47 protein-coding genes, 1 tRNA gene, 7 pseudogenes and 2 other annotated features (1 of these 57 running past the window's edge) are annotated in these 57,671 nt (G+C 49.6%); of the genes and pseudogenes, 54 read left to right on the forward strand and 1 reads right to left on the reverse strand.

Annotated features, from left to right (window positions below; genetic code table 11):
* The first annotated feature begins 170 nt into the window (after positions 1 to 170).
* The 12 genes and pseudogenes from DW965_RS06295 to ilvC all read left to right on the forward strand — a co-directional run bounded on the left by DW965_RS06295 (position 171) and on the right by ilvC (position 14,834).
* Positions 171 to 1,088 carry a LacI family DNA-binding transcriptional regulator gene (locus DW965_RS06295; RefSeq protein ID WP_243036461.1) on the forward strand — a complete coding sequence of 306 codons (918 nt, stop codon included), beginning with the start codon at positions 171 to 173 and terminating at the stop codon, positions 1,086 to 1,088.
* Between the two features lie 256 nt (positions 1,089 to 1,344).
* Positions 1,345 to 3,189, forward strand: a complete 1,845-nt coding sequence (locus DW965_RS06300; RefSeq protein ID WP_119198156.1) for an alpha-amylase family protein — start codon at positions 1,345 to 1,347, stop codon at positions 3,187 to 3,189.
* A 113-nt stretch (positions 3,190 to 3,302) separates the two neighbouring features.
* A complete protein-coding gene (locus DW965_RS06305; protein WP_117812879.1) occupies positions 3,303 to 4,172 on the forward strand; it encodes a YihY/virulence factor BrkB family protein in 870 nt (289 codons plus the stop codon).
* A 72-nt stretch (positions 4,173 to 4,244) separates the two neighbouring features.
* Positions 4,245 to 4,497, forward strand: a binding site (T-box leader).
* Between the two features lie 164 nt (positions 4,498 to 4,661).
* The gene (pheS, locus tag DW965_RS06310) at positions 4,662 to 5,708 is read left to right on the forward strand and encodes a phenylalanine--tRNA ligase subunit alpha (protein ID WP_022461828.1); all 1,047 of its coding nucleotides are present in this window, start codon (positions 4,662 to 4,664) and stop codon (positions 5,706 to 5,708) included.
* A gap of 31 nt (positions 5,709 to 5,739) precedes the next feature.
* Positions 5,740 to 7,488, forward strand: a complete 1,749-nt coding sequence (gene pheT, locus DW965_RS06315; protein WP_330420959.1) for a phenylalanine--tRNA ligase subunit beta — start codon at positions 5,740 to 5,742, stop codon at positions 7,486 to 7,488.
* On the forward strand, positions 7,482 to 8,183 hold the full coding sequence (locus tag DW965_RS20990; RefSeq protein WP_330420960.1) for a hypothetical protein: 702 nt from the start codon (positions 7,482 to 7,484) through the stop codon (positions 8,181 to 8,183). The genes pheT and DW965_RS20990 overlap by 7 nt, the downstream gene beginning before the upstream one ends.
* A 20-nt stretch (positions 8,184 to 8,203) precedes the next feature.
* Positions 8,204 to 8,835: pseudogene (locus tag DW965_RS06320) on the forward strand (histidine phosphatase family protein).
* Positions 8,836 to 9,153: 318 nt separating this feature from the next.
* A pseudogene (locus DW965_RS06325) lies at positions 9,154 to 10,178 on the forward strand (aldo/keto reductase).
* On the forward strand, positions 10,175 to 11,119 hold the full coding sequence (locus DW965_RS06330) for an AEC family transporter (RefSeq protein WP_022462279.1): 945 nt from the start codon (positions 10,175 to 10,177) through the stop codon (positions 11,117 to 11,119). The pseudogene DW965_RS06325 and the gene DW965_RS06330 overlap by 4 nt, the downstream one beginning before the upstream one ends.
* A 107-nt stretch (positions 11,120 to 11,226) precedes the next feature.
* Positions 11,227 to 13,029, forward strand: a complete 1,803-nt coding sequence (locus tag DW965_RS06335; RefSeq protein WP_117804051.1) for a glycoside hydrolase family 2 protein — start codon at positions 11,227 to 11,229, stop codon at positions 13,027 to 13,029.
* Between the two features lie 121 nt (positions 13,030 to 13,150).
* Positions 13,151 to 13,657 carry an acetolactate synthase small subunit gene (gene ilvN / locus DW965_RS06340; protein ID WP_022462281.1) on the forward strand — a complete coding sequence of 169 codons (507 nt, stop codon included), beginning with the start codon at positions 13,151 to 13,153 and terminating at the stop codon, positions 13,655 to 13,657.
* Positions 13,658 to 13,815: 158 nt separating this feature from the next.
* Positions 13,816 to 14,834 (forward strand): annotated as a pseudogene (gene ilvC, locus DW965_RS22055) (ketol-acid reductoisomerase).
* A gap of 157 nt (positions 14,835 to 14,991) precedes the next feature.
* On the opposite strand, the gene DW965_RS06350 reads toward ilvC, so the two are convergent.
* The gene (locus DW965_RS06350; protein WP_022462283.1) at positions 14,992 to 15,348 is read right to left on the reverse strand and encodes a sporulation initiation factor Spo0A C-terminal domain-containing protein; all 357 of its coding nucleotides are present in this window, start codon (positions 15,346 to 15,348) and stop codon (positions 14,992 to 14,994) included.
* Positions 15,349 to 15,613: 265 nt separating this feature from the next.
* On the opposite strand from DW965_RS06350, the gene DW965_RS06355 reads away from it, so the two are divergent.
* From DW965_RS06355 to DW965_RS06555, 42 genes and pseudogenes are all read left to right on the forward strand, one after another.
* A tRNA-Pro gene (locus DW965_RS06355) sits at positions 15,614 to 15,687 on the forward strand.
* Positions 15,688 to 15,782: 95 nt separating this feature from the next.
* A complete protein-coding gene (locus DW965_RS06360) occupies positions 15,783 to 16,811 on the forward strand; it encodes a LacI family DNA-binding transcriptional regulator (protein ID WP_055218100.1) in 1,029 nt (342 codons plus the stop codon).
* A gap of 300 nt (positions 16,812 to 17,111) precedes the next feature.
* Positions 17,112 to 17,573 (forward strand): extracellular solute-binding protein, encoded by a 462-nt coding sequence (locus tag DW965_RS06365; protein ID WP_055226437.1) that lies wholly within the window; start codon positions 17,112 to 17,114, stop codon positions 17,571 to 17,573.
* Between the two features lie 125 nt (positions 17,574 to 17,698).
* Positions 17,699 to 17,962: a binding site (T-box leader), on the forward strand.
* A 100-nt stretch (positions 17,963 to 18,062) separates the two neighbouring features.
* A pseudogene (locus DW965_RS22060) lies at positions 18,063 to 19,722 on the forward strand (2-isopropylmalate synthase).
* Between the two features lie 15 nt (positions 19,723 to 19,737).
* Positions 19,738 to 20,343: a hypothetical protein gene (locus DW965_RS06375; RefSeq protein WP_055218094.1), complete on the forward strand. Its 606-nt coding sequence runs from the start codon at positions 19,738 to 19,740 to the stop codon at positions 20,341 to 20,343.
* A 209-nt stretch (positions 20,344 to 20,552) separates the two neighbouring features.
* On the forward strand, positions 20,553 to 22,037 hold the full coding sequence (gene thrC / locus DW965_RS06380) for a threonine synthase (RefSeq protein ID WP_117760348.1): 1,485 nt from the start codon (positions 20,553 to 20,555) through the stop codon (positions 22,035 to 22,037).
* 81 nt (positions 22,038 to 22,118) lie between these two features.
* Positions 22,119 to 23,159 carry a hypothetical protein gene (locus tag DW965_RS06385; protein WP_119198157.1) on the forward strand — a complete coding sequence of 347 codons (1,041 nt, stop codon included), beginning with the start codon at positions 22,119 to 22,121 and terminating at the stop codon, positions 23,157 to 23,159.
* Positions 23,156 to 23,212, forward strand: a pseudogene (locus DW965_RS22490) (hypothetical protein); the annotation flags it as partial. The gene DW965_RS06385 and the pseudogene DW965_RS22490, both read left to right, overlap by 4 nt.
* A gap of 48 nt (positions 23,213 to 23,260) precedes the next feature.
* Positions 23,261 to 24,349, forward strand: coding sequence for a cell wall hydrolase (locus tag DW965_RS06395; RefSeq protein WP_147398773.1), 1,089 nt, complete (start codon positions 23,261 to 23,263; stop codon positions 24,347 to 24,349).
* 35 nt (positions 24,350 to 24,384) lie between these two features.
* Positions 24,385 to 25,434, forward strand: a complete 1,050-nt coding sequence (gene cobT, locus DW965_RS06400) for a nicotinate-nucleotide--dimethylbenzimidazole phosphoribosyltransferase (protein ID WP_117509028.1) — start codon at positions 24,385 to 24,387, stop codon at positions 25,432 to 25,434.
* Between the two features lie 17 nt (positions 25,435 to 25,451).
* Complete coding sequence (locus DW965_RS06405) at positions 25,452 to 25,973, forward strand: bifunctional adenosylcobinamide kinase/adenosylcobinamide-phosphate guanylyltransferase (RefSeq protein WP_117509027.1); 522 nt, start codon at positions 25,452 to 25,454, stop codon at positions 25,971 to 25,973.
* Position 25,974: 1 nt separating this feature from the next.
* Positions 25,975 to 26,751, forward strand: a complete 777-nt coding sequence (locus DW965_RS06410; protein WP_055226435.1) for an adenosylcobinamide-GDP ribazoletransferase — start codon at positions 25,975 to 25,977, stop codon at positions 26,749 to 26,751.
* Positions 26,748 to 27,155 carry a bifunctional adenosylcobinamide kinase/adenosylcobinamide-phosphate guanylyltransferase gene (locus DW965_RS06415; protein ID WP_022462293.1) on the forward strand — a complete coding sequence of 136 codons (408 nt, stop codon included), beginning with the start codon at positions 26,748 to 26,750 and terminating at the stop codon, positions 27,153 to 27,155. Before DW965_RS06410 ends, DW965_RS06415 begins: the two co-directional genes overlap by 4 nt.
* Positions 27,148 to 27,744, forward strand: coding sequence for a histidine phosphatase family protein (locus tag DW965_RS06420; protein ID WP_022462294.1), 597 nt, complete (start codon positions 27,148 to 27,150; stop codon positions 27,742 to 27,744). Before DW965_RS06415 ends, DW965_RS06420 begins: the two co-directional genes overlap by 8 nt.
* A 6-nt stretch (positions 27,745 to 27,750) precedes the next feature.
* On the forward strand, positions 27,751 to 28,620 hold the full coding sequence (locus DW965_RS06425) for an amidohydrolase family protein (RefSeq protein ID WP_207741833.1): 870 nt from the start codon (positions 27,751 to 27,753) through the stop codon (positions 28,618 to 28,620).
* A gap of 116 nt (positions 28,621 to 28,736) precedes the next feature.
* Positions 28,737 to 29,021, forward strand: coding sequence for a hypothetical protein (locus DW965_RS19095; RefSeq protein ID WP_119188476.1), 285 nt, complete (start codon positions 28,737 to 28,739; stop codon positions 29,019 to 29,021).
* Positions 28,982 to 29,305, forward strand: a complete 324-nt coding sequence (locus tag DW965_RS06430) for a signal peptidase I (RefSeq protein ID WP_158582811.1) — start codon at positions 28,982 to 28,984, stop codon at positions 29,303 to 29,305. Before DW965_RS19095 ends, DW965_RS06430 begins: the two co-directional genes overlap by 40 nt.
* A 44-nt stretch (positions 29,306 to 29,349) precedes the next feature.
* Entirely contained in the window at positions 29,350 to 30,054 is a 705-nt protein-coding gene (locus DW965_RS06435; protein WP_117760344.1) for a SipW-dependent-type signal peptide-containing protein, read from the forward strand.
* Between the two features lie 22 nt (positions 30,055 to 30,076).
* Positions 30,077 to 30,610, forward strand: a complete 534-nt coding sequence (locus DW965_RS06440; RefSeq protein WP_022462298.1) for a hypothetical protein — start codon at positions 30,077 to 30,079, stop codon at positions 30,608 to 30,610.
* On the forward strand, positions 30,607 to 31,602 hold the full coding sequence (locus tag DW965_RS06445; RefSeq protein WP_119198160.1) for a SipW-dependent-type signal peptide-containing protein: 996 nt from the start codon (positions 30,607 to 30,609) through the stop codon (positions 31,600 to 31,602). Before DW965_RS06440 ends, DW965_RS06445 begins: the two co-directional genes overlap by 4 nt.
* A 172-nt stretch (positions 31,603 to 31,774) precedes the next feature.
* The gene (locus tag DW965_RS06455) at positions 31,775 to 34,417 is read left to right on the forward strand and encodes a SpaA isopeptide-forming pilin-related protein (RefSeq protein ID WP_119198162.1); all 2,643 of its coding nucleotides are present in this window, start codon (positions 31,775 to 31,777) and stop codon (positions 34,415 to 34,417) included.
* Between the two features lie 52 nt (positions 34,418 to 34,469).
* Positions 34,470 to 34,778: a hypothetical protein gene (locus DW965_RS06460; RefSeq protein WP_119198163.1), complete on the forward strand. Its 309-nt coding sequence runs from the start codon at positions 34,470 to 34,472 to the stop codon at positions 34,776 to 34,778.
* Complete coding sequence (locus DW965_RS06465; protein ID WP_158576372.1) at positions 34,751 to 35,302, forward strand: class B sortase; 552 nt, start codon at positions 34,751 to 34,753, stop codon at positions 35,300 to 35,302. The genes DW965_RS06460 and DW965_RS06465 overlap by 28 nt, the downstream gene beginning before the upstream one ends.
* Before the next feature lie 53 nt (positions 35,303 to 35,355).
* Positions 35,356 to 37,056 (forward strand): MutS-related protein, encoded by a 1,701-nt coding sequence (locus tag DW965_RS06470; protein WP_117812893.1) that lies wholly within the window; start codon positions 35,356 to 35,358, stop codon positions 37,054 to 37,056.
* Between the two features lie 134 nt (positions 37,057 to 37,190).
* On the forward strand, positions 37,191 to 38,363 hold the full coding sequence (cbiD, locus tag DW965_RS06475) for a cobalt-precorrin-5B (C(1))-methyltransferase CbiD (protein ID WP_055226415.1): 1,173 nt from the start codon (positions 37,191 to 37,193) through the stop codon (positions 38,361 to 38,363).
* Between the two features lie 7 nt (positions 38,364 to 38,370).
* On the forward strand, positions 38,371 to 39,063 hold the full coding sequence (cobI, locus tag DW965_RS06480; RefSeq protein ID WP_119198165.1) for a precorrin-2 C(20)-methyltransferase: 693 nt from the start codon (positions 38,371 to 38,373) through the stop codon (positions 39,061 to 39,063).
* Complete coding sequence (cobM, locus tag DW965_RS06485) at positions 39,064 to 39,822, forward strand: precorrin-4 C(11)-methyltransferase (RefSeq protein ID WP_119198166.1); 759 nt, start codon at positions 39,064 to 39,066, stop codon at positions 39,820 to 39,822. It abuts the gene before it with no gap.
* A 1-nt stretch (position 39,823) separates the two neighbouring features.
* Positions 39,824 to 40,477 (forward strand): cobalt-precorrin 5A hydrolase, encoded by a 654-nt coding sequence (locus tag DW965_RS19810; RefSeq protein WP_243036462.1) that lies wholly within the window; start codon positions 39,824 to 39,826, stop codon positions 40,475 to 40,477.
* On the forward strand, positions 40,474 to 40,854 hold the full coding sequence (locus DW965_RS19815; protein WP_243036464.1) for a cobalamin biosynthesis protein: 381 nt from the start codon (positions 40,474 to 40,476) through the stop codon (positions 40,852 to 40,854). The genes DW965_RS19810 and DW965_RS19815 overlap by 4 nt, the downstream gene beginning before the upstream one ends.
* Complete coding sequence (gene cobJ, locus DW965_RS06495) at positions 40,851 to 41,582, forward strand: precorrin-3B C(17)-methyltransferase (RefSeq protein ID WP_022462307.1); 732 nt, start codon at positions 40,851 to 40,853, stop codon at positions 41,580 to 41,582. The genes DW965_RS19815 and cobJ overlap by 4 nt, the downstream gene beginning before the upstream one ends.
* Positions 41,575 to 43,554 carry a precorrin-6A reductase gene (gene cobK, locus DW965_RS06500; protein WP_119198167.1) on the forward strand — a complete coding sequence of 660 codons (1,980 nt, stop codon included), beginning with the start codon at positions 41,575 to 41,577 and terminating at the stop codon, positions 43,552 to 43,554. The genes cobJ and cobK overlap by 8 nt, the downstream gene beginning before the upstream one ends.
* The gene (locus tag DW965_RS06505; RefSeq protein ID WP_117760335.1) at positions 43,551 to 44,960 is read left to right on the forward strand and encodes a cobyrinate a,c-diamide synthase; all 1,410 of its coding nucleotides are present in this window, start codon (positions 43,551 to 43,553) and stop codon (positions 44,958 to 44,960) included. Before cobK ends, DW965_RS06505 begins: the two co-directional genes overlap by 4 nt.
* Entirely contained in the window at positions 44,957 to 45,922 is a 966-nt protein-coding gene (gene cbiB, locus DW965_RS06510; protein ID WP_117760334.1) for an adenosylcobinamide-phosphate synthase CbiB, read from the forward strand. Before DW965_RS06505 ends, cbiB begins: the two co-directional genes overlap by 4 nt.
* Before the next feature lie 48 nt (positions 45,923 to 45,970).
* Positions 45,971 to 47,016: pseudogene (locus DW965_RS06515) on the forward strand (pyridoxal phosphate-dependent aminotransferase).
* An 11-nt stretch (positions 47,017 to 47,027) separates the two neighbouring features.
* Positions 47,028 to 48,538: pseudogene (locus DW965_RS06520) on the forward strand (cobyric acid synthase).
* Positions 48,539 to 48,540: 2 nt separating this feature from the next.
* Positions 48,541 to 49,185 (forward strand): precorrin-8X methylmutase, encoded by a 645-nt coding sequence (locus tag DW965_RS06525; RefSeq protein ID WP_055218068.1) that lies wholly within the window; start codon positions 48,541 to 48,543, stop codon positions 49,183 to 49,185.
* A 453-nt stretch (positions 49,186 to 49,638) separates the two neighbouring features.
* A complete protein-coding gene (gene tyrS / locus DW965_RS06530) occupies positions 49,639 to 50,862 on the forward strand; it encodes a tyrosine--tRNA ligase (RefSeq protein WP_055218066.1) in 1,224 nt (407 codons plus the stop codon).
* A 78-nt stretch (positions 50,863 to 50,940) separates the two neighbouring features.
* The gene (gene alaS, locus DW965_RS06535) at positions 50,941 to 53,580 is read left to right on the forward strand and encodes an alanine--tRNA ligase (protein WP_117760331.1); all 2,640 of its coding nucleotides are present in this window, start codon (positions 50,941 to 50,943) and stop codon (positions 53,578 to 53,580) included.
* A 205-nt stretch (positions 53,581 to 53,785) separates the two neighbouring features.
* On the forward strand, positions 53,786 to 53,962 hold the full coding sequence (gene rpsU, locus DW965_RS06540) for a 30S ribosomal protein S21 (protein WP_004222305.1): 177 nt from the start codon (positions 53,786 to 53,788) through the stop codon (positions 53,960 to 53,962).
* 94 nt (positions 53,963 to 54,056) lie between these two features.
* Positions 54,057 to 55,637, forward strand: a complete 1,581-nt coding sequence (gene cls, locus DW965_RS06545; protein ID WP_117760330.1) for a cardiolipin synthase — start codon at positions 54,057 to 54,059, stop codon at positions 55,635 to 55,637.
* A 74-nt stretch (positions 55,638 to 55,711) separates the two neighbouring features.
* A complete protein-coding gene (locus DW965_RS06550) occupies positions 55,712 to 56,989 on the forward strand; it encodes a D-alanyl-D-alanine carboxypeptidase family protein (protein WP_243004526.1) in 1,278 nt (425 codons plus the stop codon).
* A gap of 33 nt (positions 56,990 to 57,022) precedes the next feature.
* A protein-coding gene (locus tag DW965_RS06555; protein WP_022462318.1) for a ribonuclease H1 domain-containing protein crosses the window boundary here: on the forward strand, positions 57,023 to 57,671 show its 5' portion. It continues 86 nt past the right edge of the window; only the first 649 of its 735 coding nucleotides appear in the window; the start codon lies at positions 57,023 to 57,025; its stop codon lies beyond the right edge, outside the window.

Consider the following 57,671-nt stretch of genomic DNA (forward strand, 5'->3'; position numbering starts at 1 on the left):
ATCGAAAATCGGCGACTGCCGTTCCCTTTTTTAAAAAATCACCGAAAACAGATTTTTTGTGCTATAATGGGCGAAAGCAAAAAACAGTTAGAAAATGACGAGGAGAGAAACATGGCGACAATCAAGGACATAGCGCACGTGCCGGCGTTACGGCGACGACGGTTTCCCGCGTGATCAACAACCGCGGATACATCAGTGAAGAGACAAGAAAAAAAGTAACGCAGGCGATGCAGGAGATGAATTACCAGCCGAATGAGCTGGCGCGTTCCCTGGCAAAAGCGCATTCCAATACGATCGGGGTTATCGTTCCGCACATCTCGCACCCGTTTTTCAGTAAAATGATCAGTGCACTCGAGAGCGCGGCGGCAAAGCGGGGCTACAAGATTCTGCTCTGCAACTCGAAAGATCAGCCGGAGAAAGAAACCGAATATCTCGATATGTTCATCTCCAACCGTGTAACCGGCGTTGTGATGGCAAGCCGCGATGTGCAGATTGAAAAGTTTCATGATCTGAAAATTCCGATCGTCAATTTCGAGCGAGAGGAAAATACGGAGGCCATTACGATCCAGTGTGACAACGAGCAGGGAGGAGCGCTTGCAGCATCGCATCTTGCGGACTGCGGCTGCCGCCATCTGCTTCATTTCGGCGGAATCGTCGGAAGAGATATGCCGGCGGACCGGCGTGCGGATGGATTCCTGCGTGTCTGCCGGGAGCGGGGGATTGAAGGGGAAGTTCTTTTGAGTGACCGCTTAAGCTACGGCTCCATGCACTATGAATCCTATATTGAAAAGGGCCTTCTGGAGCACCCGGAGACGGACGGCATTTTTGCAAGCAGTGACCTGATTGCCGCACAGGTACTCCAGCGCCTTTACGCCATGGGAAAACGGGTGCCGGAGGATATTAAAGTTGTCGGGTTTGATGACACTGTGATCGCCGGGATTACCACGCCTTCCATCACGACGATTCATCAGCCGATTGAGGAAATGTCGGAGCTTTCCATTGCGTATATCGATCGGAGAAGAAAGGGAGAGATGGTGCCGAATGTGACGACCATGCCGGTGAGCCTTGTGGTGCGTGGTTCGGCGTGAAACAGAAAAAAAGAGAGAGACTCCGCGGAAAAAATAAGCTGCGGAGTCTTTTTCTGTTCCAGAAAGTAAACGATAGACAGAAAATGGTAAAAAAAGACAAAGAAAAAGGCTGAAATTTGTTGAAAAATACAGTATGTAAACGGTTGACATATAATTGCGGCAACGGTATACTGCAAGTGAAAGAAACGTAACACAGATTTTCCGTTGCCGGAACGCTGTGACAGGATAAAGAATAAGATAAAGGAGAACGAACAACATGACAGTGGAATATCAGAGAAGACTCGAGAAACACTATGATGAGCTGAAATGGCTCTACTGCGAGCTGTATCCAAACGGACAGGGAAGATTTGAAGAGCTCTGTGCGAGCATGGAGCAGTGGTACAAAGAGCGGAATAAAAAATGGAAAGCACTCGACCGTAAGAGAGAAAAACAGAAGAACTGGTATAAGAGCCAGAAAATGCTCGGCATGATGCTGTACATCGATGCATTCGCAGACAACATCAGCGGCCTTGAGGAGAAGCTGGATTACTTAAAAGCGTGCAACGTGAATTATCTGCACCTGATGCCGTTCCTTGCCACTCCGAAAGGAAAGAGTGACGGCGGCTATGCCGTTGCCGATTACCGTACCGTACAGCCGTCCCTTGGAACGATGGAGGATCTGGCTGCACTCTCTGAAAAATGCCACGACCAGGGCATGAGTCTCTGCATGGATTTCGTTATGAACCACACTTCCGAGGATCATGAGTGGGCCAGACGTGCACTTGCCGGAGAAAAAGAGTATCAGGACCGCTACTTCTTTTTCGATAACTACGACATTCCGTCCGAATATGAGAAAACCTGCCCGCAGGTATTCCCGACAACGGCACCGGGCAACTTTACATGGAGAGAGGACTGTCACAAATTTGTCATGACAACATTCTACCCGTACCAGTGGGATCTGAACTATGCGAACCCGGTTGTCTTCAATGAGATGGTCAACAACATGCTCTATCTCGTCAACCAGGGAATCGATATCGTCCGCATCGATGCCGTTCCATACATCTGGAAACAGATCGGCACCACCTGCCGTAACCTGCCGCAGGTACATACCATTGTCCGCATGATGCGTATGATCACCGAGATCGTCTGCCCGGGCGTTCTGCTGCTCGGCGAGGTTGTCATGGAGCCGGAAAAGGTTGTTCCGTACTTCGGAACTCTGGAAAAACCGGAGTGCCATATGCTGTACAACGTAACGACGATGGCATCCACCTGGCACACCATTGCAACGGCAGATACCCGCCTGCTGAAACATCAGATGGATATTGTGACGAGACTGCCGAAGGATTATGTCTTCCTGAACTATCTGAGATGCCACGATGATATCGGCTGGGGCCTCGATTACGAATGGCTGAAACAGTTCGGCATCGCCGAGGCACCGCATAAAAAATATCTGAATGATTACTTCCGCGGCTATGTGGAGGGAAGCGATGCAAGAGGAGAACTCTACAACGACGATCCTGTTCTGCAGGATGCGCGTCTCTGCGGAACGACGGCTTCTCTCTGCGGTCTTGAGGCGGCAGGCTTTGAGCAGAATGAGGCGAAGACCGAACAGGCGATCCAGAGAATTGAGATGCTGAACGCATACCTTTTCATCCAGTCTGGTATTCCGGTTATCTACAGCGGCGATGAGATCGGCCAGGTCAACGATTATTCCTACAAAGAGAGTGAAGATTCTGACCGCGCAGCCGACAGCCGTTATCTGCACCGCGGCCACTTCCGCTGGGATCTGGAGCCCCAGAAGGAGAAAAAAGGAACGGTTCAGAATCAGATTTTTGCTTCGATGAAAAAGATGGAGGAGCTGAAATTCAAATACCGTCCGTTTGAGGGTGAGGCGGATGTCTGGACTGAGGAAACGTATGATACGGCGCTTCTCTGTGTCTGCAGAAAATCCGGCAATGAGATGGTAACAGGTCTCTTTAACTTCAGCAATGAAGACCGCACGGCCTGGATCAATATGGGTGAGTTCACCTGGAAGGATCTGTTTACCGGCGAGAAACGTGTTCTGCGCGGCGTTCCGGTTCCGGCACGCGGTTACGCATGGTATTACCGGAAATGGAATTAAATCCCTTGCGAAGGAAAGAAAAGTATGATATGCTTTGTAGGCTATCCTGAAGTACGATATATGTGCAAGAATGGGACAGATTCACGAAAACAAAGAAAAGGCGGTTTTGCCAGATGATAAAAACAATCCGCGGTTTTATGAAGCGCCTGAATGAGGACCATGTCGGTGCTTATGCAGCGCAGAGTGCGTATTTCATTCTTCTTTCCTTTATTCCGTTTGTTCTTCTGGTCGTTACGCTTGTAAAATATACGCCGCTGACACGCGACGATGTTTACAGCGTTCTGATCAATATGCTGCCCACGGAGTTCCAGAGCTACGTGGGCGGTATTGTAAATGAGATCTTTTATCAGTCCGTTGCCTATATGCCGATTACGATCATCACAACGCTGTGGTCGGCGGGAAAGGGCATTGCGGCGCTGACAAACGGGCTGAACAGCATTTATCACGTAACAGAGACACGTAATTACATCATCAACCGGCTGCGGGGCATGGCATATACCTTAATATTTGTCGCTGCATTCCTCACCAGTCTGGTGCTTCTGGTCTTCGGAACCCGCATTCAGAATAAGCTGACGGAACATCTGCCGATGGTGGCGCGCGTGACATCCTCTATCATGGGCATGCGTACCCTGATTACGACAGGCGTGCTGGCGGTTCTGTTCCTGGTGCTGTATAAATGCATTCCGAACCGGAAGGCGAGCTTTAAGAGCCAGTGCCCGGGCGCACTGATCTCATCCCTTGCCTGGTCTATTTTTTCCCTTGCATTTTCCATGTACCTCGACATCGCGCTTGCGGCGTCCAATATGTACGGCAGTCTGACGATGATCGTGTTTATCATGATCTGGATGTATTTCTGCATGTGGATCCTTCTGATCGGCGCGGAGATCAACGCGTATTTTGAGGATAAACTGCGGAAACTGCAGAATGCGGCGATCGAGCATTTTATGGAAAATAAAGAGACGAATAAAGAAGCGGGAAAATAATGGCTTGACATCCGGGGGTCAAGACGGTACAATAAATATTGTTTATGAAAGTTTTATAAATAATCTAACAGGAAAAATGCTGTGAAGATGTTCAGAGAAATATTTTTTCCGCCAGAGAGAGGGAGTCATCGGCTGCAAGCTCCTTCAGGTTCAGGAATATTTCAAATTTCGCATTGGAGCAGATGTCCGGAACGTATAGCAGGATACTGGAAATGCAAGTAGGGACAGACGTTTGGTGTACGTTACAGCACCGGTTATGAGTGTCTGCAGGAAGTATCTGCAGAAATCAGGGTGGTACCGCGAAATTTCAGATCTCGTCCCTTTGTGGGGCGGGGTCTTTTTTTGTGAGCAACGAGCCAGACAGCCATGCTTGCATGGATATTTGGCGACTGCCACGAAAATCAGATGCTCCGCTGTTTGCAGCGGGGTATCTGACTGTTTTTCACATTTACCATCAAACAAGCAAGAAAAAGAAAGTAGGAGAGTCAAATGCAGGAAAAAAGTGTATTAACCGGCCATCTGTCTGAATTAAAACAGAAGATTGAAAATGGACTGGAAGAGCTGAAAAGCTCCAAAGAACTGTATGAATTTAAGAGCGAGTATCTGGAAGGAAAGAAAAGTAAGATCAGCGGGCTGATGAAAGAAATGAAAAACATTGCCCCGGAAGAGCGCGCAAACTACGGTAAATCCGTCAATGAGTTAAAAGAGTGGGCGCTTGGCCGCTTCCAGAAAGTGGAAGAGGAGATGAAAGAGCGCGAGCTGCAGAAGAAATATGAGTCCGAGAAAATCGACCTGACCCTTCCGGCAGAAGAGACAGCGATCGGAAACCTTCATCCGGTTACCTTGATCCGCAAACAGCTCATCGACATCTTTGCAGGCATGGGCTTTGAGGTATACGAGGGAAGAGAAATCGAGACCGATTACTACAACTTTACTGCACTGAATACACCACAGGATCACCCGGCAAGAGATATGCAGGATACCTTCTATCTCTCCCCGGAATTCCTGCTTCGTACCCAGACATCGGCAGGCCAGATTCATGTCATGGAAAACAAAAAGCCGCCGATCAAGATCCTTTCCCCGGGACGTGTTTTTCGGTCTGATGACGACGCAACCCATTCTCCGATGTTCCATCAGATGGAGGGACTCGTTGTCGACAAAAACATCACCCTCTGCGACCTGAAAGGAATGCTCGACGTACTCGTACAGAAGATCTACGGCGAGGGAACGACAACACGTCTTCGTCCATCTTACTTCCCGTTCACGGAGCCGTCCGTTGAGGTAGACTGCAGCTGCTTCGCCTGCGGCGGAAAAGGATGCAGCCTCTGCAAGGGAACCGGCTGGATCGAGGTCCTTGGAGCAGGTATCGTAAACAAACGCGTGCTGGAGAACTGCGGCATTGATTCAGAAGAGTACAGCGGCTTCGCTTTTGGCATCGGCCTGGAGCGTATCGCCATGCTGAAATACGGAATCAACAACATCAAACTGTTATTCGGTTCCGATCTGCGGGTTTTAAATCAGATTAACGAGAAATAAAGACGAAACAGTTTGAATTTGGAGGTTTAATATGTTAGTACCGTTAAGTTGGCTGAAAGAATATGTAGATATCGATGTTACCCCGGAAGAACTGGAGAAAAAACTGTTCGACGGCGGTTTTGAAGTAGAAGAGCGTTATCAGGTGGGAAAAGACATCAGCAACGTTGTTGTCGGTCTGGTGGAGGGCTGCGAGCCGATCCCGGAGACCCATCTTCATGTGTGCCAGGTAAATGCAGGAGAACACGGCGCCATGCAGATCTGCTGCGGCGCAGACAACGTGCACACCGGCGGAAAATTCCCGGTTGCCCTTCCTGGCGCTTCTGTTTATGCAACAGCAAAAGATCATAAGACCATCGAGGGTGTTATGACCATCAAAAAAGGAAAATTAAGAGGATATGAGTCCTGCGGAATGCTCTGCTCCGGCGTGGAGCTCGGCCTTACCGAGGATCTGTACCCGGGCGCAGGCTACAACGGACTGCTTGTTCTGCCGGAAGATGCCGAGCTTGGCGCAGATGTCAAAGAGCTGACAGGTCTTGACGACTGGATCTTTGATATCTCCCTGACTGCAAACAGACCGGACTGCCAGAGTATCCTCGGTATCGCAAGAGAAGTATCGGCGATGCTGGAAAAACCTTTAAAAATGCCGGCAACCGATTACACCGAGACGGATGTGGAAAAAGAAGGCTTCTCTGTCCGCGTGGAAGCTCCGGAACTCTGCCCGCGTTACAGCGCTCATTACGTATATGACGTAAAAATCGGAGAGTCCCCGGCATGGATGAAACGCCGTCTGGCACTCGTCGGCATGTCCGCGATCTCCAACGTGGTTGATATCACAAACTACGTCTTAAAAGAGATCGGCCAGCCGATGCATGCTTTTGACTGCTCTTATCTGGAAGGCAATGAAATCTGTGTCAGAAGAGCAAAAGAAAATGAAAAGATTGTGACCCTCGATGAGCAGGAATACACAATGAATGAGAACAACCTCGTGATCTGCGACGGCGTAAAACCGGTTGCACTTGCCGGTGTCATGGGAGGCTTAAACTCCGAGATCCGCGACACGACAGAGGCTGTTATGTTTGAGTCCGCAAAATTCGCACGCGACAACGTCAGAAAGACAGCCCGTGCGCTTGGAAAAGCGACGGATGCCAGTGCAAGATATGAGAAAGGCGTGGACGAGTATTCAACCGTACTTGGTATGAAACGTGCGCTGCATCTGATGGAAGAGCTTGGCTGCGGTAAAGTTTCCCGTACCCATTTCGATGTGAACACCGGAAACTCCATCGATCCGACTCCGATGACCGTCAGTGTCAGCAAAGTAAACGGCGTACTCGGTATCGAAGTTCCGGAAGCAGAGATTCTCCGCATTATGAAAAACCTGAACTTTGCACCGGAAATCAACGGCGATGAGCTGACCATCCAGGTTCCGGCTTACCGTGAGGATATGCTGCCGGAGGGAGAGAACGATGTCGAGCGCTATCCGGACGTGGCAGAGGAAGTCATCCGTATGTACGGCTACGATCACGTAACCGATACCTTCCTTTCCGCTGCACAGGTAACGATGGGCGGCTACAATGAAGAGCAGAAAGGCGAGCTGGCACTGAAGAATACCTTATGCACCATGGGTATCTACGAGTGCATGCATTACTCCTTCTTCTCCCCTGCAGATCTGGATCTCTTGAAACTGCCGGCAGATGCAAAAGAGAGAAATGCCATCGAGATCATCAACCCGATCAACCAGGATCTGTCCCTGATGCGTACCACACTGGCAGCTCCATGCTGAATGCCATTTCCAGAAATGAGAAACAGGGCACCCTTGAAGGAAGACTGTTCGAGGTAGCAAGCATCTACATTCCGGAGTCCCTGCCGCTGACATCCTACCCGGATGAGAGAAAAGTTCTCTGCGTCGGAACCTTCGGAAACAACGAGAGCTTCTTCACTATGAAGGGCATCGCCAACACCATCGCCGAGAGCATGGACATTGAGTTCACCTACGAGCCGGTTCAGAAATCCTTCCTGCATCCGTATCAGGCAGTGAAAGTACTCTGCGAGGGTACAGAAATCGGATACTTCGGAAAAGCAGCATACGATATCCAGAACGAGCTGAGCATGCGTACTTCCGCTTACATCATGGAGCTTGACTTAAAAGAGCTCTCCAGATGGTACGGCAAAAAACGCACCTTCCAGCCGATCTCCAAATTCCAGGAGGAGAAACGTGACCTGGCATTTGTCATGGACAAAAACATCAGCTGCGGCGATGTAGAGAACTGTATCCGTGAGGCAAACAAATACGTAAAAGAGATCCGTCTGTTCGATGTTTACGAGGGCGGCCAGATTCCGGAAGGCAAGAAGAGCATGGCGTTCACCGTCACCTTTGCACCGAAGGAAGAAGCATTTGACTTCGAAAAAGTACAGAAATTTGTCGAGAAGATCTGCAAGAAACTGCAGAATGAGTTCAACATCGAACTGAGAGGCTGATTTTTATGAAACTTTATATCATGCGCCACGGTGAAACCGCGTGGAACGTAGAAGGCAGACTGCAGGGCCAGACGGACACCGAGCTGAATGAGAACGGTGTCCGTCTGGCGAAAGTGACGGCGGAAGGACTGAAAAATATCCCGTTTGACCTTGGAATTTCCAGTCCACTGCGCCGCGCAAAGCACACGGCAGAGCTCGTCCTTGCGGGCAGAAATGTGCCGCTTACGACCGACGACCGCCTGATGGAGCTTTCCTTTGGCTCCTGGGAAGGGCTTGGATGCCGGGCAAACAATTTTGAGATTCCGTCTGAACACTTCGACGATTTTTACAGAGATCCGTTCCACTTCCGCCCGGCGGGAGACGGAGAGACGATCCAGGAGTCTGCGACCGGGCAGAAGCGTTCTATCATGAGCTGACTGCGAAACCGGAGCTCCAGGACAAGACGATCCTGATCGCCACCCACGGCTGCTGCATGCGTGCGCTGCTGCGCAATGTCTATGAAGACAAGAACGACTTCTGGCACGGCGGCGTGCCGTACAACTGTGCGGTCAGCATCATCGAAGTACAGAACGGTGTTTCCACGCTGCTTGCGGATAATAAAATCTATTATGATCCGTCGGACTGCGTAAACTTTTATAAAGAAGTAAAATAAAAAATGATATTCAGAGGCAGACATAAAAGGAAAGTATTTCCCTTTGTGCCTGCCTCTTTAAATCGCGTTTGCCGTCTGACAGAAAGTGTGATACTATAGAAATAACGGATTTTAACACCAGTAGACAAGAAGTCCCCCGTTTCTGAAGCGGTGGGATGAATTGCTAAAAGAAACATAACGGCAGTGGCGGGCGGAGAGAAATCGGTATTCTCCACTGACATGATGCAAGTCACAGTCGAACTATTTTCGATATGTCAGACTCCGTGAAATACCGACTATGAGTTGAAACAATGAAAGCGAAAAAGGAGGAACATAAGTATGTCCATGGTAACACTGGGAAGTACAGGAATCTGTGTAAACAAGAACGGCTTCGGCGCGCTGCCGGTACAGCGTGTCACGAAAGAAGACGCTGTTTATCTGCTGCGCAAAGCGTATGACGGAGGCATCCGCTTTTTTGATACCGCGCGTGCCTACAGCGACAGCGAGGAAAAATTAGGCGCAGCGTTTGAGGAAATGCGTGAGAAGGTCTTTATCTCTACGAAGACGATGGCAAAGGATGTGGAGGGCTTCTGGAAGGATCTGGAGACAAGCCTTTCCCTTTTGAAGACGGATTACATCGATATCTATCAGTTCCACAATCCGTCCTTCTGTCCTAAGCCGGGAGATGGAACCGGCCTGTATGAGGCGATGCTGGAAGCAAAAGCACAGGGAAAAATCCGCCACATCGGTATCACGAACCACCGCATGAGCGTGGCAGAGGAGATCATTGAGTCCGGTCTTTATGAGACGCTGCAGTTCCCGTTCTGCTATCTGGCAACGGACCGTGAGAAAGCACTGGTACAGGGATGCAAAGAGAAAAATATCGGCTTTATCGCAATGAAAGCGCTCTCGGGCGGGCTGATCACAAACTCCGCGGCTGCATATGCTTTTGAAGATCAGTACGACAACGTGCTTCCGATCTGGGGCGTCCAGAGAGAAAAAGAGCTGGACGAGTTCTTAAGCTACATTGCCTGTCCGCCTGCCATGACGGATGAAATCAAGACGATCATCGAGAAAGACCAGAAAGAGCTCTCCGGCAACTTCTGCCGCGGCTGCGGTTACTGTATGCCATGTCCGGCAGGCATTGAGATTAACACCTGCGCGCGCATGAGCCTGCTTCTGCGCCGTTCCCCGTCCGCCAACCAGCTCACCGAGCGCGGCCAGGCGATGATGAAGAAAATCGAGGTTGTCTCCACTGCGGCGCCTGCATGAAGAAATGTCCCTACGGTCTGAATACGCCGAAGCTTCTCGAAGAGAACTACGAAGATTATAAAAATGTACTGGCAGGAAAAACACTGGTATGAGTAATCTGATCTTCAGCCTGAACGCGACGATGCCGATCTTCCTGACAATGATTTTGGGACTTTTCTTTCGAAAGGTTGGTATTCTGGACGAATCGTTCACAAGCAAAATGAACAAATTTGTGTTTAAAATCGCACTCCCGGTGCTGCTGTTCCAGGACCTGTCGGATTCTGATTTCTCCGCTGTGTGGGATATCAAATTCGTTCTGTTCTGCTTCTTTGCAACACTGCTCTCAATTCTTGCGGTATGGGGACTTTCCCATCTCTTAAAAGAGAGAAGTGCAAGAGGCGAATTTATCCAGGCGGCGTACCGGAGCAGTGCGGCGATCCTTGGTATTGCCTTTATCCAGAATATCTACGGAAATTCCGGCATGGCGCCGCTGATGATCATCAGCAGTGTGCCGCTGTATAATATCATGGCGGTTGTCGTTCTTGCAGTATTCCGTCCGGAACGGGAGGAGATCACGGCAGATTTTGTGAAAAAGACGGCGAAAAATATCGTGACAAACCCGATTATCCTCGGGATCGCTGCAGGACTTCTCTGGTCGGTGCTTCGCATTCCAAAGCCGGTGATTCTGCAGAAAACGGTGCAGAATATTGCGGTACTTGCAACGCCGCTCGGCCTGATTGCGATGGGGGCGTCGTTTGAGGCAAAGAGCGCGGCAAAGAATATCCGGCCGTCGATTGCTGCAGCTGCGATTAAGCTGGTCGGTCTTGCAGCTGTCTTTCTGCCGATCGCCGTGATACTTGGCTTCCGTCAGGAAAAATTGGTGGCAATCCTTGTGATGCTGGGTTCCGCAACGACGGTGAGCAGTTTTATCATGGCGAAAAATATGGGTCATGAGGGAAGTCTGACGGCAAACACCGTTATGCTCACAACGTGCGGCAGTGCCTTTACGCTGACGTTCTGGCTGTATCTGATGAAAACGCTGGCGTTTATCTAACCGGATTGTGAATATCCGCTTTGATTTTCAGTACACCAAAAGCGTGTCCGGGATTTTGTACGGGCACGCTTTTATCAATCATAAAAATCAGAAAAAGAGGGAAAAGAATGGACTTCAAAAATGCGGTCAAAGCATTACAGATTGGAAAAAAGGAAGGAAAAAAATTCCGCCTTTCTACGGAATTTGGGAAAAATCCGGAAGAAGAGCTCCCGTTTCCGGAATATCCGCGTCCGCAGATGCGCCGGGAAAACTGGACAAATCTGAACGGATGGTGGGAGTATGCGTTCACGGAAACGCAGAAAATGCCAAAACAGCGGGACGGAAAAATTCTCGTTCCGTTTTCCCCGGAGTGCGATGCGTCCGGCGTGAAGCGGCAGCTGCTTCCAAAAGAATATCTGTGGTACTTCCGCACGATTCAGCTTCCCAAAATTCCTGCCGGAAAACGGCTGCTGCTGCAGTTCGGCGCCGTGGATCAGGATGCGGTAATTTACTGCAACGGAAAGCGTGCCGGAGGCCATCTCGGCGGGTATCTTTCTTTTTCAGTGGATCTTACGCCGTATCTCAAAACGGGAGAGAACGAGCTTGCCGTCAAGGTGCGCGATGAGACGGACACGGACTGGAAGGGCCGCGGAAAGCAGAGCCTTACCCCGGGCGGCATGTTTTACACCGCGCAGAGCGGCATCTGGCAGAGCGTCTGGATGGAATGGGTGCCGGAGACGTATCTGGAACGCATCGTGATCACGCCGGAATATGATACGGCGAGCGTAAAAGTACGGGTTTTCCTCAACGGACCGGATGCGGGACTGACGAAAAAAATTACGGTGCGGGAGAGCGAAGCGCCGGATGCGAAGGTGATCTGCGTCCGGGAGACGAGAGAAAACGAGGCGGAGCTGATTCTCGGTAATTTTGCAGGCTGGAGCCCGGAACATCCGCATCTCTATGGGGTTTCCATTGAAGCGGGAGAAGACCGCATCGAGAGTTATTTCGGCATGCGCAAATTCGGCATTGGAAAAGATGAGAAAGGAATCACGCGTCTTCTCTTAAACGGAAAGCCGTATTTCCAGAACGGTGTCCTCGACCAGGGTTATTGGCCGGAAAGCTTCTACACGCCGCCGTCCGATGAGGCGATGGTTTATGACATTAAGACGGCCAAACGCCTCGGTTTCAATATGATCCGGAAACACCTGAAAGTTGAGTGCGCAAGATGGTATTCCCACTGCGACCATATCGGTATGCTGGTGTGGCAGGATATGATCAACGGCGGCGGCCGGTCGATTCAGACGTTCCTTTTGTACCTTCCGACCGTACTGCCGTTTGTGACAACGGAATTCAGGGATAACTGTTATCCGCTCTTTTCGCGGACCTCAAAAACGGGAAGAGAGTGGTGGAAGCGGGAGTGCCGCGAGACGGTTCATCAGCTTTACAATGCACCGTGCGTGTCGCTCTGGGTTCTGTTCAACGAGGGATGGGGACAGTTTGATGCCAGGGAGATGACAGAAATGGTGCGCGCTCTCGATCCGACGCGGCAGATCGACCACGCGAGCGGCTGGTACGATCAGGGAGCGGGGGACATCAAGAGCCTTCACAATTACTTTCGTCCGTTAAAAGTAAAACCGGAGGAGCGCGCGTTTGCTTTTTCTGAATACGGCGGCTATACGTATCCGGTACAGGAGCATCTCTACTCCGAAAAATCGTTCGGCTACCGCACGTACCAGAACCAGACACAGTACCAGAAAGCGATGAATGCACTGGCAGAAAAGATAAGAGAACTCACAGAACAGGGACTTGCCGCAGCAGTCTACACACAGCTTACCGATGTCGAGGAGGAGTCGAACGGCATCCTTACGTATGACCGGAAGGTATGCAAATGGGAACCACAGGAGGCAAAAGATTTTTGCTCAAAAGAATAATTTGGTAAAATTTTTGTTGACAAAGTGAGGATAAGTTGCTAATATATTGGATAAGGCGTTGGAAGTTGTAAGAAATTGCTGAAAATCCGCGGCGCCTGCGGATGGAGGAAAGTTGGTGTTTATGGAACAGAAAAGAACATTATCCCTGCTGGTGGATAATACGCCGGGACTTTTAAGCAGAGTAGCTGGTCTTTTCAGCCGACGCGGATACAATATCGAGACGATCACCGCCGGTGTGACAGCAGACCCGCGATACACAAGAATGACTGTTGTTCTGTACTGCAGTGATGAAATGATTCTGGAGCAGATCAAAAAACAGCTGGCAAAACTTGTCGATGTGCGGGATATCAAAGAGCTGAAGCCGGACGAGAGTGTCAGACGAGAGCTGATGCTGGTCAAAATCCGTGTGAATGAAAATGAACGCCGCAATGTCATCGCCATCTCCGATGTCTTCCGTGGAAGAATCGTGGATGTGGGACAGGAAAGCCTGATTGTAGAGCTGACCGGAAACCAGTCAAAGCTCGAAGGGTTCCTGAATCTGGTACAGGGATACGAAATCCTGGAACTGGCCAGAACAGGAGTGACAGGACTCTCCAGAGGAGCCCACGATGTGCGTTACCTCGATTAACGCAGATCACATTACATACGTTTGCTGGAGGAATGAAATTTTTGTATAGAAAAGTTCATTTCCCTGACAAACAGCAAAAGGCAGAAATGCTTTTCGCTGTATAAATTGACCGACCTGCCGCCGGTCAAGACATTCTATATATTATGGAGGAAAATAAAATGGCAGCAAGACTTTTTTATCAGGAAGATTGTAATCTCTCTTTACTGGAAGGCAAAAAAATCGCAATTATCGGCTACGGAAGCCAGGGACATGCTCATGCACTGAACCTGAAAGATTCCGGCTGTGATGTTATTATTGGACTTTATGAAGGCAGCAAATCCTGGGCAAAAGCAGAGGCACAGGGATTCAAAGTATACACCGCTGCTGAGGCTGCAAAACAGGCTGATATCATCATGATCCTGATCAACGATGAGAAACAGGCTGCAATGTACAAAAAAGATATCGAGCCAAACCTGGAAGAGGGCAACATGCTGATGTTCGCTCATGGTTTCGCTATCCACTTCGGACAGATCGTACCTCCGAAGAACGTAGATGTAGCTATGATCGCTCCGAAAGCACCTGGCCACACAGTAAGAAGCGAGTATCAGGCTGGCAAAGGAACTCCTTGCCTGGTTGCTGTTGAGCAGGATTACACCGGAAAAGCTCTGGACAGAGCACTGGCTTACGGCCTTGGAATCGGCGGAGCAAGAGCTGGTCTTCTGGAGACAACCTCAGAACTGAGACCGAAACAGACCTGTTCGGTGAGCAGGCAGTTCTCTGCGGCGGTGTATGCGCCCTGATGCAGGCTGGATTTGAGACTCTGTGCGAGGCTGGATACGACCCAAGAAACGCATACTTCGAGTGCATCCATGAGATGAAACTGATCGTAGACCTGATCTATCAGTCGGGATTCTCCGGAATGAGATACTCCATCTCCAACACAGCCGAGTACGGCGATTACATCACCGGACCGAAGATCATCACAGAAGAAACCAAGAAGACCATGAAGAAGATCCTTTCCGATATCCAGGATGGTACTTTCGCAAAAGACTTCCTTCTGGATATGTCCCCAGCAGGCGGACAGGCTCACTTCCGTGCAATGAGAAGAAAAGCTGCAGAGCATCCGTCAGAGAAAGTCGGAGAAGAAGTCAGAAAACTGTACAGCTGGAGCAACGAGGACAAACTGATCAATAACTAATCGGTTTGCTGTCAAATGATCCATATCGGGAGGCTGCCTTTGCGGGCAGTCTCCTTTTTTGTTCTATCGTTTTATCATAGAAAAAACACTTCCGCGCCATGCATATCCCCCAATATGATAGGGCGCGGAAGTGTTATCTTTTCTGTATTCGTTTTTTTTATGCCTCCTGACGACAGGCAGGAAAAGCACGGTAGTATTTGATATAAGAACTTAAAATATCAAAAAATTCGGAATTGGTCGGTTTTGTCAGAACCGGATGCACAGAAAGCGAAAAGAGCAGATCACGGTTTCCGCGGGTCCAGCAGACGGAAATAGCGGTGCGGATGTCTCGTTCGACGCAGGAGGACGATACCTGAAACGTTTGCGCGATCTTTGGGTACAGCGTTTTGCTGACCCGAAGGAGATAATCTTCGTCTTCCATGCATAAAGCGATACCATAGGCGAGATAGCGAAATCCGCGGTATTTTGCACCAATTCCTAAAGAGTGTAGTAGAAAGTAAATTTCAGTTTCCATTACGATGTCTCCTTTTATTCAGTTTTTACATAGTCTTTGCAGACGGGCATGCCAGAGGTGAAAGTTTGTATGGCATACGATTTTCCCCTTTCACTTATGATACGTGGAAAACGTCGAAAAATTACATATTCAGAAAGAAAAAGTGACAATATAGTAAAATAAAAGAGAATATGACACGAAATAAAGAAATAAATGTAATGAAACGGGAGAGGGAAAAATAACATTGATTTTTCAGAAGTTCGCTGGTATAATGAAAACATGATTACGGGGTATGGCGTAGCTTGGTAGCGCGCACGGCTGGGGGCCGTGAGGTCGCAGGTTCAAATCCTGTTGCCCCGATCGGTAAGAGTGTCGTTTTACGGCACTTTTTTTCTTACGGACAAAGACGTGTGCGGAAGAAAAATGAATTGCGCAGAAAAAACAGGGAGGAAGTTATGGGGAAAGTAACGATACAGAGTATGGCAAAGGAGCTGGGATTGTCCCGGAATACGGTTGCCATGGCATTAAAGGATGATCCGAAGGTAGCTCCGGTGACGCGGGAGAGAGTTCTTCGGATGGCGAAAAGAAATGGCTATCTGGGCGAAAATGTATATGTGGAAGAAGTTCGGGCACCGCAGGAGAAGCATTACAATATTATGGTTCTGCGTACGCGGGATGCCGCTGTTTATTGGGACCGTGTCGTGAGCGGCATCTCCGAGGAGGCGAGCCTCAATAACTGTCAGACGCGCGTTGCGGTCGTGACGGAGCGGGAGGAGGAGAACGGCATTCTGCCGCTCGGCCTGAATGAAAATATCGATGCGATCTTCTGCATTAAAATGCTGCCGCTGGAATATATGCAGAAACTGGTAAATCTGGGATACCGCATTTTTCAGCTCGACCATTACTGCGGTATCGAACAGCGGCCGATGGGCGATATCGTGCGTGTGGACGGTGTGCAGCCGGTGAGTGTTCTGACGTCCCATCTGATCGGACAGGGCATGACGCGTATCGGCTTTCTGAGCGAACACAGCAGTACGTATGAATCGATGCATGACCGGTATATCGGTTTCCTTGCGGCGATGGAGCAGGCGGGCATTCCGATCGAGGCAGATCTTGTTCGTCCGGATATGGAGAGCGATCATTTTTATTACCCGGAAAATTTTGACAAGATTGTGGCGAGCTACGATACACTGCCGGAAGCGATTGTCTGCGGCAACGATATGATCGCCAAAAGACTGACAGAATCCTTCCGGAAAATCGGCGTGCGCGTGCCGGAGGATGTGGCACTGACCGGATTTGATGATGATGAGGACCGGATGCTGTATCCGTTCTTCTCAACCGTTCATGTCGATACGAAGTGGCTTGGCCGCCGTATGGTGCATGAATTTTTATGGCGGGAGGAGCACCCGGAAGCGCCGAAAGAGCGGATTCTCGTTTCGGGGGAGGTTGTGGTGCGCCGTTCCTCGTGCAAGCGCCAGGGATAGAAAGAAATAGAAAAAACAGGAAAAAGTGAACAAAGAAAGAAAGCCAGGGACGCCCCGGCGGACGAGAAGAAAAACCGTCTGCCGGGGCGTTTCCGGCTCCCTTTTTGCGATGATTCAAATTCGTGCATAAATGCCATGTAGAAAAACACTAATTAATAATGCAAAATAGTGCATTTAAGGAAAGCTAAACTGAACGAAAATGACAAAAACGCAAGAATAAAAACCTCGTTAATATCACACATTAAAAAATAATGGTGCAAAATAATGCATTATATCGCCGGAAGGAAGGGAGAGAGCGAAATGCAGAAATGGATGGAGGACCGCTGCAACCTGGATATCGATATCATCGCACTGCCGGGCTGGTCGGATGCAACATCCAAAATTTCCCTTCTGATAGGCGATGAGACACAGCGACCGGACATCATCTGGTGGTGGAACATGGAAGCTGACTATACGAAATGGGTAGACGCAGGCCTTCTGGTGGATGTTTCTCCGTATATGAAGAAATACACCAACATGGTTGACTACTACAACAGCGTAGATCCTGGCGTTATGTTCTATGCATCCGGAGACAACGGAATTTACCGTATCCCGGGCGACGTTGCAGAGCCGGCATGTGAGACTCTGTGGATCCGGAAAGACTGGCTGGACAACTTAGGACTGGCTGTTCCGACTACACTGGATGAGCTGGATGAGCTCAAGGAAATCCACGGAAAGCAGGTAGAGGATTACCAGAAATACCTGGAAGAGTACAACAAATAAAACAACGAAATCATGCGTTAGAGTACCCGCCGGAGCCTCCTTTCCGGCGGGTGTATTTTTACGGAATCCTGCGTTTTGCGCTTGACAGAGATGGAGAAAAATGGTAACATAAGAGCCAAGTTAGGAAAAAGGCAAAGAAGAGGAATACTACATGGAGCTTCCGAATCCAGAAAGCTGTTGGGTGATGCGAAACAGCAGACGAATTCCGTGGAACTGACCTCAGAGCCGCTGCTCCCAAATTTAGAATAAAAAGAGTAGGTGCAGACGGAAACCCACCGTTAGAAGGGCAGGATATGCAGATGTTTCATCCGTATCCGCAGAGTGTACAGAGAAAATCTCTGTAAAACAGGAGTGGTACCGCGTAAGATAGCAAGTCTTTCGTCTCTTGTGTCAGAAGCCGACACAGAAGATGAGAGATTTTTTTATGCTTTCATCCCGAATTTATGTCGGCAGAATAAATTATATTTCACTTTCTGGGAGGAAAAAATCATGATGAATGCAAAGAAGTATCAGAAACAGTATTATATGCCGCCGGTTCCGTGCATGGACTGGGCAGAAAAAGACAGCATTGACAAAGCACCGGTATGGTGCAGCGTTGACCTCGTGACGGAAACCAGGCACTTGTAATTCCGATGAGCCTGGAGCAGAAGGTAGAATTCTTCAAACTCCTCGTTGAGGTTGGTTTCAAAGAGATCGAGGTCGGCTTCCCGGCAGCATCTGAGACCGAGTACGAATTCCTTCGCACCCTGATCGAGCAGGATCTGATCCCGGATGACGTAACCGTTCAGGTTCTGACCCAGGCGAGAGAGCATATCATCCGCAAGACCTTCGAGGCATTAAAGGGCTGCAAGAATGCCATCGTTCACGTTTACAATTCCACTTCCTATGCACAGCGTCAGCAGGTCTTCAAAAAATCGAAAGAAGACATCCTGAAAATCGCCGTTGAGGGAGCGAAGCTCTTAAAAGAGCTGACAGAAGAGGCCGGCGAGAAATACCGCTTCGAGTACAGCCCGGAGAGCTTTACCGGAACCGAGCCGGAATATGCGCTTGAGGTGTGCAACGCCGTTCTCGACGTATGGCAGCCGACTGCAGACCGCAAAGCCATCATCAACCTGCCGAGCACCGTGGAGCTTTCCATGCCGCACGTTTATGCAAGCCAGGTGGAATACATGAGCAAAAACCTGAAATACCGCGATAATGTCGTTCTTTCCCTTCATCCGCACAATGACCGCGGCTGCGGCGTTTCCGATGCAGAGATGGGTATCCTTGCCGGAGCAGACCGTATCGAGGGAACGCTGTTCGGAACGGCGAGAGAACCGGAAACGTGGATATTATCACGGTCGGCATGAACATGTACATGCAGGGCGTCGATCCGGAGCTTGACTTCTCCGATATGCCGAAACTCTGCCATGCATTTGAATCCTTCACCGGTATGAGCATCAACCCGAGAAGCCCGTATTGCGGATCTCTCGTATTTGCAGCCTTCTCCGGTTCCCATCAGGATGCGATCGCAAAAGGCATGCACTGGATCGAGGAGAAAGCACCGGATACCTGGACCGTTCCGTATCTGCCGATCGATCCGACCGATATCGGAAGAAACTACGATGCAGACGTCATCCGCATCAACAGCCAGTCTGGAAAGGGCGGTGTCGGCTATATTCTGGAGACGAAATACGGCCTGAATCTGCCGGCGAAGATGCGCGAGGCTATGAGCTATACCGCAAAATCCGTTTCCGATCATCTGCATAAAGAGCTGCGTCCGGATGAGATCTTTGAACTCTTTAAAGATACCTTCGAGAACGTAACGACACCGTACAACATCAACGGCGTTCACTTTAAACAGCTCGATGAGGGCAGAATTGAAGCACAGGTTACCTCCAATTACGAGGGCGGTGAGTATGCAACTGTATATGCAGAAGGAAACGGCCGTCTGAATGCTGTCAGCAACGCGCTGAAACAGCAGTACAATCTGCAGTATGATCTGGTCAGCTATACGGAGCACGCGCTGGAGCAGAGCTCAAGTGCACAGGCAATTGCCTACGTCGGCATCAAAAAGCCGGACGGAATCCTTTCCTGGGGCGCAGGCGTAGATCCGGATATCATCCGCGCTTCCATCGACGCGCTGGTAACTGCAATCAACAACCGATAAGAAAAGAGAGAGCATATGCTGTTTAAAAACAAAATTGAATACACCAAAGGAATGTTTGTGGAGATTTACGGCACCGAGATAAAAAAAGTACGTCTGGTACTGCGGATCATTACAGGGATTGCTGTTGTGGCTGCGATCGCTTTTATGATCTACGGTGCAGCAGCGCGGGGATTTATCATGCCGGGAGACTTCTTCAATCTTGGAATCTCCATTCTGATGGCACTTCTGTGTACGTTTCTGCCGAATCTGATGGCACGTTCACAGATGAAAAAATGCAAAAAGAGAGGACTCCTTGGAGAACGTACCCTTCGTTTTACTGAGCAGGTGCTCACAATGACATACGAAAAAGAGGGCAGAAGCACTGATATTCCGCTCGAAGAGCTGACAAAGGTGACGGAGTTTGACAACTTTATCCGCATCACCATCGGAGGCAGAAGCACCTTTCTCGATAAGAAACGCTTTGAAATCGGAGACGCGGCAGCGTTTGTGACCTGGGCGGAAGATAAAATCGCAGAGAATGCGGAAAAAGAGGAAGAGGCACTCGCACTCGAGGAGACAGAAAGGGAAGCTCCGGCGTTAGAAGACGGCGAAGCAAAAACGGAGGAGTCCGACGAAAATTAAATCATACATTCTGACAAAAAATATTTTGGCAGAATGGTGGAAAATGGCTGTGCATTTTTGTGCACAGTCATTTTTTGTATATTTTTGTTGTTTTTTCATACTTCATCCATTATAATAAGAGGAAGCGTACAGGTAAAACTAATCTGAAACGTATCCGGCCGGGAGTTAGAGAGGCTCTGCCGGGAGTCAAAGTGAAGGAGAGAAAGAGCATGGAAGTATTATACAAAAGTACCAGAGGCAATGGAGAAACCGTAACTGCATCCCAGGCAATCTTAAAGGGTCTGTCCGACGACGGCGGATTATTTGTACCGACCTCCATTCCAGCACTGGATGTTCCCATGGAAAAACTTGCGGCTATGAGCTATCAGGAAGTGGCATACGAGGTAATGAGCCGTTTTCTTACCGACTTTACAGAAGATGAACTGAAAAACTGTATTGCAAACGCATACGATGCAAAATTTGACACAGAGGAAATTGCACCGCTGACAAAAGCAGACGGTGTTTACTATCTGGAGCTGTTCCACGGCGCAACGATCGCGTTCAAGGACATGGCACTTTCCATTCTGCCGCATCTGATGACGACCGCCGCAAAGAAAAACGGCGTGAAAAATGAGATCGTCATCTTAACTGCTACATCGGGAGATACCGGAAAAGCAGCAATGGCAGGCTTTGCAGATGTGCCGGGCACCAGAATTATTGTATTTTACCCGAAGAACGGCGTAAGCCCGATTCAGGAAAAACAGATGGTAACACAGAAGGGCAAAAATACCCACGTTGTTGCCATCCACGGAAACTTCGACGACGCACAGACCGGCGTGAAGAAAATGTTTAACGACAAAGAGCTTGGAAAAGAGCTGGCAGATAAAGGTTTCCAGTTCAGCTCTGCAAACTCGATCAACATCGGAAGACTCGTTCCGCAGGTCGTCTACTACGTATATGCTTACGCAAACCTGGTGAAAAACGGAGAGATTGCAGACGGAGAAAAGATCAATGTAACCGTTCCGACCGGAAACTTCGGAAATATTCTCGCTGCATTCTATGCAAAACAGATGGGACTGCCGATCGCAAAACTGATCTGCGCTTCCAATGAGAACAAAGTTCTGTTTGACTTCTTCCGCACCGGCGTTTACGACAGAAACAGAGACTTTATTCTGACAACATCACCGTCCATGGATATCCTGATCTCGAGCAATCTGGAGCGTCTGATCTACCGCATCGCCGGAAACAGCGAAGCAGCAGACCGCGAGCTGATGCAGGATCTTGCAAAGGACGGAAAATATGAGATCACCGATGCGATGAAAAAAGAGCTGGCAGACTTCTACGGCAATTATGCATCCGAACAGGAGACAGCAGACGCGATTGCAAAACTGTACAGCGATACCGGATATGTGATTGATACCCATACCGCGGTTGCAGCGGCTGTATACGGAAAATACCGCGAGGAAACCTATGACGAAACTAAGACCGTCATCGCATCTACCGCAAGCCCGTATAAATTTACAAGCAGCGTTCTTGCAGCGATTGCACCGGAGTATGACACCCTTCCAGTACTGGAGCAGGTAGACAAGCTGTCTGCACTTGCCAATACCGAGATTCCGCGTGCGATCGAAGAAATCCGTACTGCACCGGTGCTTCATACGACAGAGTGTGATGTAGATCAGATGCCGGAGACTGTTCGGGCGTTTTTGAAATAAGATAAAGCAGGAGCAGAATTTTAAAACAGGCAGAGCACACAGCAGGCTTTGCCTGTTTTTGCAGGGAGAGAAGAATAAATAATGAAAAATAAAGTAATCAGGGGAGTACTGGCGGCAACCTGCGTGACAACCGCTGTCAGTGCTGCGAACGTATTTGGAGCAGGCACAGAGCAGAGTCTGGTAAATGAGGCTTCTGCTGTTACACAGGAAGAAACAGAAGAAACATCGGAGGCGGAAACCACAGACGAAAATACGCCGGAGATGACAGAAACGGAGACGCCGGATTCGACAGCGGAAAATGCCGCCTCGGATCTTCCGGCGGCAGAAGTACAGAGCGGAAATCCCGAAGAGACGGCGGTATCCGTGCAGGCTGGAAGCTATTACCCATGGGTGAATGAGAACGGGATCTGGTATTTTAAGGATCCGGATGGTACCATTGTCAAAGGAGCCTGGAGAGAGTACGACAAGAACCGTTACTACCTGAATAATGACGGAAAAATGGCGGTCGGCTGGAAAAAACTTGATGGAGCCTGGTATTATTTCCAAAGCTGGGGCGGTGTTTACCGGGATGCCTTTTACACCGTGAAAAATGTACCGTATTATTCTGATGCGGACGGAAAAATGGCGACCGGCTGGAAACTGATCGATGATGTGTATTATTATTTTGATGATCAGGGCGCGATGTACCGGAATCGTTTTTTTGAGTATGACAAGAATACGTATTATGTTGATGCGGATGGAAAAATGGCATCCGGGTTCGAACAGATTGACGGGATCTGGTATTACTTCCGAAGCTGGGGCGGCATGGCACAAAACACCTTTCTGACGCATAAAAATAATATTTATCATGTTGATACGGATGGAAAGATGACGACCGGCTGGCTGCTGCAGGATGGAACCTGGTATTATTTCCGAAGCTGGGGCGGCATGTACCGCAGCACCTTTTTCAAAGCACCGACAGGAAGTGCACTTTACTATGCCGATGAGAACGGAAAGATGGCTGTCGGAAAAAAACAGATCGACGGTGACTGGTACTATTTCAAGGACTGGGGCGGCATGTATCAGAATGCATTCATCAAAACGGAACGAGTGTCTGCCATGCGGCTGCAGATGGAAAACTGACCGTCGGCTGGCTGCAGCAGGGCAGTACATATTACTATTTTGATGAAACCGGAGAGCAGTATTTTGACCGCTTTTTTGAATATGACAACAATACATATCGTGTGAATGCAGATGGAAAGATGGTAACCGGCTGGCAGAAAATCAATGGTACGTATTATTATTTCCGGGGCTGGGGCGGCATGTACCGTAGTACCTTTTTCCAGCTTGGCGGTGAAACGTATTATGCCGATGCGGATGGAAAGATGGTGACGGGCTGGCTTTCGAAAGAGAACCAGTGGTATTACTTCCGGGAAAATGGTGCGATGTACCGCAATACCTTCTTTACGCATTTAAACAACAGTTACTATGCCGATGCCAACGGCGTGATGGTGACGGGAGAGCGGACTATTAACGGCGCTTCCTATTACTTTAAAGACTGGGGAGGCATGGCAAAGAACCAGTGGCTCAATGCACAGAAACGGATGGTAAGCGGTGATCCGCAGACGGGCTGGTATTACTTTGGAAGCGACGGAAAGATGGTAAAATCGTATTACGCTCTGCTGAAAAAGAACAGCAGCAACTGGTACTACAGCTTTGACGAAAACGGAGTGTGCATTCTCGGCTCGAGCCAGTATGTGCGTGCAAAGGACAGCGTAAGCGGAAAATATTATACGATGGAGCATCAGTATTACACGGATCCGTCTGTGAGTGACCGTGATTTCTTTGCGGCTATCTGCAGTGCGGAGGCGGGTGTCCAGAGAAAAACAGGTATGACGGCAGTTGCGATGGTCATCCGGAACCGGATGGCGGCACAGAATATTTCGCTCCGCACCGCGATTTATAAACAGCAGCAGTTTGAACCGGCGCGGAACGGAAGTCTGACAAACTATCTGACGGGAATTGCGGAGCAGAGCAGTTCGATTATCAATCAGCTGAAAAATAATGGAGCCTACGGTGCAGTGGATGAATCCCAGTCGATCATGGATGCATATCTGAAGAACGGCACAAAGCGTGTGATCCCGGGCTTTGGCGATACGAGAGATGATTTTGATTATCTATATTTCATGACTCCGAAAGCATTTAAAAATCTGAATATGGATAAAGAAAAATGTGTGACATATACATACACCTATAAATGGACAACTTCCAGCGGAACAGCGCGGGAAGATTCCCATATTTTCTTTGTGAACTGGGTGAAAAAACAGAGCTGATCGGACGTCATATCGAAAGAAGGGGCGAACAAAAGATGACATTACAGGAAACAATCGAACAGATCCATCCGCTTTCGAAAGAGGCGATGGATCGTGCCAAGGCTCACTGGGACGGCATTGCAAAGCCGCTCCACAGCCTCGGAAAGCTGGAGGACGTGCTCATCCAGATTGCCGGAATCACCGGAAAAGAGGAGATTTCGATTGAAAAAAGAGCACTTCTGACGTTCTGTGCGGACAATGGCGTTGTGGAAGAAAACGTGACGCAGAGCGGTCAGGAAGTGACAGCGACAGTTGCGGAAAATTTTCTGCAGGAGAAGGCGACAGCAGCCATTCTCTGCCGCGGTGCGCATGCGGATCTGTTTCCGATTGATATCGGAATGGCGCGCGATACGAAGGTTCCGCGGTATAAAGTTGCGTATGGAACAAAAAATATGGCAAAAGGCCCGGCGATGACAAGGGAAGAGGCCGTTCGTGCGCTTGAAACAGGAATCGCCGTGGCGGAAGAAAAAATTGCGGCGGGCTATCAGCTGATGGCAACCGGTGAGATGGGCATTGGAAATACGACGACGAGCAGTGCAATGGCAGCCGTTTTCCTGAATCAGCCGGTTCCGGAACTGACGGGACGGGGCGCCGGGCTTTCGAGTGAAGGTCTTGCGCGGAAAATTGCAGCGATTGAAAAAGCGATTGCCATCAATCAGCCGGATCCGTCCGATCCCATCGATGTGCTGGCAAAGGTCGGCGGTTTTGACATTGCCGGCATGGCGGGTGTCTTTCTTGCAGGGGCCGCACATGGCGTTCCGGTTGTGATGGACGGCTTTATTTCCTGTGTGGCAGCGCTTCTTGCTGCACGGATTGCACCGTTTGCAAAGGACTATATGATTGCTTCGCACGTATCGAAGGAGCCGGCGGCGCATCTGCTGCTTGCAGAGCTTGGAAAAGAAGCCTTTCTGCACTGCGATATGTGTCTGGGCGAGGGAACGGGCGCCATCATGATTTTCCCGATTCTGGATCAGGCAAATGCCGTATACCGCGGCATGGCGACATTTGACGAGGCACAGATCGAAACGTATGTGCCGCTGACTTAAAAAAGGCAGGTGAAACGATGATACATCTGGTTACAGGCGGCAGCGGCAGCGGAAAATCGGCGTATGCGGAGCAGTGTATTCTGGATTTTGGCGGAACACGGAGGGTTTATATCGCAACGATGCAGCCGTTCGGTGCGGAAGGGCAGGCGCGTATTGCACGCCACCGGAAGATGCGCGCGGCAAAGAAGTTTTCGACGATTGAGTGTTATACGAATTTAAAAGAAGTGGAGCTGGAACCGGGAAGCGATGTGCTGCTCGAATGTATGTCGAATCTCACGGCAAATGAAATATTTGATCCATCCGGGGCGGGAAAAGCGCGGACGGAGGAGGAAATTCTTGCGGGCGTTTCCCGTCTGGCCAATCAGGCGCGGAATCTGGTTCTGGTGACGAATGAAATTTTTTCGGACGGATACCGATATGAGGAGGAGACGATGGAATACCAGCGGATCCTGGGAAACATTAATGTACGTCTGGCAGAGATGGCGGACTGTGTGACCGAGGTTGTGTATGGGATTCCCGTCAGAATAAAAAAAGAATAAGATGAAAACGATATGGAATAATTTTAAAGTGGCGTTTGCCATGTACTCGAAAATCCCGATGCCGCCGGCAGACTGGGAAAAAGAGAACATGAAATATGCGTTGTGTTTCTTTCCGTGGGTCGGACTGGCTGTCGGTGCAGTTTCGGCGGTGCTTTTCTGGCTGCTGCAGCAGATTGGCGCGGGAAGCATGCTGCGGGCTGCAGTGCTGACGGCAGTTCCGGTTCTGGTGACGGGCGGCATTCACCTCGACGGCTATCTGGATACGATGGATGCGTTAAGTTCCTGGAGAGAAAAACAGCGCCGACTGGAAATCTTAAAAGACCCGCACGCCGGAGCATTTGCGATTATTATGGGATGTCTGTATTTTGTACTGTACGCGGGCGCAGCCGGAGAACTTGTCTGGAAGATTTTTCCGGCGTATGCATTTGGCTTCGCAGTTTCGAGATCGTTCAGCGGTCTTTCGATCGCGTTTTTTCCAAATGCCAATCCGAAAGGAACAGCGGCAGCGTTTGGCATGAGCGCAGAGAAAAAAAGAACGGCGGCGGTGCTTGTTGTGACGATTTTTGCCGTGACGGCGCTCTCAGCTTCGTTCTGCGTCTGGGCGGCACTGGATGTACTGGTTGTATCGGCACTGGTATTCTGTTATTATAAATGGAAAAGCAGTAAGTATTTTGGAGGAATTACAGGAGATCTCGCAGGCTATTTCCTTTCGCTCTGTGAGCTGGCACAGCTCCTGTCTCTTGTGGTACTTTCTCTTGGAATGGAGAACTGGAAATGAAATTAGTAATTGGAGGGGCTTTTCAGGGAAAGCTTGACTTTGCAAAGAAGATGACCGGAAAAGAAACAGGATGGGCCGATGGGGCAGCAGTTTCGAAAGAGGAGCTGTCGGCATGTTCCGGCGTATATGATTTTCAGGAACTGGTCCGCAGATGGCTCCTTCTGGAAGAGGAGACCGGGACTGCACCGGAAGCAGAACTGGAAGAACTGCTGCAGAAAAATCCGGAAATCTGCATTGTTACGAATGAACTCGGTTACGGAGTGGTTCCGATCGAACCCTTCGACCGGAAATGGCGGGAAAAGACGGGGCGCATCTGTACGGAGCTGGCAGCAAAGGCTGATTCGGTAACCCGTGTGGTGTGCGGAATCGGAATCCTGCTGAAAGGTGAGGAAAAACATGATTAAAATTGCAATGATCCGCCATGGAAAAACCTATGGCAATACATTAGGACGGTATATCGGCGTGACGGATGAACCACTGTGTGAGGAAGGGAAAAAAGAGCTGGAACAGCGGACGATGGATACCGTTGAGCTTCTGTTCGTCAGCCCGCTGAAACGGTGTCTGGAAACGGCAGACATTCTGTATCCGTATGCCAAACAGGTCAAAATCCCGGAATTTGCAGAGTGCAATTTTGGTGAGTTTGAGAACAAAAATTATCAGGAATTAAAAGATAATCCGAAATACCAGGAGTGGATTGATTCCATGGCGACGCTTGCCTTTCCGGGCGGTGAGAGCCCGCAGCAGTTCAAGGACCGCTGCATCGCCGGCTTTGACAAGATGGTGGATACGTGTATCCGCCGCCATTACCGTAACGTGGCGATGGTGGTGCACGGAGGCACGATCATGAGTATCCTTGAGCAGTACGGCGTGCCACAGAAGAGTTACTATGACTGGCGAGTAGAAAACGGCTGTGGATATCATCTGTATCTCTCGGAGCAGAACTGGAAAATGGGCCGCAGAGAAGCTGTGGTGGAATCGGAGATAAGGCGGTAAACAAAAATGGTGACAGCAGAATGCCATGCCCATATTTTTATGGACGGTGTGGATTACAAAAAGGCGGCGGCAGCGCATGAAAACGGCCCGCGGGAGGATCTGATCCGGGAACATCTGGCGGCGTATCAGAAGGCAGGGATTTCCTATGTGCGTGACGGCGGAGATCCGTACGGGGCGGGTGTTCTTGCACGGAGCCTTGCGCCGGAGTACGGGATCACATACCGCACACCGGTTTTTGCGATTCACAGGGCGGGCCGTTATGGAAAAATTGTCGGACGCGCATTTTCAGACGGGAAAGAGTATTGCGCGCTTGTGCGTGAAGTACGCCGTGCGGGCGGAGATTTTATCAAGATCATGACGACGGGAATCCTGGATTTCGCGACAAAGGGGCATGTGACCAGTGAGCCGCTTTCCAGGGAAGAGGTTTTTGCAATGACAGCTGCGGCGCATGATGCGGGGCTTTCTGTGATGGCGCATGTGAACGGCGCACAGGCTGTGATGGATGCGGCAGAGGCAGGCGTGGACTCGGTTGAGCACGGGAACTTTCAGAATGAAGAGAGCATCTGCTGTATGGCAGAGCATGCAACAATCTGGGTGCCGACAATTGTGACGGTTTCGAATCTTCTGGAGAACGGCAGATATCCGGCTGAAACGCTGGCGTGGATTTTTGAGACGCAGAAAAAAGGTCTGCAGCTCGCATTTGAAAAGGACGTTGTGCTTGCGGCGGGAAGTGATGCCGGCGCATACGGCGTACTTCACGGAAAAGGAATCCGGGAAGAAGAGAGTGTAATGCGAAAAATCCTTGGGGCAGAAAATGGGCAGGAGCTGGAAAAGCGGCTTGCGTTTGGAGAAAAAAAGATCCGGGAAAAGTTCTGAAAATTTTCTGCGTTTCAGGCTTTAGAAAAAATTTAGAATTAAACGGGCAGACAATGCTTGCGCTTTCGCCCGGACTATGGTAAGTTTAAATCACTTTTACAAGAACTTTAGAGAAAATGAAACAGGGATATTCTGAGACAGAGGGTAAATGCTATCCTCTGTTTTTTGCGTGCAAAAATGACAGTCTGGATGTCCGCATCGACGGAAGGGAGCAAATGAAAGCAAAAGGAAAACTGGGGCTGCAGGGCTTTCTTTCCTTCCTTTTTCTGGCGGCGGGATGGTATCTGATGCAGTATTTCTGCGCCTATGTCGTACTGTCCGGGTCCATGGACCGGAGATCCCGACGGGATCTGTTGTGGTTGTGGATGGACGGAAGAAGGAATGGAATCCGGGGGATGTGATTACCTACCGGAGAGGAAATATGGTGGTGACACACCGGATCGTGGAAAAGAGCGAGGAAGGATACTGTACTAAGGGGGATGCCAACGCGGAGGAAGATGCAGGCATCGTTTTGGAAAAACAGGTGATCGGGAATGTGATCGTAGCTCTTCCCTGGCTTGGCTTTGGTATTATCTGGCTCCGGCAGAGAGGAACACTCTTTTTTCTGGCCGTGGGAGCGGTGATGCTTTTTACAATCCGGCAGCTTTGGCACGGTAGAAAAATCATGCAGGAAAACAAGTTATAAAAAGAATTAGCAAAATTATTTAGGAAAACAGGAGGAATTGATCTATGAAAAAACAGCGGAAAATCGTATTCTGGGCAGCATCACTGCTTCTGACAGGAGCCCTGGCAGCGGGCGGAACACTGGCGTATCTGACGGATAAGGATTCTGTGACGAACCAGTTTGTTGTGGGAAAAGTAGATATCGAAGGAAATGAACCATCGTACGCACCAGATCCGGACGGAAAGACCAATCATATCGTGCCGACCCAGGTGATTCCGAAGGACCCGCGTATCAAAAATAAAGGTAAAAATGATTCTTACGTTTATATGGATGTTTCCATACCAATCGCAAAAGTGATCGTTGCAGATACATCCGGAAACCGTTTAAACGGCGGGGCAGCCGTCGATACGGAACTGTTTTCGATGAATCAGCTTTCGAAAAAATGGGTGCTGATGTACAAGAAAAAACAGAACAATTCGATGGTATATACATATCTCTACAATGAAGTGCTCGCAGCTGGCAAAGCGACGGATCCTTTATTTACGAGCGTGACAGCAGCTAATATCGTGGAAGGGCAGCTGGATGAAAAAGAGGTCGATATTCCGATCAATTATTATGCAATCCAGGCGCTGAATACCGGTGAGGGAAGTACGGCTGCCGAGCGGGCAGCAAAGGCCTGGGAGAAGTATGTAAATCAGAATAATGGGCAGAAGGGGCAGGTAACGGCACCGCAGTCGGAGCCGGAACAGACAGAAGCACCTGGAATTTAAGCAGTTTTCTGGGGGACAAAAGATGAAGAAAAAGACGAAACGGCTGTTTTTCCTTGCGGGTGCGGCCGGGTGTACGATGGCGGCAGCCATTTGGCTGCTGCCGGGAACTTCGGCGTATTTTACAGATCACGAGAGTGTCTGGAATCGTATGGTGTTCGGACATAATACAAGTACTATCGATGAAGAATTTCCGACACCGACGCCCGTACCGCCAGGGAAAAGTGTGGTAAAGAGAGTAAAAATCAGAAATGAAGGTTCCGTTGCCTGCTATATTCGAGCGGCACTTATATTCAGTGAACCAATTGAAGCGATTGAGGGACTTGATACGGAAAACTGGGTAAAAGGAGAAGATGACTACTATTATTACAAAAAACCGGTTTCAGAAGGCGAAAGCACGACGGAATTGTTTACCGGAATCCGCGTTGCAAAAGAAATGGAACAGAAAGAACTTGAGGTTTCGGTCTATGAGGAATCGGTGCAGATCCAGAAGGGGAATATGGTATTTCACGGCTATCGGGAGGCATGGGATGCTTATGAGAGAGGTGGTCAGACATGAAAGGAAAACGCGTCAGGATCGGATGTGCGGCGGCAAGTCTTCTGATGGGAATCAGCGGAACGTATGCATATTACCGGAGCAGTGTTGAGACCATTAACAAAATAGCTGTCGGAGATGTAAATATTGGAATCTGGGAATATGAGGAAGACGGGGATGGAGAAAAGAAGTATGAGGGACCGGAAAACGGCATTGTACTGCCTTCCCAGGTGATTTCAAAAATTCCGCGGATCACCAATTATGCTGAACCATGCTATGTCCGGGTAAAGCCTGTGTTTGATGAGGAAGAAACGCAGGATTACCGTCTGGGGGAAGAGGACCTTGGGGGAATCGAGGACGTCTGGCTGAAAGCAGGAGAGTATTATTATTATCCCAAAGTGCTGGGAAAGCAGGAATCTGTCGATTTTTTCCGTACAATCACCATTCCATCTGCGTGGACCAGTGAGGCGGAGGGACAGGTGCTGTCCGTTGAAATCCAGGCGGAGGCCGTACAGGCAGCGAATGTGATGCCGGATTTTACGGCAGAAGCTCCGTGGGGAGAAGAACTGGAAATTGAACAGTGTGTCCACGAGGCGGATAATACCGTTTCGGAGGTTTCGCAGCAGAGCTTCCTCACCGTTTCGTACGAAGGAGCAGCGCGGAATCTGATCTTGGCACCCGACAATTTCTTTCGGAACTTTCCAGTGCTGATGCCGGGAGATGAATGGGAAGATACGTTCACACTGGTGAACACGACAGCAAGCCGTGCAGAATTTTTTCTGCGGACGGAACTTCCGGAAGAACTCAGTGAAACAGAAAAAGAACTGCTTTCCAAGGTGAAACTGGAAATACGAGAGGGAGACAGCGTGATTTATGAAGGTGATTTAGAGAGTGAGGGACTATGGGCAGCAAAAAGTCTTGGAATATGCAGTCAGATGAACGGAAAGAAATCTGTTTTTCAATCCGTGTGCCGTCAGAACTTGGAAATGAATGGGCACTTCGGAAAAGCGGGGTAAAATGGATTTTTTCTGTCGAAGGAGAAGATCTGCCGCAGGAAGAAGGCCCCTCTATCTGGCACAGCGCGCCAAAAACAGGTCTGCGCGATCCGTCAGCAGCGGTCCCCATTGGAATTGCCGTGACAGGAGCCTTCCTGTTTCTTGCCGCGGGCCGGTCTGAAAGGAGGAAAGAATGAAAAGAGCAAAGAAAAGCTTCTGGTTTCTCGCAGGAATTCTGCTGTTGTTGGGATTTTGTTTTCGGGAAGATGTTCTGGCTTCGAGTCTTACGAGTCTTCCTTCTCTTTCGAAAGCCGGAATCGGAGAAGTTGTATCATCGGACTCTGTTATTGACGGCCGATATGATTTTACCCCGCTGATCGGAAGTGAGACAAAAATCCGTTTTGGAAGTACAGATGGAAGTACCTGGGACAATCTGTTCTGCAAAAACGGAGAGAGCCATTCGAAATGCTGTTCCACATGGTGGCCGGCGGCCGATGTGAAGGGATGGAGTAATCTCCGTTCCTTCACGCCGCTGGAGTCGAAAAAAGGAAAAATGTATGCGGAATATACGAATGTTGGAGAGTGCCACGGGGAAAATATAACGATGCGGATCTGGCTGGAAGACTGGCAGAACACGGTTGTACCATCAGGGTATGAGGACGTGGATGCGGTAGTCGTGGCGATTGACCACAATAAGCCGGTCATTGATATTAAAGGTCTGCTCTGGATCAAGGTACGGTTTGCTTATTACGACAGTAAAGGAAATCCGCTGAATGTGAAAGGGTATTTTACACTTTCAGATCTGGACTTTAAGCAGGGCTTTTATCTGGCTGATGAGACAGAACATATCTATCTGACGAAGGAGGCAGATGCCAGAATCGTCTACGATGCCAGAACAGAAGCGATCTGGTCGGCAAGACGCGGCTCTGAGCCGGACGGTGGAACAACTCCGGAAAATTCGGAAGGCTGGGTTACAGTTACCTTTGAAGGAAATTCCCAGACGATGATTTTCTATGATGGAGGCACTAACGACGCGGTAACTGGTCCCGGCGGCGGAGTGAAAGCACCGAAAAAATGGCCGGATAATTTTGTAAACGATACTTCCAGTACGTACAACAACTGGCATGGAGCATCCCGGGAAACGGGAATAACTGTTGTGCCGTGGAATACTTCGGAATTTGGTTACACAGCGAACGTTCCCTGTCATCTGTCGAAAGTAGGAGATCTTGTAGTGAAAAAAATGGATGCAGAGACAAAAGAAGCTATTTCGGGTGCAGAATTTACCGTGTACCGCTGGAAAAACAACACCTGGAGTGAATTCAAAAAGATGAACTGGGTGAAAAAAACGGGTTCTTATCTGCTGGAGGGAATTCTGGATACAGACAGTGAAAATGGAAAATTCCGTGTTGTGGAGACAAAGAATCCAGCTGGTTATGCAGGAAGCTGGGAGCAGGAATTTTCCATTGACAAGGAAGGCATGCAGACGATCCATCTGGAGGCAGAAAACACAAGAAAAACAGGCTCACTGAAGATAAAAAAGACGGAAGAAAACTCAGGGAAAGCACTTTCTGGTGCAACATATCAGGTGATTGCGAGCGGAGCAATTACAACGGTAAACGGAACAGTGCTGTTTCCGGATCAGGCGGTAGCAGCTGTGCTGAAAACGGATGAAAATGGAGAGGCGTTCAAAGACGGGCTGGAGTACGGAACGTATCTTGTGCGGGAAACGGCGGCTCCAAATGGATATGTGCTGGATCCGACGGAAAAGAAAATAACGATCGGGGAACAAAACGCACAGATCACACTGACGTTTACAAACTGGAAGAACCGTTTTATTCTGCAGAAAGTAAGTCAGGGAGACGGAAAAGTGCTTCAGGGAGCAGCCTTTCATATCTGGACGAAAGATGGAAGTTTTGATGAGACAAAAAAGACGGATGCAAATGGAAAAATTGAGCTGACGGGACTTTTGGACGGTGTCTGGTACTATCAGGAGACAGCATCTCCGGAGGGCTATCTGCTGGACAGCACATGCCGGGAATTTGTGGTAGAAAACGGAAAAATTGACGGTAAATCGGAACTGTCGGTGACGGTCGAAAATGATGGAACACATCTGACAATTGAAAAAATAGATGCAGAGAGCGGAAAACGAATTTCCGGCGCAAAGCTGGTATTAAAAGATATGGATGGAAACCGTGTGGACAGCTGGATTTCAGGAGGAAGCGGCCCGCATGAACTGGAAAAATTAAAGCCGGGTTCTTATGTCATTGTGGAGGAGGCCGCGCCGGATGGATACCTTGCGGCAGAACCGGTTTCGTTTGTGCTGGAGGCAAAACAGGAAGTGCAGACCGTGACGATGAAGGATCTTGCATGTGAAACCTTGACGATTACAAAGAAGATTAAGGCGGATGAGATTACATGGGCGCATGGAAATCCAACGTTTCTGTTTTCCGTGAAGGGAAAGGATCTGTATGGAAAAGAACATACATACCAATGCTATCTTACGTTTACAAAAACACAGGTGGAGAAAACGACAGATCAGGACGGCTACACGGAACAGTCGGTACAGATCCGGGGAATTCCGGCAGGAAACGATTACCGGGTACAGGAGAAGAAGGTGCTGCGGTATTCGCTTATGCAGGTGACAGGTACGAAGAATGTTACCGTGAAAAAACTAGAAGAGCCGGCATATGGAAAAGATCCTGCGCGCGTCTTTTCGGTATCGGTAAATCTTTGCGGACATCCCAAAGAAAGTGAGGTTGTATTTGAAAATCAGAAATACCGCTGGGATGATTATGGACACAACAGTATTGTAAAAAACCGGATTCCGGTTGAATAACAAAATGGAAAAAACATTCCACCATCGGTTCGGGTGGTGGAATGAAAACAAAATGGAGAGAGAAAAAATCGGCAGAAAAAGAAGAGGGATTGCAGTTCTGACATTGGCGGCGCTTTTTTTCTGGTATCTGCCGCAGATTCAGGTAAGCCGGCAGATTCGAAAAGAACAGGAAGAAGCGGTGGAGATGTATGTCAGAGAAGAAAAAGAAGAGAACAAAGAGGAAAACGAAAAAAGCGAAGAAGTGCAGGAGCAGGAACCGGGCAGTACAGACAAAAATCTGTTTCGGACAATTGATTTTGCAGGACTTCGATCAAAAAATAGAGAAATCTGCGCGTGGCTCTGGATTCCGGCTGCGCCTTAGATGTTCCGGTTGCGCACGGGCAGGATAACGCATATTATCTGACACACGATGCGTTTTGCAGGGAGCGGATTTACGGCAGTATTTTTGCACCGTGTGATACACCGGAGGATTTTTCTGAACGTCACACGATTTTATATGGGCATAATATGCGGGATGGAACGATGTTCGGAGGATTGAAAAAGTATCGTGAAGCGTCGTGGAAACAGGAATTTCCGTATCTGTACCTGTATTTGCCGGGTGAAGCATGGCAGTGCCGTATTTGGAGTGTGGAGGAGACGGATGCCAAAAGTGATGTTTACCGGCTGGGAGCATGGAGCGATGCGGACTGGAATGCATGGGTACAGGAAAGAAAAGAAAACAGCATTATCTTTGGCAGCGGTGAGGAAAAGGAAGTTCAAAAGATACTTACCCTTTCCACCTGCATTGGTGACGGCAGCAGTTCACAGAGACTGGCTGTACATGCGGCGGTGGAGATGATTTTTGCAACAAAATCTGGAAGGGAAGAGGGTTCTGTGCTAGAATAAGACAGAATCAAAAGACTTATGATACAGAGCAGGAAAAAGGATGGCGATAAGACATGAAAGAACTGTATACGGCAGCAGGAATTTTTGTGGTTCTGATACTGCTGGGAGTTTGGATGGTACAGAATAACAGAAATGAACAGGAAAAGAAGCTGGTACAACTGCGGAAGAAATGGGGAAAAAAGCAGGAGAAACGGACGGCACGGGAAAAGAAAGAAAAACTGGAAGCGTGTCTGAGACGAAAAGCAGGGGAAAACTTCTGCGTGGACGCGATTACCTGGAATGACCTGGATCTCGATGCGGTTTTTGACACAGTCGACCACACAGTGTCGGTGTGCGGGGAAGAATATCTGTACACGGCGCTTCGGATGCCGGTCACAACAACAGAAATCAGGGAAGAGCGGGAACGGCTGATGAAGCTTTTTGCAGAGAACCAAAAAGCCAGAGAAGCAGTGCAGAAAGCACTTCTTTTGATGGGAAAAGAAAAGATGAATCCGCCGACAGAAGAAATAGCCGTACTGATGGAGGCGGAGCCGGGAGAGAAGGGGAAATATCTTCTGATGGCCGGTATTGCTGTGCTTGGAATTGGACTGCTGTTTGTACTGCCTCCGCTGGGTGTGTCTGTTCTGTTTGCTTCTATGGTCGGCAACGGACTGATGCATGGAAGGGAGAGCAAAAAGCTGGAGAGTGCATTAAAAGCGTTTGGCTGTATCCTGCGGCTGCAGCGGACAGCCAGGGAACTTGGAAAAGAAAAAATTTCCGGACTGGAAATGTATCAGAAGCGTCTGGAAGAACAGGAAAAACAACTCCGTCCGATTACAAGAAAATGCAGAACACTTGTGAATACGAAAGAATCGCAGGGCGGTGCAGCAAACATGATTTTTGCATACTTTCGCACGTTCTTTCTGCTGGATCTGATCGAGTATTCTTCGGTTGTTTCCGGAGTGAAATCGTATGAAAAAGCGATTCTGCAGATGGCAGAGGATCTTGGACTCCTGGACTTTGCACTGTCTGCAGCATCGTACCGGGAGAGCCTTTCGTATTACTGCCGGCCGGAATTCCTGGATGAGAAAAAGGCGGGCTGTCGGATCGATGTGGAGGAGCTTTATCATCCGCTTCTGACACATCCGGTGGCAAACAGTCTGTATGCGGAGGGCGGAATTCTGCTGACCGGCTCGAATGCGTCGGGAAAATCCACATTTATGAAAAACATGGCAGTGAATGCGATTCTGGCACAGGCACTGAACACGAGTCTTTCGAAGCGGTACCGCGGTGTTGTGTGCCGGATCATGACATCCATGGCACTCCGCGATAATCTGGCACAGGGAGAGAGTTACTTTGTTGTGGAAGTAAAATCTTTAAAACGGATTCTGGAGGCAAGCCGTGAAAAAACACCGCTTCTGTGCGTCATTGATGAGGTGCTGCGGGGAACAAACACGACGGAGCGGATTGCAGCGTCAGAGAGTGTGCTTGCTGCCCTGCGCCGTGCAAATGTGCTCTGTCTTGCAGCAACACATGATACTGAACTGACGTATCTGCTGGAAGATCTCTACACCAATTATCATTTTGAAGAGCAGATTACCGCGCAGAGTATTTCCTTCCCGTATCGCCTGGAACAGGGGCCGGCAAGAGGAAAGAATGCGATTGCGCTGCTTGGAAATATGGGAATTGATGAAAAAATTGTGAAACAGGCAGAAAGAAGAGCTGCGGAGTTTGAAACAACAGGAAGCTGGGAAAAGAATAAGTTTCTGAGATAGAAAAACAGCCGGGAAAAATTGATCTTTTTTGAAAAAATATGCGAAAATGGTTCAGCATTTTTTCATTGTGTGTTATGATAAAATAGATCGCGTGATCCGGCAGAAAAACCGCCGGATCTGTTAAGGAGAAAAACATGAGCAGGACAGGCTTGGAAGATGCATATATTATGCGCGGCAGCAAGAAACTCCGCATGGGATATACGACGGGTTCCTGCGCTGCAGCGGCAGCGCGGGGAGCGGCGTTTATGCTGCTTTCCGGGAAAGAAATACAGGAAGTGAAAATCCATACGCCAAAGGGCATTGTTCTGAATCTGGAATTGCTGGATATCCGGAGAAGTGCCGAAAAAGTAAGCTGTGCCGTCCGAAAAGACGGCGGGGATGATCCGGATGTGACAGATAAAGCATTGATTTACGCGGAAGTGACGTTTGGAACAGAAGAGGGAATTGTAATCGATGGAGGATTCGGCGTCGGGCGTGTGACAAAGCCGGGGCTGGATCAGCCGGTCGGAAACGCGGCGATCAACCATGTACCGCGCCAGATGATCCGCGAGAATGTGGAGGAGATTCAGAAAAAACTCGATGATTTCCGCGCACTGCAGGTTATCATCTCCGTACCGGAAGGGGAAGAACTGGCAAAGCATACATTCAATCCGAGACTTGGCATCACCGGCGGCATTTCAATCCTTGGAACGAGCGGGATTGTAGTGCCGATGAGCGAGGAGGCGCTGATTTCCACGATCCGCGTCGAGATGGAAATGCGGAAAGCACAGGGTGACCGCGTCCTTCTGGTGACACCGGGAAATTACGGACAGGACTTCTTAAAAACGTATCCGTGGGTCCGTGCAGACCATTCCGTTAAGTGCAGTAATTACGTCGGAAAAACACTGGAATTTGCAGCTGAGCTCGGCTTTGACGCCATCCTTTTTGTGGCCCATCTTGGAAAATTTGTCAAGGTGTCCGGCGGAATTATGAATACCCATTCCCACGAGGCAGACTGCCGTGCGGAGCTTCTTACGGCGCAGGCGGTGCGTGCAGGGGCGGATCTTGCACTGGCAAAAAAACTGCTGGAGACTGGAACGACGGAAGAAGCGGTGCAGATTTTAAAGGAAGCAGGATGCCTGAAAGAGACCATGGAAAAAGTGACAGAAAAAATTGCTTTTTACATGAATTACCATATTGAGGGCAGAGTGCAGACGGAGGCGATTGTTTTTTCAAGCAATGAGGGCCTGCTCGGGGAAACCCCGGGAGCGGGAGAACTTCTGGAGCGCCTGCGGGAGCAGGAAGAAAAAGAAAACAGAAAAGAGTAAAAACAAAATGACAGGAATTTTATTTGGAACAGGAATCGGACCGGGAGACCCGGAGCTTATGACGTTAAAGGCCGTCCGTCTGATCCGGGAAAATGATACGATTGCAGTACCAGGAGAGAAACCGGAAGAGAGCATTGCCTACCAGATTGCTGTTCAGGCAGTGCCGGAACTGGCAGAAAAAGAGCTTGTTGCTATTCCAATGCCGATGACAAAGAATGCCAAAGAACTGAAGGAAAATCACCGGCGCGGTGCAGAAAAAATAGAGGAGCTGCTGGATGCAGGAAAAAACGTAGTATTTCTGACACTCGGAGATCCAACCGTGTATTCTACCTACCTTTATGTACACAGACGGGTACTGGAAGACGGTTACGATGCGAGAATTGTAAGCGGTGTTACATCGTTCTGCGCGGCAGCAGCATCTCTTTCCGAGGGACTGGTGGAAAATTCCGAAGAACTGCATGTGATTCCGGCGTCTTATCAGATTGAAGATGCACTGGAACTTTCAGGAACAAAGGTTCTGATGAAAGCGGGTAAAAAGATGCCGACTGTGAAACAGTTCCTGAAGGAAAAGAACTGCCGGGCGGTGATGGTAGAAAACTGCGGCATGGATACGGAACAGAAGTATTTCAGCGCGGAAGAAATCCCGGACCAGGCAAGTTACTATTCACTGATTATTGTAAAAGAAAAGAGGAAAAAATAGATGGTACATTTTATTGGAGCGGGCCCTGGAGCCCCGGATCTGATTACGGTAAGAGGACAGAAGCTGCTTGGTGAGGCGGATATTATCATTTATGCAGGTTCTCTTGTCAATCCGGCACTGCTGGATCTGAAAAAAGAGGGCTGTGTGGTATATAACAGTGCAACCATGACGCTGGAGCAGGTGATTGATGTTATGAAAGAGGCCGAAAGCAAAAGCCAGACTGTGGCAAGACTCCACACGGGAGATCCGTGCCTGTATGGTGCAATCCGCGAACAGATTGATGCGCTCGATGCCCTTGGAATCGCTCACGATGACTGTCCGGGTGTCAGCTCTTTCTGCGGAGCGGCTGCTGCCCTTGAAATGGAATATACGCTGCCGGATATCTCCCAGAGTGTTGTCATCACCAGAATGGCCGGAAGAACACCGGTTCCGGAGCGGGAGAGCATTGCGTCTTTTGCGGCACATCAGGCAACGATGGTTGTATTCTTAAGCACGGGACTCTTAGAGGAACTTTCCCGTGAGCTGATTGCAGGCGGCTATACGGCAGATACTCCGGCAGCGATCGTTTACAAAGCAACCTGGCCGGAGGAGAAGACGTTCGTCTGCACCGTTGGAACACTTGCCGAGACGGCGAAAAAGAACCAGATCACCAAGACAGCGCTGATGATCATCGGAAATGCCGTTTCCCAGGGAAATTACCGCAGAAGTGATCTGTACAATCCGGCGTTTACCACCGAATTCCGAGAGGCAGAAAAATAAGATGAAAATAGCCATAGCAAGTTTTACAAGAAACGGATGCGCCTGGAATCGAAAACTCTGTGCGGCACTGAAAAAACACAGCTGTGAAGGATATGCACTGGAAAAGTACGGGAAAGAAGCGGGAATTCCTGCGATTGCACCGTCGCTTCCTGCATGGACAGAGCGCATGTTTCAGAAAATGGATGCGATTTTGTTTATCGGGGCGTGCGGGATTGCGGTGCGCAGTATTGCACCGTACGTGAAAAGTAAAAAGACAGATCCGGCGGTTCTGTGTATGGATGAACAGGGAAAGTTTGTGATTTCATTACTTTCCGGCCATATCGGCGGAGCAAACGAGCTGACGGAAGAAGTTGCAGCTGTAACGGGTGCGGTTCCGGTCATTACAACGGCAACGGATGTCAATCACAAGTTTGCGGTCGATGTCTTTGCTGTAAAAAATCATTGTGAAATTTGTGAGATGGAGCTGGCAAAAGAGGCAGCGGCGCTTCTGGTGGACGGAAAAACGGTTGGATTCTGCAGCCGTTTTCCGGTGGATGGAACAAAACCGGAGGAACTGATCCCGGAAGAGGCGGCAAAACCGTCGATGGGAATCTGCATTACCACATCGGAAGAGGATTCGCCATATGAGAGAACACTTCACCTGATCCCGAGGTGATCACCGTCGGCATCGGCTGTAAGAAGAATACACCGGCCGGCCGGATTGAAGAAAAGGTTCTTGCGGCACTTGCGGCGGCCGGGATTTCTCCAAAAGCAGTTCGACAGGCGGCAAGTATTGATCTGAAAGCGCAGGAGCCGGGAATTCTGCAGCTGGTGGAAAAGTATGGCTGGCAGTACCGGACCTTTTCTGCAGAAGAACTGGAAACGGCGGAGGGGGAATTTACGCCGTCTCCGTTTGTGAAGAAGATTACAGGAATTGACAATGTCTGTGAGCGCAGCGCAGTTCTCGCCGGCGGCAGACTGATAAAGAAAAAAAAGGCAGCGGACGGTGTAACAGTTGCACTGGCTGCGGCGGACTGGAGGGCAGTATTTTGAGTACAATTTTTGTCGTGGGCATCGGCCCCGGAGCATATGAAAAAATGACGATCGAGGCGGCGGATGCGCTGCGGAACTGCGATGTGATCATCGGCTATACCGTCTATGTGGATCTGGTAAAAGAACATTTTGCAGGAAAAGAATTTCTGACGACGCCGATGCGGAAAGAGGTGGAGCGCTGCCGTCTGGCATTTGAAACTGCGGCAGAGGGAAAACAGGTTGCTATGATCTGCAGCGGAGATGCCGGCGTTTACGGTATGGCAGGTCTGATGTATGAGCTTTCGGAAGAATGGCCTGATATTGAAATTAAGGTAATTCCAGGCGTGACCGCCGCAACGGGAGGCGCTGCCGTTCTTGGTGCACCGTTGATCCACGATTTCGCCCTGATCAGCCTGAGCGATCTTCTGACACCGTGGGAGAAAATTGAAAAACGTCTTCTGCTGGCATCGGAAGCGGATTTTGTCATCTGTCTTTATAACCCGGGAAGCCATAAGAGAGCGGATTATCTGGAAAAAGCGTGTGATCTGATGCTTCGTTACAAAGCGCCGGAAACCGTCTGCGGAATCGTAAGCCAGATCGGAAGAGACGGGGAGACGAGCCGGACCATGACGCTTGCAGAACTTCGCAATACAAAAGTGGATATGTTTACGACGGTATTTATCGGAAACAGTCAGACAAAGGAAATCCGGGATCACATGGTAACGCCGAGGGGATATCGCTATGAATAAAGTAATCGTCTTTGCCGGAACGACGGAAGGCCGGGAAATCTGCAGTTTTCTGAAGAAATATGAGATTGCATCCCTTGCCTGTACGGCGACAGAATACGGCAAGTGCCGGATCGAGGAGGGCGGTGCCCTGACGGTTCGAAGCGGAAGACTGACAGAAGAAGAGATGGAACAGCTTTTTGGCGAAGAACAGCCGGAAATGGTTATCGATGCAACCCATCCGTATGCCGATCTTGTGTCGGAAAATATCCGGTCTGCATGTGAAAAAGCAGGAAAAACGTATCTTCGGCTGCTGCGGCCGTCGCTTGCGGCAGATCCATCCTGCGTCATGGTCGATACGACAGAAGAAGCGGTATCGTATCTGGCGGGCACAGAGGGAAAGATTCTGGTGACAACAGGAAGCAAGGAACTCGCAAAATTTGCAGAGCTTCCGGATTATAAAAACCGTGTGTATGCCCGGGTGCTGCCGTTGCCAGGCGTAATTGCATCCTGCGCGGAACTTGGATTTGATGCCGCACATACCATAGGCATGCAGGGACCGTTTTCTATGGATATGAACGTTGCAATGCTGCAGTCGTTCCATGCCGAATGGATGGTAACGAAGGAATCCGGAAGAAACGGCGGCTTTGAAGAAAAAATTGAGGCAGCAAAAAAGGCCGGTGTCCGTGTCGTTCTGATCGGCCGTCCGAAAGAGGAAGAAGGACTCTCGGAGGACGAGGTCAAGCGGTATCTCGTTGAAAAATTTGATCTGTCCGTGAAACGGGACGTCGTGATCGCCGGAATCGGACCTGGTGCAGAAGCACAGATGACGCTGGCGCTCGTAGACGCGTGTGAGCAGGCGGATGTGCTGATCGGTGCGGGACGCATGACAAAAGCAGTAGAAAAATATCAGAAGCCAATGCTTGCAGAATACAGCCCGGAAAAGATTTACGAGTATCTGAAGGCGCACCCGGAATATGAAAAGATTGTTCTTCTGCAGTCGGGTGATGTCGGCTTTTACAGCGGAGCAAAGAAACTTCAGGCCGTCCTTGCGGAAGATGCGGATTTTTCTGTCCGTGTAGAGCCGGGAATTTCTTCGCTGGTTTATTTCTGTGCCAAAATCGGAGTGTCCTGGGAGGATGCAGCATTTGTGAGCCTGCACGGACAGCACTGCAACTTTCTGGAGTCGGTCCGCCGAAACCGGAAAACTCTGGCGATCGCCGGCGGAAAGGGCAGTGTCAGGGAAATCTGCCAGACGTTAAGTTCGTACGGCTGGGAGCAGATTGTGCTGCATGTGGGAACGGATCTGTCGTATCCGGAAGAACAGATTGTGACAGGAACCCCATTCGAACTTGCTAAAATGGAGTTTGCCCCGCTTGCGGTTCTTCTGTTTGAAAACCCGAATCCGGAACCAGAGTTTACAGCCGGCATGGCAGATGAAGTATTTCTGCGTGACAAAGTACCGATGACCAAGCGGGAAGTGCGCAATGCGTCTCTTTCTCATCTGCAGCTTTCTTTGAATTCTGTTGTCTATGATATTGGATCGGGCACAGGTTCTGTTTCGATTGAGATGGCGCTTCGTGCAGCACAGGGAAAGGTATATGCGATAGAAAAAAATCCGGCAGCCGTTGCACTTCTGCAGGAAAATAAAAAGAAATTTGCAGTGGATCATCTGGAAATTATTGAGGGAACTGCACCGGAAGCACTCGAAGCACTCCCGGTTCCGACGCATGCATTTATCGGCGGGTCTGCCGGAAACTTAAAAGAGATTCTGGAACTGCTCCTGCGGAAGAATCCGAACATCCGCGTGGTATTAAATACAGTAACCGTGGAAACATTAGCGGAGGCAGCATCGTGTTTCAAAAAACTTGCGTTTGAAGAGCCGGAAATCGTCTGCCTGCAGGCTTCCAATGCGAAAAAGGCCGGAAGAAGCCATCTGATGATTGCCCAGAATCCGGTTTATATCTTTACAGCCCAGGGAGGTGCCAAAGAATGAAAGCACCAAGAATCATGCTGGCAGCAGGAAGGAGCGGAAGCGGGAAAACGATGATCACCTGCGGACTGCTCCGTGCACTGCAGCAGATGGGAAAGCAGCCCGCAGCGTTTAAATGCGGCCCGGATTATATCGATCCGATGTTTCACGAACAGGTAATCGGCGCCCCGTCGTGTAATCTGGATCCGTTTTTCACAGAGGAAGAAACAACACAGTATCTGTTCTGCAAACATGCAGCGGGTCATGACATTTCCGTATTGGAAGGCGTTATGGGGTATTACGACGGTCTTGGCGGAATTTCTACCAAAGGCAGCGCCTACGATCTCGCCGGTATGACAAAAACGCCGGTTCTTCTGGTTGTCGATGCCAAAGGCATGAGCGTTTCAGCGCTTGCCTTTATCAAGGGATACCTGCAGTACAAAGAGGACAGCCGGATCGCCGGTGTAATCTTTAACCGGATGTCAGAGATGCTGTACCGGGAGATCGCGCCGATGGCGGAAAAAGAACTTGGCATTTTCTGTGTCGGCTTTGTGCCGGAACTGAAGGAATGCCACTTAGAAAGCCGCCACCTCGGCCTTGTGATGCCGGATGAGGTGGAAAATCTGCAGGAGCAGGTCAATCTGCTTGCAGAAACACTGCAGAAGACACTGGATTTTGAAAAAATTCTTGCGATTGCAGAAGGGGCAGAAGAGCTCTCGGGAAAAATGCCGGAAGTCCTGCGTAAGGTGACAGAAAGCGAAGCAGCCGCCAAGGTGCGTGCTGCGAAGCCGATTCTTGCCGTTGCAAAGGATGAAGCATTTTGTTTCTTTTATCGGGATAATCTGGAGCTTCTCGCGTCACTTGGAGCCAAAATCGAATATTTTTCGCCGCTTTCCGATGCGGAGCCGCCAAAGAATACAGACGGATTTCTGTTCTGCGGCGGCTACCCGGAGCTGCACGCAGAAGAGCTTTCGGAAAACCAGACCATGAGAACGAAGATCCGCGATAACATCCGTCAGGGAATGCCGGTTCTTGCAGAATGCGGCGGTTATATGTACCTGTCAGAATCCATGGAGGATATGGATGGAAATGTGTATCCTATGGTACAGGCTGTTCCGGGAAATGTTTACCGGACAAAAAAGCTGGGAAGATTCGGCTATATCACCCTCACGCCAAACACGAAAGATACCTTTCGGAACGGCGGAAATCCGGTGCGCGGCCATGAGTTCCATTACTTTGACAGCACAGACTGCGGAAGTGCATGGCATGCGGCAAAACCGCTGCGGAAGCGGAACTGGGAATGCATTCATGCGACAAAACGGATGATGGCGGGATTCCCGCATCTTTACTATATGGCAAGTCCGCACCTCGCACTGGAATTTCTGGAGCAGTGTGTCTCTTACCGGAAAGAACAGGAGAAAACAAGATGAAAACAGCATTAGCAGCCCTGATTGTGGGCTATGGATTGGACCTGCTGCTTGGAGATCCCTCCTTTTTGTACCATCCGATCCGTGTGATCGGAAATCTCATTGCCCTGCTGGAAAAATGGCTGCGGAAGGTATTTCCGAAAACGCCAAAGGGAGAGCTTGCCGGAGGAGTTTTTCTCGTGATCCTCGTCTGTCTGGCGGGATACGGTGTTCCGGCACTGCTGCTCTTTGCGGCATTTAAAATTCATCCGGTCATCGGCTTCCTTCTGGAGGTTCTCTGGTGCTGGCAGATTCCGGCAACGAAATGCCTGAAGGATGAGAGCATGAAGGTCTATCAGAAATTAAAAGAAAACGATCTTCCGGGGGCGCGCTATGCGGTTTCCATGATCGTAGGACGTGATACGAAAAATCTTTCGGAAACAGGAGTGACGAAAGCTGCCGTGGAAACGATCGCGGAGAATACGTCGGACGGTGTCATTGCACCGCTCCTCTTTCTTGCCCTCGGCGGACCGGCATTGGGCTTTCTGTATAAGTCCATCAATACCATGGATTCCATGGTGGGATACAAAAATGACAAATATCTGTATTTTGGACGGTGTGCGGCAAAGCTGGACGATGTCGTCAATTACATACCGGCGAGAATCAGCGCATGGCTGATGATTCTTGCGTCTGCATGCGAGCGCATGAACTGGAAAAATGCAGAAAAAATTTACAAACGCGACCGTTACTGCCACGCCAGCCCAAATTCTGCGCAGACAGAAGCAGTTATGGCAGGGGCGCTGGAAGTACAGCTTGCCGGAGATGCCGTGTATTTCGGCAAAGTCGTAAAGAAACCAACGATCGGCGATGATATCCGCCCGGTCGAGGCGGAAGATATCAAAAGAGCAAATCATCTGATGTATCTGACCTCGTTCCTCGGACTGGTGTTCTTTGCGGGAATCCGCGCGCTCTTTTTATTTCTGTAAAAAGAGAAGATAGAAACACAACGGAAAAGAGAAAGGAAGGCATATGGTATGAGACAAAATCCACATGGAGGAGACATTTACACGAAAAAATGCAGAGTCGATTTTTCTGTGAATGTCAATCCTCTTGGAGCTCCGGAAAGTGTGAAAGAGGCGGTGAGAAAGAGCGCGGAATCGGTGGAACAGTATCCTGACGCACTGTGCCGGGACCTGACCCGGGCACTGTCGGAAAAGGAGCAGCTTCCAGAAGAAAATATCCTGTTTGCAAACGGCGCCGCGGAGCTTATTTTTGCCCTGACACAGGCTCTCCGCCCGAAAAAAGCGCTGATTGCAGCGCCGGGATTTGCAGAGTATGAAGCAGCGCTTTCAGCGGCAGGGTGTTTTATCCGTATGTATCTGCTGCAAAAGGAAAAAGGCTTTCTTTTACAGGACGATTTCTGCGATGATCTGACCGACGATCTGGATCTTGTTTTTTTATGTAATCCAAATAATCCAACCGGCCTTACGATTCCGCAGGAACTTCTTTTAAAGATCCTGGATAACTGCCGGGAGCGTAACATCTATCTGGTGCTGGATGAGTGTTTCATAGAATTTCTGCCGGAGCCGGAAAAAGTGACGATGCAGGGAAAACTGGACGAATATCCGAATCTGCTGATTCTGCGTGCGTTCACAAAGATTTACGCAATGCCGGGCCTGCGTCTTGGCTATCTGCTCTGCAGCGACGAGGATCTGCTGGATCGGATCAGCCGCAGCATGCAGTCGTGGAATGTTTCGATTCCGGCGCAGATGGCAGGCCTTGCCGCCTGAACGAGGATGCTTACGTCAAAGAAGCACGGGAACTGATCGGAAAAGAACGCGCCTGGATGAAAGCAGAACTGGAAAAAGCAGGTCTTACCGTATGGGATTCCTGTGCAAATTATTTGTTCTTTGAGGGACCGAAAGGACTTGCCGCACGGCTGGAAAAAGGCGGCATTCTGATCCGCGACTGTTCCAACTACTCGGGCCTTGCCGACGGATATTACCGTGCAGCCGTACGCACACATGAAGAAAACCAGATTCTGACAGAAGCCGTTTCACAGATTCTGCAGTGGTTTTAGGAGGAAAAACGATGGCGAAAGTAATTATGATACAGGGAACGATGTCAAATGCGGGAAAGAGTCTGCTTGCGGCGGGCTTATGCCGGATTTTCCATCAGGACGGATACCGTGTGGCGCCGTTCAAATCACAGAATATGGCGCTGAATTCGTTTATTACGAGAGAAGGCCTTGAGATGGGACGTGCACAGGTCATGCAGGCGGAAGCGGCCGGGATCGAACCGTCCGTTTTGATGAACCCGATTCTGTTAAAGCCGACGAATGACACCGGTTCGCAGGTGATTGTAAACGGTGAGGTACTGGGAAACATGAGTGCGCGGGAATATTTTTCCCACAAAAAGAGCTGATCCCGGACATCATGAAAGCGTACCATGCACTGGAAGAACAGTATGATATCATTGTGATCGAGGGAGCCGGAAGTCCGGCGGAGATCAACCTGAAAGCCGATGATATCGTCAATATGGGAATGGCAAAGCTTGTGGATGCACCGGTGCTCCTCGTCGGAGATATTGACCGCGGCGGCGTTTTTGCTCAGCTTTACGGTACCGTAGAGCTTTTAGAGCCGGATGAGCGCGACCGCATCAAGGGTCTGATTATCAACAAATTCCGCGGGGACAAAACCATCCTGGACCCGGGCGTTGTGATGCTGGAAGAAAAAACACACATCCCGGTGGTCGGCGTGGCGCCGTATCTCCACATCGAAGTGGAAGACGAGGACAGTCTGACCGAGCGATTCACCAGAAAAGAGGAGATCGGTCTCATTGACCTTGCGGTCATCCGTCTCCCGCGTATTTCAAACTTCACCGATTTCAACCCGTTCGAGCGGATCGAAGGCGTATCACTCCGCTACGTAAGCTCTGTCTCCGAACTGAAAAATCCGGATATGATTCTGCTTCCGGGAACGAAAAACACGATGGAGGATCTGCTCTGGATGCGTCAGAATGGTCTGGAAGCGGCCGTACTGAAGGCGGCTGCGGCCGGAAAAGTAATTTTCGGTGTCTGCGGCGGCTTCCAGATGCTCGGAGATACGCTGAGCGATCCGCTGCATGTCGAAGCCGGCGGAACGATCAAAGGAATGGGACTCCTGCCGATGGATACCGTATTTGCCGGTGAGAAGACGAGAACCCGCGCGGAGGGCGCTTTTGGAAAAACAGAAGGCGTTCTTGCCGGGATCGAGGGAACCCGGATTGAGGGCTATGAAATCCATATGGGAGAAACGGTGCGGAAAGAAGAAACAGAAGCATTCACGTTCATCGATGATCAGAACCGTGCTGATTCGGATAAGCTGGACGGTGCACAGAAAGGAAATGTGTACGGTACGTATGTGCACGGCATTTTCGACAAAGAAGAAGTTGCCGAACGGATCGTGGAAGCACTTGCAAAGAATAAGGGAATTGCCATGGAGCAGATTCACGGTGTCGATTACCAGACATTCAAAGAGACACAGTACGATATTCTCGCAGATGCGCTGCGCGAGCATCTCGACATGAAGAAGATTTATCAAATTCTGGAAGAAGGGGCATAAAGATGAAGATAGAACTGGAGCAGGTAAGCCCGCACGAGATTGAAAAGAGAAGCTTTGAAATTATCACGGAAGAATTAAACGGAAGAACGTTTCCAGAGGATCAGGAACTGGTTGTAAAGCGGTGTATCCACACAAGTGCGGATTTTGATTATGCGGATAATCTCTGCTTTTCGGAGCATGCGGTGGCAAAAGGCATCGAGGCGATCCGGGAGGGAGCCTGCATTGTGACGGATACGCAGATGGCAAGATCCGGCATCAACAAAAAGGTGCTTGCGCGCCACGGCGGTGAAGCGCTCTGCTTTATGTCAGACGAAGATGTTGCGGCAAGAGCAAAAGAAACCGGAAGCACCCGCGCGGCAGCCTGCATGGAAAAAGCAGCGGAGCTGGATAAAAAGCTGATTATTGCGGTTGGAAATGCGCCGACGGCACTGGTCCGCCTCTATGAACTGATCGGGGAAGGAAAAATAAAACCGGCGCTGATCATCGGAGTTCCGGTCGGCTTTGTCAATGTGGTACAGTCCAAAGAACTGATTATGCAGACCAATATCCCGTATATCGTGGCACGCGGACGAAAAGGCGGCAGCAATATCGCGGCGTGCATCTGCAACGCACTCCTGTATATGATGGATCAGGACCGCGGATATTAAAAATAGATGAAAAAACGGAAAGCAGAAGTCTTGACAGATTTCGAATCACCGTTTATACTATGGAACATGGAAAAAGGCTTGGAAGGGAACAAGTAGACGTACAAAAACGCGGACAGAAAGCAGCCGGCAGATGAGAGGCGCATGCAGGTTCTGTACGATTCGAATACATCCCGGAGTTGCGCACCGAATAAAACGGGCGGCAGAAGAACTATGATGCACGTTTTTAGTAGGCTGCGACGTAAGAGACGAACGTTACAGCGTCAGGGTATTCAGAGGTTTTGGATACCGACAAAGGCAGCTGCCGTGAGACAGCTGTGAAGTAAGGTGGTAACACGGGAGATACGGGCTCTCGTCCTTTGAATCGGAAAGGACGGGAGTCTTTTTGTATAAAAAACTTTGGTCCCAGACGGTAACACATACCCGAAAGTCAACCGAAAAAAGGAGAAAAACAAAATGCAGATTTATGACGAACTGATCGCCAGAGGCCTTCTGGCACAGGTAACCGACGAAGATGAAATCAGAGACCTGGTAAACAATGGAAAAGCAACGTTCTATATCGGATTCGACTGCACCGCAGACAGTCTGACCGCAGGTCACTTCATGGCACTGACCCTGATGAAACGGATGCAGATGGCAGGAAACAAACCGATCGCCCTGATCGGCGGCGGCACCACCATGATCGGTGACCCGTCCGGAAGAACCGATATGAGAAAAATGCTGACCCGCGAGGAGATCGACCACAACGCAGAGTGCTTCAAACGTCAGATGGAGCGTTTCATCGAGTTCGGCGAGGGAAAAGCTATGATGCTCAACAACGCAGACTGGCTGCTGAACCTGAACTATGTAGAACTGCTCCGTGAGGTAGGTGCATGCTTCAGCGTCAACAACATGCTCCGTGCAGAGTGCTACAAACAGCGTATGGAAAAAGGTCTTTCCTTCCTGGAGTTCAACTATATGATTATGCAGAGCTACGACTTCTATCACATGTTCCAGAAATACGGCTGCAATATGCAGTTCGGCGGCGATGACCAGTGGTCCAACATGCTGGGAGGAACCGAACTGATCCGCCGTAAACTTGGAAAAGATGCCTATGCAATGACCATCACCCTTCTGACCGACTCTCAGGGCAAGAAGATGGGTAAAACCGCAGGAAACGCTGTATGGCTTGACCCGAACAAGACCAGCCCGTTCGATTTCTACCAGTACTGGAGAAACGTGGACGATGCCGATGTCTTAAAATGTATCCGTATGCTGACCTTCCTGCCGCTGGAGCAGATCGACGAGATGGATTCCTGGGAAGGAAGCAAGCTGAACGAGGCAAAAGAGATCCTGGCCTATGAGCTGACCTCCATGGTACACGGCGAGGAAGAAGCAAAGAAAGCGCAGGAAGGCGCACGTGCCGTATTCTCTACCGGAAGCTCCGAGCATATGCCGACCAGTGAAATTTCTGCAGAGGATTTCACGGACGATAAAATCGATATCGTAACCCTTCTTGTCAAAGCAGAGCTTGCAAAGACCAGAAACGAAGGACGCCGTGCCGTAGAGCAGGGCGGTGTATCCGTAGACGGTGAGAAAATCACAGATCCGAAATATGCCGTAGAAAAAGCAGCCTTCGGCGAGGACGGTATCGTTCTGAAAAAAGGAAAGAAGAATTTCAAAAAAATTTGCGTTAAATAATTAAGTGTGCTATTATAAAAGAATGGATTCCCGGAAGAAATTCCGGGACACACTGAATTATTTGGAGGACAAACAGTCATGGAAAAATATGGCGTAAACGAATTACGAAAGATGTTTCTTGAGTTCTTCGAGAGCAAAGGACATCTTGCTATGAAGAGTTTTTCGTTGATTCCACACAACGATAAAAGTCTTTTACTGATCAACTCCGGTATGGCTCCGCTGAAACCTTACTTCACAGGCGCAGAGATTCCGCCGAGAAGAAGAGTAACAACATGCCAGAAATGTATCCGTACCGGCGATATTGAAAATGTAGGAAAAACAGCCCGTCACGGCACCTTCTTTGAGATGCTCGGAAACTTTTCCTTCGGTGATTATTTCAAACACGAAGCAATCGCATGGTCCTGGGAGTTTTTAACACAGGTAGTAGGGCTCGATCCGAATCGTCTGTACCCATCCATCTATCAGGACGATGATGAAGCATTTGATATCTGGAACAAAGAGATCGGCATCCCGGCAGACCGTATTTTCCGTTTTGGAAAAGAGGACAACTTCTGGGAGCATGGTGCAGGTCCGTGCGGTCCGTGTTCTGAGATTTATTATGACCGCGGAGAAAAATACGGCTGCGGCAAACCGGGATGTACCGTTGGCTGCGAGTGTGACCGTTACATGGAAGTATGGAACAACGTATTCAGCCAGTTCAACAACGACGGCGAGGGCCACTACACCGACCTGATCCAGAAGAACATTGATACCGGTATGGGACTTGAGCGTCTGGCCGTTGTCGTACAGGATGTAGATTCCATCTTCGATGTCGACACCATTCAGGCACTCCGCAACAAAGTATGCGAAATCTCCGGAAAAGAGTATGATAAAGATCATGAGACCGATGTTTCCATCCGCCTTATCACAGACCATATCCGTTCCGCAACATTCATGATTTCCGATGGAATCATGCCAACCAACGAAGGAAGAGGCTACGTACTGCGCCGTCTGATCCGCCGTGCAGCACGTCATGGCCGTCTGCTTGGCATTGACGGACTGTTCCTTGCCCGCCTTTCCGCAAGCGTAATCGAAGGCTCTAAAGACGGATATCCGGAACTTGAAGAGAAAAAAGATTTCATCTTCAACGTTCTGAACAACGAGGAGACCCAGTTCAACAAAACCATCGACCAGGGACTTCGTATCCTCTCCGAGCTCGAAGAAAAAATGCAGAGCGAAGGCAAAAAAGTTCTGGACGGACAGGATGCATTCAAACTGTACGATACCTACGGATTCCCGCTGGATCTGACCAAAGAGATCCTCGAGGAGAAGGGCTACGGCATCGACGAGGACGGTTTCCATGCAGCAATGGAAGAGCAGAGAGAGCGTGCAAGATCGAGCCGTGAAGTAACAAACTACATGGGTGCTGATGCAACCGTTTACGATGAGATCGACCCGTCCGTAACAACTGAGTTTACCGGATACGATCATCTGGAGGATACCTCCAAAGTAACCGTTCTGACGACAGAGACTGAGATTGCAGAATCTCTGATGGAAGGCCAGAAGGGAACCATTTTCGTAGAGAAAACTCCGTTCTACGCTACCATGGGCGGTCAGGAAGGCGACTGCGGTATCATCAAAGGAGCAAATGGTGTATTCGAAGTAGAAGATACCATCAAACTCCGCGGCGGAAAATACGGCCACGTCGGTGTCATGAAATCCGGTATGATTTCAAACGGCGAGGAAGTTACACTTCAGGTCAACGAAGAGGCAAGAAAAAATATCGAGAAGAACCACAGCGCAACACACCTTCTGCAGAAGGCATTAAAGACTGTTCTCGGTGCACATGTAGAGCAGAAAGGTTCTCTCGTAACCCCGACCAGACTCCGTTTCGACTTTGCCCACTTCCAGGCTATGACACCGGAAGAACTGGAAAAAGTTGAGAATCTGGTAAATGAAAAGATTCAGGAGCAGATCCCGGTTGTAACCGACATCATGGATACTGAGGAAGCAAAGAAATCCGGCGCGATGGCTCTGTTCGGTGAGAAATACGGCGACAAAGTACGTGTCGTTTCCATGGGAGACTTCTCCAAAGAGCTCTGCGGCGGTACCCATGTAAAGAATACCGCTGAAATCGGACTGTTCAAACTTGTTTCTGAGGCAGGCGTCGCAGCAGGTGTCCGCAGAATCGAAGCTCTGACCGGACCGTCTGTTACTGCATACTATAAAGCACAGGAAGAGAAAATGCATGAGGCAGCAGCTCTCTTAAAGACAACACCGGCGGATCTCCTCGAGAAGATCGCTCATCTGCAGGCAGAGGCAAAAGCACTCCAGGCAGAGAATGAGTCCTTAAAGAGCAAACTGGCAAAAGAAGCGCTCGGCGATGTTATGGATAAAGTCACCGAAGTCAAAGGTGTAAAACTTCTCGCTGCATCCGTACCGGATGTCGATATGAACGGACTGCGTGACCTTGGCGACCAGCTGAAAGAAAAACTGGGAAGCGGCGTTGTTGTTCTGGCATCTGCAAAGGACGGCAAAGTAAGCCTTCTTGCCATGGTAACCGATGATGCGATGAAGAAAGGTGCACATGCCGGAAAACTGATCAAAGAAGTGGCAGCCGTTGTCGGCGGCGGCGGCGGTGGACGTCCGAACATGGCACAGGCCGGCGGAAAGAATCCGGAGAAGATCGACGAAGCAGTTGCAAAAGCTGCCGAGGTACTGGAAGGCCAGATCGCATAACAATAAGCAGGAAAAACAGCACAAAATCCTGCCGCCTGCAGGGCAGAAAAAGGAGCCAGGCAGGCGGCAGGGAAAAATTTTGCAAAAAAATGAAAAAACTTGTTGACGTACGAGATTTTTCTGGTATAATAAGAACAGTGCAAAAAATACCCATACAGTTGTATTATGCACAATCTACAACTGGAGGGAGGTTAGGTGTGAGACTATGTCAAATGTAATCGTTAAAGAAAACGAAACGTTGGACAGCGCTTTACGCAGATTTAAGCGTAGCTGTGCAAAAGCTGGCATTCAGCAGGAGATTCGTAAAAGAGAGCATTACGAGAAACCAAGTGTTCGTCGTAAAAAGAAATCTGAAGCTGCCAGAAAACGTAAGTATAATTAATGTGCAAAAAATCCCCGGCGATCTGTTTTGCCGGGGATTTTTATACTTGTAACTTAAAGTCGCAGGTTTTGACAAAACAGCAAGGCGGTGACAAATGAGAATTTTGTACAAAATAGCAAACAAGCTGTTTCGTATCGTGAAAAAGATTCTGAAGCTGCTTACCAGCCGTATGGTCATTATCGGTGTTGCACTTCTTCTGGAATTTTGCTGGCTGGCCGGAATTGTGATGCAGCTAAATGAAAAATCTGTCTACATCAACTATGCGGTCACGATTCTTTCCCTGATTGCAGTGCTTTCGATTATCAATAATCCGAAAATGAATCCCGGCTACAAACTGATGTGGGCAGTCTGTATCCTGGCGCTTCCGGTAACCGGAATCTGCCTGTACGGCATTCTCGGCCATTCCAGTGTGGCAAGAAAATTCCGTACACATTACGATACAGTTCTGCTTTCGCAGGGAGGCGTTCTTGGAGAGGAAGAAGAGACGCGTAAAAAGCTCGAGGAAGAAAATATCCTGGCAGCGGGGCAGTCTTCCTATCTGACCAATTATGCGCATTATCCTGTTTATGAAAATACAGAAACAGAGTATTACCCGCTGGGAGATGTATGGTTTGAGCACTTTATTGAGGAACTCAAAAAGGCAGAACACTACATTTTTATGGAATATTTCATCATCAGCGAGGGGTATCTGTGGGATACGGTGCTGGAGATTCTGAAGGAAAAAGCGGCCGCCGGTGTGGATGTGCGGCTGATTTACGATGATTTCGGCTGCGTGACGACACTGCCGTATCAGTATTATAAATCGCTGCAGCAGATGGGCATCAAGTGTGCGGCGTTCAATCAGTTCCGACCGGTGCTGAATGTCATTTTAAATAACCGTGACCACCGGAAAATTGCCGTGATCGACGGTCATACGGCTTTCACGGGCGGCATTAATCTTGCGGACGAATACATTAACCGCAAGGAGCGGTTCGGCCACTGGAAGGATTCCGGAATCTGTCTGCATGGTGAGGCGGTATGGAGTTTTACGGTGATGTTTCTGCAGATGTGGAGCACAATCACCGGTATGGAATGCGATTTCGAATCATACCGGCCGGAAATCTATCACGAGGAAGCGTTTAAAAAAGACGGTTTTGTGCAGCCGTACGGCGATTCCCCGCTGGATGGAGAGACAGTAGGCGAGCATGTTTATCTGAACATTATTTCACAGGCGAAAAAATATCTTTATATTTTTACCCCGTATCTGATTCCGGACAACGAGACGCTGACCGCTCTCTGCATGGCGGCAAAGCGCGGAGTCGATGTGCGGATTGTAACGCCGGGCATCCCGGATAAGAAGATTGTCTATATTCTGACGCAGGCCAATTACGAGATCCTGCTGGAATCCGGCGTTCAGATTTACCAGTATACGCCAGGCTTTATCCATTCCAAGAGCTTTGTCTGTGATGATGAAGTTGCGACGGTCGGAACGATCAACATGGATTACCGGAGCATGTACCTGCATTTTGAGTGCGGTGTCTGGATGTACGGCAGCAGTGCGGTTGCCCAGGTAAAAGAGGATGCGCTGATCACGTTTGAACAGTGTGAGCAGATCAATATGGACTACTGCCGAAAGAAAAATTTTGCAGTCCGTGCACTCCGCGGTGCGCTGAAGTTTCTGGCACCGCTGCTGTAAACGGAACAGACAGCATAGTTCTGCGGTCGTCTGCATAGCCTGTAGGGAAGAAAGAGCAGATGTTTCGGGGGAATATGAAGAGAAGAACACGAAATATCGTCTGGAGCCTGCTGATGATCCTGGCGCTTCTTGCAGCGCCCTTGAAAGTGACTGCGGCAGAGCAGAATGGAGAATCTTCCGACAAGCAGCAGAACGAAACAACGGAACAGAAAACAGAAGAGACGGAGGAGACGGAGGAGACAGCACCGGAGATGACAACGGACCTTGGGCTGGCTTCGCCGTCTGTTCTTTTGATGGAGGCACAGACCGGAACTGTTCTGTACGAGAAAAATGCGTCGGAACAGCGAAGCCCGGCGAGCATCACAAAAATCATGACGCTGCTGCTGATTTTTGAAGAGCTCGAAAAAGGGACGCTCCAGCTGACCGACGAAGTGACGACGAGTGCGCACGCCAGAAGTATGGGCGGGTCCCAGGTTTTTCTGGAAGAGGGCGAAAAGCAGACCGTTGAGACGATGATCAAGTGTATTGTCGTTGCTTCGGGAAACGATGCATCTGTAGCGATGGCAGAGCATATTGCGGGGACAGAAAGCGAGTTTGTCAGCCGGATGAACCAGAAAGCAAAAGAACTCGGCATGAACGACACGAAGTTTGAGGACTGCTGCGGCCTCACGGATTCCGACGGCCATTACACGACAGCGGCAGATGTGGCGAAAATGTCTCGGGAGCTGATCGAGCGCTTTCCGCAGATCCTGAACTATTCCTCTATCTGGATGGAAGAGATTACGCATGTCACACAGAAGGGAAGCAAACCATTCACCCTCACCAATACAAATAAGCTGATCCGCGGCTATGAGGGCTGTGTGGGACTGAAAACAGGAAGCACCTCGAAGGCGAAGTACTGCGTCTCGGCAGTGGCGAAGAAAAATGATCTGACGATGCTGGCAGTCGTGATGGGAGCACCGGACTACAAGGTGCGGTTTGCAGATGCAGCGTCACTGTTCCAGTATGGGTTTTCGTCCTGCAGCATCTACATAGACCGGGAACGCGATCCCCTGCCGGAACTTTCGGTTGTTTACGGAAAGCAGGATACGGCAGAACTGGAATATGCGGAAGAATTCCGCTATCTTACGACGGGCGGGACGGTGATTGGTGAAGTGGAAAAAACGATGGAACTGCCGGAAGAGGTGCAGGCCCCTATCCAGAAAGGCGAGTGTGCCGGAAGAGTTGTTTACAAAGCAGACGGTGAGGAACTTGGTTCCGTTGCGATTTTATATGGAGCAGACGTGGCAAGAGCCGGCATGTGGGAACTGTTCGGATGTACGATGAAACAATATTTTCTTGGGACGGCATAAAGCCGGAGTATCATGCGCGAAAAGGAGAAAAACATGGCAAAGAAAAATTACTATGCGGTAAAACAGGGAAAGGTTCCGGGCATCTACCGGACATGGGATGCGTGCAAAGCGCAGGTACACGGTTATCCTGGCGCAATTTACAAGGGATTTGAGCGTCTGGAGGAGGCAGAGGCCTTTCTGGGCGGCGGTAAAATGCCGGAACCATTGCTGCGGGAAACAAAAGGAACGTATTTCGCTGCCCCGGAACGAAAGGCAGTACAGAGCACGGCAGCACCCGATCCTTCTTCTTGGGACTGGGAACACCTGATTCTGGCGGAAAAACCATGCGAAGACCCGGAATACGCCGGTGTCGGCAGGAGCGCCGTCGCATACGTGGATGGAAGCTATCAGCATGCGCTCGGAAAGTTCTCCTGCGGTGTGGTCCTCTTCCTGGACGGAAAAGAGTTGAATCTTGCAGAAGAATACAGCGACCCGGATCTCGTCTCCATGCGGAATGTAGCAGGCGAGATCAAGGGCGCAGAGCTGGCCATGGCTTACTGCCTGACACATGATATTCCGGAGCTGGCCATCTATCACGATTACCAGGGAATCGCAAGCTGGTGTACGAGAGAATGGCAGGCGAAAAAACAGGGAACCATCGATTACCGGAATTTTTACGATCTGGCATCGGCCAAAGTTGCGA

It is taken from the genome of Blautia sp. AM47-4 (assembly GCF_003479865.1).
GTDB classification, from domain to species: Bacteria; Bacillota; Clostridia; order Lachnospirales; family Lachnospiraceae; genus Fusicatenibacter; species Fusicatenibacter saccharivorans.

Excerpts from the sequence above, each read along its gene's own strand:
- cobT (WP_117509028.1), top strand. The coding sequence starts at position 24,385 with ATGACATTACAGGAAACAATCGAACAGATCCATCCGCTTTCGAAAGAG.
- DW965_RS06385 (WP_119198157.1), top strand. The coding sequence starts at position 22,119 with ATGAAAAATAAAGTAATCAGGGGAGTACTGGCGGCAACCTGCGTGACA.
- DW965_RS06445 (WP_119198160.1), top strand. The coding sequence starts at position 30,607 with ATGAAAGGAAAACGCGTCAGGATCGGATGTGCGGCGGCAAGTCTTCTG.
- tyrS (WP_055218066.1), top strand. The coding sequence starts at position 49,639 with ATGCAGATTTATGACGAACTGATCGCCAGAGGCCTTCTGGCACAGGTA.
- thrC (WP_117760348.1), top strand. The coding sequence starts at position 20,553 with ATGGAAGTATTATACAAAAGTACCAGAGGCAATGGAGAAACCGTAACT.
- DW965_RS06470 (WP_117812893.1), top strand. The coding sequence starts at position 35,356 with ATGAAAGAACTGTATACGGCAGCAGGAATTTTTGTGGTTCTGATACTG.
- pheT (WP_330420959.1), top strand. The coding sequence starts at position 5,740 with ATGTTAGTACCGTTAAGTTGGCTGAAAGAATATGTAGATATCGATGTT.
- cls (WP_117760330.1), top strand. The coding sequence starts at position 54,057 with ATGAGAATTTTGTACAAAATAGCAAACAAGCTGTTTCGTATCGTGAAA.
- DW965_RS06305 (WP_117812879.1), top strand. The coding sequence starts at position 3,303 with ATGATAAAAACAATCCGCGGTTTTATGAAGCGCCTGAATGAGGACCAT.
- DW965_RS06440 (WP_022462298.1), top strand. The coding sequence starts at position 30,077 with ATGAAGAAAAAGACGAAACGGCTGTTTTTCCTTGCGGGTGCGGCCGGG.
- cobI (WP_119198165.1), top strand. The coding sequence starts at position 38,371 with ATGACAGGAATTTTATTTGGAACAGGAATCGGACCGGGAGACCCGGAG.
- DW965_RS06425 (WP_207741833.1), top strand. The coding sequence starts at position 27,751 with ATGGTGACAGCAGAATGCCATGCCCATATTTTTATGGACGGTGTGGAT.
- DW965_RS06455 (WP_119198162.1), top strand. The coding sequence starts at position 31,775 with ATGAAAAGAGCAAAGAAAAGCTTCTGGTTTCTCGCAGGAATTCTGCTG.
- DW965_RS06300 (WP_119198156.1), top strand. The coding sequence starts at position 1,345 with ATGACAGTGGAATATCAGAGAAGACTCGAGAAACACTATGATGAGCTG.
- cbiB (WP_117760334.1), top strand. The coding sequence starts at position 44,957 with ATGAAAACAGCATTAGCAGCCCTGATTGTGGGCTATGGATTGGACCTG.
- DW965_RS06505 (WP_117760335.1), top strand. The coding sequence starts at position 43,551 with ATGAAAGCACCAAGAATCATGCTGGCAGCAGGAAGGAGCGGAAGCGGG.
- DW965_RS06525 (WP_055218068.1), top strand. The coding sequence starts at position 48,541 with ATGAAGATAGAACTGGAGCAGGTAAGCCCGCACGAGATTGAAAAGAGA.
- DW965_RS19095 (WP_119188476.1), top strand. The coding sequence starts at position 28,737 with ATGAAACAGGGATATTCTGAGACAGAGGGTAAATGCTATCCTCTGTTT.
- cobK (WP_119198167.1), top strand. The coding sequence starts at position 41,575 with ATGAATAAAGTAATCGTCTTTGCCGGAACGACGGAAGGCCGGGAAATC.
- pheS (WP_022461828.1), top strand. The coding sequence starts at position 4,662 with ATGCAGGAAAAAAGTGTATTAACCGGCCATCTGTCTGAATTAAAACAG.
- DW965_RS06410 (WP_055226435.1), top strand. The coding sequence starts at position 25,975 with ATGAAAACGATATGGAATAATTTTAAAGTGGCGTTTGCCATGTACTCG.
- DW965_RS06375 (WP_055218094.1), top strand. The coding sequence starts at position 19,738 with ATGCTGTTTAAAAACAAAATTGAATACACCAAAGGAATGTTTGTGGAG.
- DW965_RS06330 (WP_022462279.1), top strand. The coding sequence starts at position 10,175 with ATGAGTAATCTGATCTTCAGCCTGAACGCGACGATGCCGATCTTCCTG.
- DW965_RS06360 (WP_055218100.1), top strand. The coding sequence starts at position 15,783 with ATGGGGAAAGTAACGATACAGAGTATGGCAAAGGAGCTGGGATTGTCC.
- DW965_RS20990 (WP_330420960.1), top strand. The coding sequence starts at position 7,482 with ATGCTGAATGCCATTTCCAGAAATGAGAAACAGGGCACCCTTGAAGGA.
- cobM (WP_119198166.1), top strand. The coding sequence starts at position 39,064 with ATGGTACATTTTATTGGAGCGGGCCCTGGAGCCCCGGATCTGATTACG.
- DW965_RS06405 (WP_117509027.1), top strand. The coding sequence starts at position 25,452 with ATGATACATCTGGTTACAGGCGGCAGCGGCAGCGGAAAATCGGCGTAT.
- DW965_RS06335 (WP_117804051.1), top strand. The coding sequence starts at position 11,227 with ATGGACTTCAAAAATGCGGTCAAAGCATTACAGATTGGAAAAAAGGAA.
- DW965_RS06365 (WP_055226437.1), top strand. The coding sequence starts at position 17,112 with ATGCAGAAATGGATGGAGGACCGCTGCAACCTGGATATCGATATCATC.
- alaS (WP_117760331.1), top strand. The coding sequence starts at position 50,941 with ATGGAAAAATATGGCGTAAACGAATTACGAAAGATGTTTCTTGAGTTC.
- DW965_RS06350 (WP_022462283.1), bottom strand. The coding sequence starts at position 15,348 with ATGGAAACTGAAATTTACTTTCTACTACACTCTTTAGGAATTGGTGCA.
- rpsU (WP_004222305.1), top strand. The coding sequence starts at position 53,786 with ATGTCAAATGTAATCGTTAAAGAAAACGAAACGTTGGACAGCGCTTTA.
- DW965_RS06435 (WP_117760344.1), top strand. The coding sequence starts at position 29,350 with ATGAAAAAACAGCGGAAAATCGTATTCTGGGCAGCATCACTGCTTCTG.
- DW965_RS06415 (WP_022462293.1), top strand. The coding sequence starts at position 26,748 with ATGAAATTAGTAATTGGAGGGGCTTTTCAGGGAAAGCTTGACTTTGCA.
- DW965_RS06460 (WP_119198163.1), top strand. The coding sequence starts at position 34,470 with ATGGAGAGAGAAAAAATCGGCAGAAAAAGAAGAGGGATTGCAGTTCTG.
- DW965_RS06420 (WP_022462294.1), top strand. The coding sequence starts at position 27,148 with ATGATTAAAATTGCAATGATCCGCCATGGAAAAACCTATGGCAATACA.
- DW965_RS06550 (WP_243004526.1), top strand. The coding sequence starts at position 55,712 with ATGAAGAGAAGAACACGAAATATCGTCTGGAGCCTGCTGATGATCCTG.
- ilvN (WP_022462281.1), top strand. The coding sequence starts at position 13,151 with ATGGAACAGAAAAGAACATTATCCCTGCTGGTGGATAATACGCCGGGA.
- cbiD (WP_055226415.1), top strand. The coding sequence starts at position 37,191 with ATGAGCAGGACAGGCTTGGAAGATGCATATATTATGCGCGGCAGCAAG.
- DW965_RS19810 (WP_243036462.1), top strand. The coding sequence starts at position 39,824 with ATGAAAATAGCCATAGCAAGTTTTACAAGAAACGGATGCGCCTGGAAT.